40 protein-coding genes and 2 pseudogenes (1 of these 42 running past the window's edge) are annotated in these 50,134 nt (G+C 69.0%); 20 read left to right on the top strand and 22 right to left on the bottom strand.

Features of this window, described 5'->3' with window-relative positions:
* The 4 genes from HWX36_RS33160 to HWX36_RS33145 form a co-directional block, all read left to right on the top strand.
* Nucleotides 1-494: Dyp-type peroxidase (locus HWX36_RS33160; RefSeq protein ID WP_175957990.1), on the top strand; the 494-nt coding region annotated here is incomplete at its 5' end.
* Nucleotides 495-559: 65 nt separating this feature from the next.
* Nucleotides 560-1,594, top strand: a complete 1,035-nt coding sequence (locus tag HWX36_RS33155) for an iron ABC transporter substrate-binding protein (protein ID WP_175957989.1) — start codon at nt 560-562, stop codon at nt 1,592-1,594.
* A 2-nt stretch (nt 1,595-1,596) separates the two neighbouring features.
* Nucleotides 1,597-3,195, top strand: a complete 1,599-nt coding sequence (locus HWX36_RS33150; protein WP_175957988.1) for an iron ABC transporter permease — start codon at nt 1,597-1,599, stop codon at nt 3,193-3,195.
* 27 nt (nt 3,196-3,222) lie between these two features.
* Complete coding sequence (locus HWX36_RS33145) at nt 3,223-4,272, top strand: ABC transporter ATP-binding protein (RefSeq protein ID WP_175957987.1); 1,050 nt, start codon at nt 3,223-3,225, stop codon at nt 4,270-4,272.
* Nucleotides 4,273-4,318: 46 nt separating this feature from the next.
* On the opposite strand, the gene HWX36_RS33140 is transcribed toward HWX36_RS33145, so the two are convergent.
* From HWX36_RS33140 to HWX36_RS33115, 6 genes and pseudogenes are all read right to left on the bottom strand, one after another.
* Nucleotides 4,319-4,834, bottom strand: a complete 516-nt coding sequence (locus tag HWX36_RS33140) for an SRPBCC family protein (protein ID WP_175957986.1) — start codon at nt 4,832-4,834, stop codon at nt 4,319-4,321.
* 44 nt (nt 4,835-4,878) lie between these two features.
* Nucleotides 4,879-5,511: a DUF1571 domain-containing protein gene (locus tag HWX36_RS33135; protein WP_175957985.1), complete on the bottom strand. Its 633-nt coding sequence runs from the start codon at nt 5,509-5,511 to the stop codon at nt 4,879-4,881.
* Nucleotides 5,508-5,798 (bottom strand): annotated as a pseudogene (locus tag HWX36_RS33130) (quinol oxidase); the annotation flags it as partial. The pseudogene HWX36_RS33130 and the gene HWX36_RS33135, both read right to left, overlap by 4 nt.
* Nucleotides 5,799-5,981: 183 nt before the next feature.
* Nucleotides 5,982-8,894: a hypothetical protein gene (locus tag HWX36_RS33125; protein WP_175957984.1), complete on the bottom strand. Its 2,913-nt coding sequence runs from the start codon at nt 8,892-8,894 to the stop codon at nt 5,982-5,984.
* A gap of 483 nt (nt 8,895-9,377) precedes the next feature.
* Complete coding sequence (locus HWX36_RS33120) at nt 9,378-10,622, bottom strand: FAD-binding oxidoreductase (RefSeq protein WP_175957983.1); 1,245 nt, start codon at nt 10,620-10,622, stop codon at nt 9,378-9,380.
* Between the two features lie 67 nt (nt 10,623-10,689).
* Complete coding sequence (locus tag HWX36_RS33115; protein WP_175957982.1) at nt 10,690-11,469, bottom strand: ABC transporter substrate-binding protein; 780 nt, start codon at nt 11,467-11,469, stop codon at nt 10,690-10,692.
* A gap of 379 nt (nt 11,470-11,848) precedes the next feature.
* Between HWX36_RS33115 and HWX36_RS33110 the strand changes: the two genes are divergently transcribed.
* The 5 genes from HWX36_RS33110 (at nt 11,849) to HWX36_RS33090 (ending at nt 17,225) form a co-directional block, all read left to right on the top strand.
* Nucleotides 11,849-12,823 carry an ornithine cyclodeaminase family protein gene (locus HWX36_RS33110; RefSeq protein ID WP_175957981.1) on the top strand — a complete coding sequence of 325 codons (975 nt, stop codon included), beginning with the start codon at nt 11,849-11,851 and terminating at the stop codon, nt 12,821-12,823.
* A complete protein-coding gene (locus HWX36_RS33105) occupies nt 12,820-13,614 on the top strand; it encodes a PAS domain-containing protein (protein ID WP_175957980.1) in 795 nt (264 codons plus the stop codon). Before HWX36_RS33110 ends, HWX36_RS33105 begins: the two co-directional genes overlap by 4 nt.
* Nucleotides 13,615-13,812: 198 nt before the next feature.
* Complete coding sequence (locus HWX36_RS33100; protein ID WP_175957979.1) at nt 13,813-14,544, top strand: DsbA family oxidoreductase; 732 nt, start codon at nt 13,813-13,815, stop codon at nt 14,542-14,544.
* Nucleotides 14,545-14,680: 136 nt separating this feature from the next.
* Complete coding sequence (locus tag HWX36_RS33095; protein ID WP_175957978.1) at nt 14,681-16,120, top strand: DHA2 family efflux MFS transporter permease subunit; 1,440 nt, start codon at nt 14,681-14,683, stop codon at nt 16,118-16,120.
* Nucleotides 16,121-16,436: 316 nt separating this feature from the next.
* The gene (locus tag HWX36_RS33090) at nt 16,437-17,225 is read left to right on the top strand and encodes a sulfite exporter TauE/SafE family protein (protein ID WP_175957977.1); all 789 of its coding nucleotides are present in this window, start codon (nt 16,437-16,439) and stop codon (nt 17,223-17,225) included.
* 157 nt (nt 17,226-17,382) lie between these two features.
* Here HWX36_RS33090 and HWX36_RS33085 read toward each other — a convergent pair whose 3' ends face one another.
* The 3 genes from HWX36_RS33085 to HWX36_RS33075 form a co-directional block, all read right to left on the bottom strand.
* Nucleotides 17,383-19,218 carry a peptidase S1 gene (locus HWX36_RS33085; protein WP_175957976.1) on the bottom strand — a complete coding sequence of 612 codons (1,836 nt, stop codon included), beginning with the start codon at nt 19,216-19,218 and terminating at the stop codon, nt 17,383-17,385.
* Between the two features lie 614 nt (nt 19,219-19,832).
* Complete coding sequence (locus HWX36_RS33080; RefSeq protein ID WP_175957975.1) at nt 19,833-21,923, bottom strand: D-(-)-3-hydroxybutyrate oligomer hydrolase; 2,091 nt, start codon at nt 21,921-21,923, stop codon at nt 19,833-19,835.
* A gap of 136 nt (nt 21,924-22,059) precedes the next feature.
* The gene (locus HWX36_RS33075; RefSeq protein WP_175957974.1) at nt 22,060-22,425 is read right to left on the bottom strand and encodes a BON domain-containing protein; all 366 of its coding nucleotides are present in this window, start codon (nt 22,423-22,425) and stop codon (nt 22,060-22,062) included.
* Nucleotides 22,426-22,863: 438 nt separating this feature from the next.
* On the opposite strand from HWX36_RS33075, the gene HWX36_RS33070 reads away from it, so the two are divergent.
* From HWX36_RS33070 to HWX36_RS33060, 3 genes are all read left to right on the top strand, one after another.
* On the top strand, nt 22,864-24,315 hold the full coding sequence (locus tag HWX36_RS33070) for a TAXI family TRAP transporter solute-binding subunit (RefSeq protein WP_208457838.1): 1,452 nt from the start codon (nt 22,864-22,866) through the stop codon (nt 24,313-24,315).
* A gap of 94 nt (nt 24,316-24,409) precedes the next feature.
* Entirely contained in the window at nt 24,410-25,048 is a 639-nt protein-coding gene (locus HWX36_RS33065) for a DsbA family protein (RefSeq protein WP_175957973.1), read from the top strand.
* 67 nt (nt 25,049-25,115) lie between these two features.
* Nucleotides 25,116-26,063 carry a LysR family transcriptional regulator gene (locus HWX36_RS33060; RefSeq protein ID WP_175957972.1) on the top strand — a complete coding sequence of 316 codons (948 nt, stop codon included), beginning with the start codon at nt 25,116-25,118 and terminating at the stop codon, nt 26,061-26,063.
* Nucleotides 26,064-26,091: 28 nt separating this feature from the next.
* Here HWX36_RS33060 and HWX36_RS33055 read toward each other — a convergent pair whose 3' ends face one another.
* The 4 genes from HWX36_RS33055 to xdhA all read right to left on the bottom strand — a co-directional run bounded on the left by HWX36_RS33055 (nt 26,092) and on the right by xdhA (nt 31,355).
* A complete protein-coding gene (locus HWX36_RS33055; protein WP_175957971.1) occupies nt 26,092-26,493 on the bottom strand; it encodes a nuclear transport factor 2 family protein in 402 nt (133 codons plus the stop codon).
* Nucleotides 26,494-26,657: 164 nt separating this feature from the next.
* Nucleotides 26,658-27,275, bottom strand: a complete 618-nt coding sequence (gene xdhC / locus HWX36_RS33050; protein ID WP_175957970.1) for a xanthine dehydrogenase accessory protein XdhC — start codon at nt 27,273-27,275, stop codon at nt 26,658-26,660.
* Nucleotides 27,276-27,407: 132 nt separating this feature from the next.
* The gene (gene xdhB / locus HWX36_RS33045; RefSeq protein ID WP_175957969.1) at nt 27,408-29,771 is read right to left on the bottom strand and encodes a xanthine dehydrogenase molybdopterin binding subunit; all 2,364 of its coding nucleotides are present in this window, start codon (nt 29,769-29,771) and stop codon (nt 27,408-27,410) included.
* Between the two features lie 18 nt (nt 29,772-29,789).
* Nucleotides 29,790-31,355, bottom strand: a complete 1,566-nt coding sequence (xdhA, locus tag HWX36_RS33040) for a xanthine dehydrogenase small subunit (RefSeq protein WP_175957968.1) — start codon at nt 31,353-31,355, stop codon at nt 29,790-29,792.
* 337 nt (nt 31,356-31,692) lie between these two features.
* On the opposite strand from xdhA, the gene HWX36_RS33035 reads away from it, so the two are divergent.
* Complete coding sequence (locus HWX36_RS33035) at nt 31,693-32,907, top strand: MFS transporter (protein ID WP_175957967.1); 1,215 nt, start codon at nt 31,693-31,695, stop codon at nt 32,905-32,907.
* 121 nt (nt 32,908-33,028) lie between these two features.
* On the opposite strand, the gene HWX36_RS33030 is transcribed toward HWX36_RS33035, so the two are convergent.
* On the bottom strand, nt 33,029-33,919 hold the full coding sequence (locus tag HWX36_RS33030; RefSeq protein ID WP_175957966.1) for an EamA family transporter: 891 nt from the start codon (nt 33,917-33,919) through the stop codon (nt 33,029-33,031).
* A gap of 138 nt (nt 33,920-34,057) precedes the next feature.
* Between HWX36_RS33030 and HWX36_RS33025 the strand changes: the two genes are divergently transcribed.
* On the top strand, nt 34,058-34,993 hold the full coding sequence (locus HWX36_RS33025) for an AraC family transcriptional regulator (protein ID WP_175957965.1): 936 nt from the start codon (nt 34,058-34,060) through the stop codon (nt 34,991-34,993).
* Between the two features lie 27 nt (nt 34,994-35,020).
* Here the strand turns inward: HWX36_RS33025 and HWX36_RS33020 are convergent, their stop codons facing one another.
* Both HWX36_RS33020 and HWX36_RS33015 read right to left on the bottom strand, forming a co-directional pair.
* On the bottom strand, nt 35,021-36,232 hold the full coding sequence (locus tag HWX36_RS33020) for an alanine--glyoxylate aminotransferase family protein (protein WP_175957964.1): 1,212 nt from the start codon (nt 36,230-36,232) through the stop codon (nt 35,021-35,023).
* Nucleotides 36,233-36,797: 565 nt separating this feature from the next.
* Complete coding sequence (locus tag HWX36_RS33015) at nt 36,798-36,992, bottom strand: hypothetical protein (RefSeq protein ID WP_175957963.1); 195 nt, start codon at nt 36,990-36,992, stop codon at nt 36,798-36,800.
* Here HWX36_RS33015 and HWX36_RS33010 point away from each other — a divergent pair.
* From HWX36_RS33010 to HWX36_RS32990, 5 genes and pseudogenes are all read left to right on the top strand, one after another.
* Nucleotides 36,991-37,974 carry a LysR family transcriptional regulator gene (locus HWX36_RS33010; protein WP_175957962.1) on the top strand — a complete coding sequence of 328 codons (984 nt, stop codon included), beginning with the start codon at nt 36,991-36,993 and terminating at the stop codon, nt 37,972-37,974. The two genes, HWX36_RS33015 and HWX36_RS33010, sit on opposite strands and share 2 nt — an antisense overlap.
* A 30-nt stretch (nt 37,975-38,004) precedes the next feature.
* Nucleotides 38,005-39,002: pseudogene (locus tag HWX36_RS33005) on the top strand (2-hydroxyacid dehydrogenase).
* 181 nt (nt 39,003-39,183) lie between these two features.
* The gene (gene bluB, locus HWX36_RS33000; RefSeq protein WP_175957961.1) at nt 39,184-39,954 is read left to right on the top strand and encodes a 5,6-dimethylbenzimidazole synthase; all 771 of its coding nucleotides are present in this window, start codon (nt 39,184-39,186) and stop codon (nt 39,952-39,954) included.
* Nucleotides 39,955-40,191: 237 nt separating this feature from the next.
* A complete protein-coding gene (locus tag HWX36_RS32995; RefSeq protein WP_175957960.1) occupies nt 40,192-41,361 on the top strand; it encodes an MFS transporter in 1,170 nt (389 codons plus the stop codon).
* A gap of 93 nt (nt 41,362-41,454) precedes the next feature.
* Nucleotides 41,455-42,615, top strand: coding sequence for an MFS transporter (locus HWX36_RS32990; protein WP_175957959.1), 1,161 nt, complete (start codon nt 41,455-41,457; stop codon nt 42,613-42,615).
* Nucleotides 42,616-42,766: 151 nt separating this feature from the next.
* Here the strand turns inward: HWX36_RS32990 and fahA are convergent, their stop codons facing one another.
* The 5 genes from fahA to HWX36_RS32965 are packed head-to-tail and all read right to left on the bottom strand — an operon-like array spanning nt 42,767 to nt 48,708.
* Nucleotides 42,767-44,071 carry a fumarylacetoacetase gene (gene fahA / locus HWX36_RS32985; RefSeq protein WP_175957958.1) on the bottom strand — a complete coding sequence of 435 codons (1,305 nt, stop codon included), beginning with the start codon at nt 44,069-44,071 and terminating at the stop codon, nt 42,767-42,769.
* On the bottom strand, nt 44,068-45,402 hold the full coding sequence (hmgA, locus tag HWX36_RS32980; protein ID WP_175957957.1) for a homogentisate 1,2-dioxygenase: 1,335 nt from the start codon (nt 45,400-45,402) through the stop codon (nt 44,068-44,070). Before hmgA ends, fahA begins: the two co-directional genes overlap by 4 nt.
* A 15-nt stretch (nt 45,403-45,417) precedes the next feature.
* Nucleotides 45,418-46,779 (bottom strand): MFS transporter, encoded by a 1,362-nt coding sequence (locus HWX36_RS32975; protein WP_175957956.1) that lies wholly within the window; start codon nt 46,777-46,779, stop codon nt 45,418-45,420.
* Complete coding sequence (locus tag HWX36_RS32970; RefSeq protein ID WP_071334001.1) at nt 46,776-47,006, bottom strand: DUF2783 domain-containing protein; 231 nt, start codon at nt 47,004-47,006, stop codon at nt 46,776-46,778. Before HWX36_RS32970 ends, HWX36_RS32975 begins: the two co-directional genes overlap by 4 nt.
* 40 nt (nt 47,007-47,046) lie before the next feature.
* Entirely contained in the window at nt 47,047-48,708 is a 1,662-nt protein-coding gene (locus tag HWX36_RS32965; protein WP_175957955.1) for an FAD-dependent oxidoreductase, read from the bottom strand.
* Between the two features lie 364 nt (nt 48,709-49,072).
* Between HWX36_RS32965 and HWX36_RS32960 the strand changes: the two genes are divergently transcribed.
* On the top strand, nt 49,073-49,876 hold the full coding sequence (locus HWX36_RS32960; protein WP_175957954.1) for an EAL domain-containing protein: 804 nt from the start codon (nt 49,073-49,075) through the stop codon (nt 49,874-49,876).
* A 251-nt stretch (nt 49,877-50,127) separates the two neighbouring features.
* Here the strand turns inward: HWX36_RS32960 and HWX36_RS32955 are convergent, their stop codons facing one another.
* On the bottom strand, nt 50,128-50,134 hold the 3' portion of the coding sequence (locus tag HWX36_RS32955; RefSeq protein ID WP_175957953.1) for a GFA family protein. The gene runs 404 nt beyond the window's last position; 7 of the gene's 411 nt are visible here — the last part of the coding sequence; its start codon lies off the right edge, out of view; the stop codon is at nt 50,128-50,130.

Below are 50,134 nucleotides of genomic sequence, written 5' to 3'. Positions count from 1 at the left end.
CGGTCGTGCGCCGGATCCGCATCACGCTCGAGCACTGGGACAGCACGGAGCTCGGCTTCCAGGAGCAGGTGGTCGGCCGTCACAAGTACAGCGGCGCGCCGCTTGGCCAGAAGAACGAGTTCGAGGCGCTCGATCTCGATGCGACCGACAAGGACGGCAACCCGGTGATCCCCGACAACTCGCACGCGCGCCTCGCGTCGCCGCAGTTGAACAACGGCGCGCAGATCCTGCGCCGCGCGTACTCGTACAACGACAGCACGAACTTCTACATCGAGCGCTGGCCGCCGTGGCGCCAGCAGACGGAGTACGACGCGGGGCTGATGTTCGTCGCGCACCAGCGCGACCCGCGCAAGGGCTTCATTCCGATCAACGAGAAGCTCTCGAAAATGGACATCATGAACCAGTTCACCACGCACGTCGGCAGCGCGATCTTCGCGTGCCCGCCGGGCGCGCAACCGGGTTCGTATATCGGCGCCGCGCTGTTCGAGGCATGAGGACGCACAACGCAAGCCAAGGCACACCTTCCCGGCCCGTCCGGGTGCAACCTGCTAGAAACCACATGAACACTTCACCCGTTAGCCGCCCGCTGCGGCACCTGATTTCCGCGGCGGCCGCCGCGCTGATGCTGACCGGCGCACTGCACGCCGCGCGCGCACATGCCGCGACGCTCACGCTGTACAACGCGCAGCACGAGCAGGTCGTCAACCAGCTCGTCAAGGACTTCGAAGCACAAAGCGGCATCACCGTGAAGGTGCGCTCGGGCGAGGGCCCCGCCCTCGCCGCGCAGCTCATCGCGGAAGGCGACCGCACGCCGGCCGACGTGTACTTCACCGAGAACTCGCCGGAACTCGTGCTGCTCGACCGCAAGGGCCTGTTCGCGAAGACCGACGGCGCCACGCTGCAATCGGTGCCCGCGCGCTTCAATCCGGCGGACGGCAACTGGGTCGGCGTGCTCGCGCGCGAGAACGTGCTCGTCTACAACACCGCGAAGATCCAGCCACAGCAACTGCCCGCGTCGCTGCTCGATCTGGCGAAGCCCGAATGGAAGGGCAAGGTCGGCGTCGCGCCGAGCGATGCCGACTTCCTGCCGCTCGTGAGCGCGGTGCTCGCGCTGCACGGCGAAGCCGCGACGCTGCAATGGCTGAAGGGCCTGAAGGCCAACGCGCAGATCTTCGACGACGACGAAGGCGTGACGGCGGCCGTCAACCGCGGCGGCGTGCTGACCGGCATCATCAACAACTACTACTGGGACCGCCTGCACGCCGAGCTCGGCGACAAGTCGACCCGCAGCGCGATCTACCATTTCGGCAAGGGCGACGTCGGCGGCGCCGTCAACGTATCGGGCGCCGCGGTGCTGAAGGCATCGAAGCACCAGCCGGAAGCGCAGAAGTTCGTCGCGTATCTCGTCAGCGAGCGTGCGCAGAAACTGATGGCCGGCGGCCATATCAGCTTCGAGTATCCGCTGCATCCGGGCGTCGCGCCCGATCCGATCCTGAAGCCGTTCAACGAACTGAGCCCGCCGGCGCTGACGTTCGAACAGCTCGGCGACGACAGCCAGGCCGGCAAGCTGCTGCGCCAGGCAGGCCTGCTCTGACCATGAGCGACGCCGTGTCCCGCACGGCGAGCACCGCGCGCGACGGCGAGCGCACCGCGACACGGCGGCGCCCGTCGCGCGCGCTCGTTGCCGCAGCCGCGTGCGGGCCGCTCGCGATCCTGCTGCCGCTCGGCTTCACGCTGTACCGCGCGGCCACCTTCGGCATCGACGATGCGATCGAGCTGCTGTGGCGCCCGCTCGTCGGTGAACTGCTGGTCAACACGCTGTCGATCACGCTCGCCGCGACCCTCGCGTGCGCGCTGCTCGGCACGGCGCTCGCGTGGTTCATCGAGCGCACCGACCTGCCCGCCCGGCCGCTGTGGACCGCGCTCGCGGCCGCGCCGCTCGCGGTGCCGCCATTCATCACGAGCTATGCGTGGGTGTCGCTGAGCCTCGACCTGCAGGATTTCCTCGGCGCGCTGATCGTGCTGACTTCCGCGTACTTCCCGCTCGTCTACCTGCCGGTGGCCGCCGCACTGCGCGAGCTCGACCCCGCGCTGGAGGAAAGCGCGCGCACGCTCGGCTGCTCGCCGTGGCATACCTTCTTTCGCGTCGTGCTGCCGCAGTTGCGCCCCGCGCTGTGCGGCGGGATGCTGCTCGTCGCGCTCGGCGTGCTGTCCGAGTTCGGCGCATTCCAGCTGCTGCGCTTTCGCACGTTCACGACCGAGATCTATGCGGAATACCGCACCGCGTTCGACGGCGGCGGCGCATCGCTGCTCGGCTGCGTGCTGATCGCGCTGTGCCTGCTGTGCCTCGCGATCGAGGCACGCGCTCGCGGCCATGCGCGCTACGGTCATACGCACCGCGCCGCGCGCCGCGTCGCGATGCGTTATCCGCTCGGCCGTCTGCGCGGCCCCGTCACCGTCGCGTTCGCCGCACTCGCAGCGGCGACGCTCGGCGTGCCGCTCGCGATGATCGGCTACTGGCTCACGCAACAGGGCGCGGCCGCCGTCACGCCGGCCGACGTGTCGCCCGAGCTGCTGTGGCAGGCCACGCTTGCGTCGTCCGGCTATGGCCTGATGGCGGCGGCCGTCACGACGCTGCTCGCGCTGCCGCTCGCGTTCCTGCTGGTCCGTTATCCGGGCCGCGTCGCGACACTCCTCGAGCGCACCGCGATGACCGTGCAGGGCGTGCCTGGCATCGTCGTCGCGCTGGCGATCGTGTCGATCACGGTGCGGCTGCTGCAGCCGCTCTACCAGAGCGCACCGGCGCTCGTCGCCGCCTACGCGATCCTGTTCCTGCCGCTCGCGGTCGTCAGCGTGCGCGCCGCGCTGTCGCACGTGCAGGTCCGGCTCGAGGAAACCGCGCGCTCGCTCGGCCTCGGCTGGCGCGCGACGCTCACGCGCGTGGTGCTGCCGCTCGCGGCGCCCGGCCTCGGCGCGGCCGCGACGATGGTGTTCATCTCGGTCGTGACGGAACTCAACGCGACGCTGCTGCTGTCGCCGATCGGCACCCGCACGCTCGCGACGCAGGTGTGGAGCGATACGGCGACGCTCGCGTTCGCCGCCGCGGCACCCTATGCGGCGCTGCTCGTCGCGCTGTCGCTCGGCGCATCGGGACTGCTGTTCCTGCTGCTCGGCCGCGCGTCGGTGCGCAACTGAGCGCCGCCCTTTTCCCCGGAACCGCCCATGAGCGAACTACGCATCCACGGCCTGTCGAAATCGTTCGGATCGCATACCGTCCTGCACGACATCGACCTCACGGTGCGACGCGGCTCGCGCCTCGCGCTGCTCGGCCCGTCCGGCAGCGGCAAGACCACCCTGCTGCGCGTGCTGTGCGGCTTCGAACGCGCCGAGCGCGGCACCGTCGAAATCGATGGCCGCCGCGTGGCCGCGCCCGACGTGCACCTGCCGCCCGAACAGCGGCGGATCGGCTACGTGCCACAGGAAGGCGCGCTGTTTCCGCATCTGTCGGTGGCCGACAACATCGCGTTCGGTCTGCCGCGCGCGGCGCGGCGGCGCCATCTTCGCGTCGACGAACTGCTCGAGATGGTCGGGCTGCCCGCGTCGTATGCGAGCCGTGCGCCGCAGCAGCTGTCCGGCGGGCAGCAGCAGCGCGTCGCGCTGGCTCGCGCGCTCGCGCCCGAGCCGTCGCTCGTGATCCTCGACGAACCGTTCTCCGCGCTCGACACGTCGTTGCGCCACGAAACCCGCAGCGCGGTCGCGGATGCGCTCGCGGCAGCGGGCGCGACATCGGTGCTCGTCACGCACGACCAGCCCGAGGCGATGACGCTCGGCGACGAAGTGGCGGTGATGTGGCAAGGCCGGCTCGTGCAGACGGCCGCACCGCAGACGCTGTACCGGCAGCCCGTCACGCGCGACGTCGCGTCGTTCGTCGGGCAGGCCGTGCTGCTCGCCGGTCACGTGCGCGGCACGCACATCGCCTGCGCGCTCGGTGAACTGCCGCTCGTCGCGCCGCTGCCGGACGGGCCGGCCGATGCGATGCTGCGTCCCGAGCAGATCGGCATCGTGCCGGTCACGCACGCCGACGCGGCCCGCGGCCATACGGCGCGCGTCGAAGCCGCACAGTTCGCGGGCCAGGACGCCGACGTGCTCGTGCGCCTCGATGCCGATCTCGATGGACTCGTGCGCGTACGCGTGCCGGGACACCGGTGCCCAGCCGTCGGCGAACGCGTCGCATTGGTGGTGGATGGCGCGGTGATGGCGTACGCGCGCTGAGCGGCGCGGCCCGCCGCTACGCGCTTTTACTCGCGTTCACACGCGTTCAGGCATCGGCGCAGCCCGCATCCGGCAACGGCCGGAACGTCCGGCCCTCCGTCTCGACCACCGCGCCCAGCAGCCGCGCGAGCCCCTTCGCGCCTGCGCGCATCACGACGTCGTGGTTCCACCGGAACAGCGGGCGGCCGAGCGGCTCCAGCCGGTTCATCCAGCGCGCGTGCGTGCGGATGTGCCAGTCGTAGCGCACGATCGTACGTGCGCCGTCGGCAACGAACGACCAGCATCCGTCACCTTCGATCGCGCCGCTCGCGCGGCCTTCGAGCGCATGCGGCGGCTCGACGCGTCGCACGCGCATGTCGAAGGTCAGCCGGTACGGCAGCGCCCCCTTCCACGTGTACCGGTGCAGCGCGCCGACGCCGCGCGCATCGCCCGGCTCGATCTCGACGGTACTCACCGCGCCCTTCCACCAGCCGGGCCAGCGGTCGACCTGGTAGATCGCGTCCCACACCACCGCAAGCGGCGCGTCCACGCGCCAGATCGTCGAGAACCGGTATTCCGCCATGCAGCCTCCGGCATGCCCGTCAGGGGCATGAGTCAGCGCACCGTTCAGGGCGCGAAGAAGCGTTCGGGAAACGCGACGTCGATCTCGATGTCGTCGAGCGTCACGGTTTCGAGCGGCACGTCGTCATCTTCCGCGAAGCTGACGACCTTCAGCGGAAAGCCGTCCTCGGTATCCAGCCACAGCCGGTAGCGATGCACGCCGTCGACCACATGCGCAGGCGCGCCCGTGACCGACACCCGCAGCGCCGTCCGGCCGCCGACGGCCTCCTCGCCTTCGGTCACCGTCGCGCCGCCTTCCTGCAGCGCGTGGACGTTGCGCAGCAGTTCGCCCACGTCCGACCGGTCGACCCGGTGGCCGCTGCGGTCCCGCACGAGCGGATTGGACGGCGACAGCGTCAGCGCGGGCGGCGCATGCGCGCCGAACGGGCGCAGCCGCACCTTGCCGTCGCCGGGATCGTACGCGAGCACCGCGCCGTGATGCGGCGACACGAAATCCATCCGGACGAAGCCCGGTTTCAGGTACGCGTAACGGATTTCCGTCCGTTCGCCGCTGCGCGCGGACGAGCGGATCGTCGCGCGGTACGAGCGGACGTGGTCGAAATGCGCCTGCGCGACGGTCACGGGATCGGCGGTCATGCTCGCTCCTATCAGGCTCGCGGCCAGCAACGCGGCGATCACGGCGCCGCCTCGATATCGATCACGCCTTCCACCCCGCGCTCGCGACGGCTCCTGAAAAATAGCAGCCGATGCGTGCAATAGTAGGCGAACCGGCCCGGCTGTGCCGGCATGAAGCGAAACGTCTTCGGCGTCGCGCCGAGTTCGGTGTGCACCGCGATGCCGGCCTGCGGCGCATCGATTTCGAAGCTGTGCGGCACTAGGCCGGGCTCGGCCGACACGGTCAGCTCGACCGGCACGTGCGCATGCACGATCACGTGGTTCGGCCGGAAGAAACAGCTGCCGCCGACAGCGCGGGCGCGGCGCCCGGCAGCGGGAACAGCGCCTGCAGTGCATCGCGCTGCGTCCGGTAGTGCGACGAAAGAAAAGCCGCCCCCCAAAAAGACAACGCGGCATGACATTCCTGTCATGCCGCGTTGCGCGACCCGTTGCGCACGGTGGCCAATCCGGCGCCGCCGTGCGTGTCCGGCCGGTTACCTCGGCAGTGCGCCCGTCAGCGACTGGAGCAGCGACGACACCGGTGCGAGCGGGTTGCCCGGCGCGCTGTTGCCCGAGTGCGGCGTGACCGACAGGCTCGGTGCGGAGCCGAGTGCCGTGCCCACCGTCGTGCCGACCGCGTTGACGACCGTCGCCGTCGCGTTGGCGCCCGTCGTCAACAGCGAGCCGGCTGCACCCGCCGTGCCGCCGGCCGCGTTCGCGCCCGAGCCGAGCAGGCTGCCGCCCGCCGCTGCCGTCGAACCGGCCGCGCCCGACAGCGCGCCGGCCGCCTGCCCGAGGGCTACCGGACCATTCGCGAGTGCGCCCGTCACCGAACCGAGTGCACCGGTCAGTGCGCCAGCCGGGTTGCTGCCGCCCGTCAGGCCGCTCACGAGGTTCGTGATCGGTGCGATCGGGTTGTTGCCCGCTGCGCCCGACAACGTGCCGACGACCTGGTTCACGACGCCTTGCACCGGCGCCAGCGGGTTCGAGCCGCCGAGGTTGCCGAGCGTACCGACAACCTGGTTCACGACGCCCTGCACCGGCGCCAGCGGATTCGAGCCGCCAAGGTTGCCGAGTGCGCCCACGACGGAGCCGACCGCATTGCCCAGTGCGTTCGTGGCCGTGCCGACCGCATTGCTGTTGCCGAGCGTGCCGACGACCTGGTTCACGACGCCTTGCACCGGCGCCAGCGGGTTCGAGCCGCCGAGGTTGCCGAGTGCGCCCGTCACCGAGCCGAGTGCGCCGGTCAGCGCGCCGGCTGCGTTGCCGCCCGTCGGCAGCGCGTTCTGCAGGCCGTTGACGAGGTTCGTGATCGGCGTGATCGGGCTGCCGCCACCGGCGCCGGACAGCGTGCCGACCACCTGGTTCACGACGCCTTGCACCGGCGCCAACGGATTCGAGCCGCCGAGTGCCCCCGTCACCGAGTTCAGCGCGTTCGTCAGCCCACCGGCCGGATCGTTGCCGAGCGTACCCGCGAGTTGCGTGACGACACCTTGCACCGGTGCGAGCGGGCTCCCCGCGCCGCCGACGTTGCCGAGCGTGCCCGTGATCGTGTTGACGGCATTGCTCAGCGCGCCGGCCGGGTTGCCGCTGCCGAGCGTACCCGTGACCTGGTCGACGACGTTCTGGATCGGCGCCAGCGGGTTCGAGCCGCCACCGATGCCGCCCAGTGCGCCCGTCACCGTGCCGAGTGCGCCGGTCAGTGCGCCTGCCGGATTGCCACCGCCAAGCGCGCCCGTGACCTGATTCACGACGCCTTGGACCGGCGCCAGCGGGTTCGAACCGCCGCCGATACCGCCCAGAGCGCCCGTCACCGTACCGAGTGCACCCGTCAACGCGCCAGCCGGGTTACCACCACCGAGCGCACCCGTGACCTGATTCACTACGCCTTGAACCGGCGCCAGCGGGTCCGAACCGCCGCCGATGCCGCCCAACGCGCCCGTCACCGTGCCGAGTGCACCCGTCAACGCGCCAGCCGGGTTACCACCACCGAGCGCACCCGTGACCTGATTCACTACGCCTTGTACCGGTGCCAGCGGATTCGAACCGCCGCCGATACCGCCAAGCGCGCCCGTTGCGGTACCGAGTGCATTGCTTAGCGTCCCGGTTGCCGTGTTCAGCGCGCCAGTCAGCGCACCCGCCGGATTGCCGCCGCTCAGGGCGCCCGTCACTTGGTTCACGACGCCCTGCACCGGCGCCAGCGGGTCTGAGCCGCCACCGATGGCGCCCAATGCGCCCAGTGCCCCCGTCACGTTGCCGATCGCACCGGTCACCGTGCCTGCCGGATTGCCCGCACCGAGCTCACCCGCCACCGTACCGAGTGCGCCCGTCAATGCACTAGCCGGGTTGCCGTTGTTGAGGGCCGTCGTGACTTGATTGACGACGCCTTGAACCGCCCCCAGCGGGTACGAGCCACTGCCGATGCCACCCAGTGCGCCCGTCACCGTGCCGACTGCACCGGTCAACGCGCCCGCTGGGTTGCCACTACCAAGCGCGCCAGTCACCTGATTGACGACGCCTTGTACCGGCGCCAGCGGGTTCGACCCACCGCCGATACCGCCCAGTGCGCCCGTCACCGTACCGACTGCACCCGTCAACGCGCCTGCCGGGTTGCCGCCACCAAGCGCACCCGTCACCTGATTGACGACACCTTGAACCGGCGCCAGCGGGTTCGAACCACCGCCGACACCGCCCAGTGCACCTGTCACCGTGCCGAGTGCATCCGTCAACGCGCCAGCCGGGTTGCCGCCACCCAGCGCACCCGTCACTTGATTGACGACACCTTGAACCGGCGCCAGCGGGTTCGACCCACCGCCGATACCACCCAGTGCACCCGTCACCGTGCCGAGTGCGCCGGTCAGTGCGCCTGCCGGATTGCCGCCGCCAAGCGCCCCCGTCACTTGATTGACGACACCTTGAACCGGCGCCAGCGGGTTCGACCCGCCACCGACACCGCCCAGTGCGCCCGTCACCGTGCCAACCGCATTGCTCAGCGTCCCCGTCGCCGTATTCAGCGCACCGGTCAACGCACCCGCCGCGTTGCCGCCGCTCAGCGCGCCCGTCACCTGATTCAGCACGCCCTGGACCGGCGCGAGCGGCTGCACCGTGCCGCCGCCACCGCCGAGTGCGCCCGTCACCGCCCCCACTGCGCCCGACAGTACCTGGCCGGGATCGCCAAGCGACGTCTGGATCGCGCCCGCCCCGCCTGCCGCCACGGTGACCGAGCCCAGCGGCGACGTACCCGTCGCGACCAAACCGACCGACACGCTGTTCGTCGGCGGGTTGACGATCACTTGCGGAATCGGCAGCGAATCAAGTGCCCCCGCCATCGCGGAACCCGAAGCCAGCACCCCGAACACCGTCGCGACCGACAGCGCCACACCCGTCAATTTCAGATTGTGTCCCATCTTTATTTTCCCCATCTCGGTTGGCACAACGTTGATAAAGCATGGGGACGGATTGCACGAAGTGTGCCAATTCCAAAAACAGGATTGATTCGTCTGCCTATTGGCTGTCAATAACGCTTTTTAATCGATTTCAGACGAAATTCACGGCTCAGACGCCGCAATCATCTGATGAAAAACGCCGACGGAACGCGGATGTAACGTAACGTTTGCGAGCCCCGCGGTAACGTGTTCCGGTACATTCCGCGTAACACAGGAACAGCCGCCACGACGGCGTGCCGCTGCGTCATCAGCGGCCGTCCATTACGCATTTCAGCAATATGAAAATGCATTGATAAATCGCCGATTTGCTGATTTTCTTTATTTCGCGATTATCTTTCCTGCCGATTACGCAGATCATTTCCGATCGCGCGATTTCCGGTCATTCGGATGGCAGATTGAAACATTGTGAAAACCGGCGCACGTGACGCAGCGCGCGCCGCCGGATCAGCCGAAGCGCGCGGGCCGGTACGGACGGGGATCGATATAGGTTGGCGCGCCCGTCATCATTTCGGCGAGCAGGCGTCCGGTTGCGGGGCCGAGCGTGAGCCCGTGATGACAATGGCCGAATGCGAACCACAGGTGGCGATGGCGAGGCGCGGGCCCGATCACCGGGCGCATGTCGGGCGTGCACGGCCGCATCCCGAGCCACGGCTCGGGATCGAGCCGCTCGCCGATGCCGAACGCATCGCGCGCCAGCGGCTCGGCGCGCGCGAGCTGCACGCCGGTCGGCGGTGCGCCGCGCAGCGCGATCTCGACGCCGGTCGTGAGCCGCAGGCGGCCGCCTTCCATCGGCGCGACGACGAAACCTGCCTCGGTATCGCACACGGGCACGTTCAACGGCGCGCGCGTCGGCCGGTAATGCATGTGATAGCCGCGCTTCGCGCGCAGCGGAATCCGGTAGCCGAGCGGCGCGAAGACGTGATCGGACCACGGCCCGAGCGCAACCACGGCCGAGCGCGCCGAAATCGGCCCGTGTTCGGTGCCGACCTGCCAGCCGCCATCCACCTGCACGAGCGTCCTGGCGTCGCCAAGCGCGAACCTGCCGCCGTCGCACTCGAACAGCCGCGCGTAGGCCTTGGTCAGCCCGCCCGGGCTCGACACGGTCTTCGGGTCCTGCCAGTGGAATGCGCCGCAGAACGCGTCACTGATACCCGGCTCGCGCGCCCGCAACGCATGGGCGTCGAGCACGGTCATTCGCAGCCCGTGCGCGTCGGCCACGCGCTGCTGAGCACGGGCTTCCGCATCGAACAGCGCGGGCGAACGGAACGCCTCGATCCACCCGCCGTCGTGCACGAGCGGCTGGGCATCGGTGCGCGCGAGCAGCGCGTCGTGCTCCACGACGCTCGCCGCGACGAGCGGCAGCAGGTCGCGTGCGGCGGCCGCGAGCCGCTGCGGCGACGATTCATGCCAGAAGCGCGCGAGCCAGCCCGCATAGGCGGGCAGCGCGCGGTAGTCCCAGTAGAGATCGACCGAGCGGTTGCGCGCATAGCGCAGCAGCGTGCCGAGCCGGCGCGGAAACGCGTACGGCACGACCGACGAGCGCTCGATCAGCCCCGCATTGCCGTGGCTCGTTTCCTCGCCGGGCGCGCGCCGGTCGACGAGCGCGACGCGCAGCCCGCGATCCTGCAGATGCAGCGCCGACGACACGCCGACGATGCCGGCCCCCAGAACGATGACGTCGAAATCCATGGTTCCCCGTACTGCGTCGAGATTCGATGCGACACGCGCCGGCGCGGCGGCCGGCGCGCGGCGGTGATTACTTCGCGACGATGTCGCGCTTGAAGTACTTCCGCGACAGCGCGCTGAGCGTGCCGTCCTTCTTCAGCGCGTCGAGCGCGCCGACGATCTTCGCCTGCAGCGCCTTGTCGTTCTTGCGCATCCCGAAGCCCGTGCCCTCGCCGAGCGTCGCCGGATCCTTCAGCGGCTCGCCGACGATCTGGTAGTCGCGGCCGGCCGGCTTGTCGAGGAAACCGTCCTGCGCGGTCTGCGCTTCCTGCACGGCCGCGTCGAGGCGACCCGCGACGAGATCGGCGTAGATCTGGTCCTGATCCTGGTACGACACGACGGCCACGCCCGCATCGGCCCAGTGCGCCTTCAGGAAATCCTCCTGCGACGAGCCCTGCAGCACGCCGACGTGCTTGCCGCGCAGGCTCGCGGCGTCGGGCCGCAGCGGCGAGCCGTGCTTCGCGATCATCACGATCGGCACCACGTAGATCGCCGGCGTGAAATCGATGCTCTGCCGGCGTTTCGACGTGATGTTCATCGCCGAGTCGATCGCGTCGAACTTGCGCGCCTGCAGCGCCGGGATCAGGCCGTCGAACGCATTCTCGACCCACACGCATTTCATGTTCAGCTTCGCGCACACCGCGTTGCCGATGTCGACGTCGAAACCCTGCAACTGGCCGGCCGGCGTCTTGCTCTCGAACGGCGGATAGGCGGCTTCGATCCCGAAGCGCAACGTGGTCTGTTCCGCGTGGGCCGTGACGGCCGCGCAGGCAAGCGCCGCAGCGGCGCAAAGGGAGAGCTTCCAGTTCATGACGGTCCTTCCGTTCCGGATTGAGGCGATGAAGATCGGTACACGACGGCCCCGGCCGCGCGCCGGATCGGCATTCGAAGCAGGCGGCCGCCACGCGGCGACGCGTCGTGTCCTGCACGCGAAATATAGACTCAAAGTCTACTATAGACTATAGGGAATACGAGAATCTCGCCCTGATACGCGACGTCAAAAATTCGCCGCACGCCAGAAATGCCCATGATTTAGCGGCGTTTTTTTCTAACCACGCAACGACACGAAATCTCGAAAAGAAAAATTATCCCGATTTAGTTTGTCTATATTAGACTTTTAGTCCATCAAAAACATTGCCGGGCACCGTCGATCGAGACTGTCCTGTCCGGCCCCGACCGGAGATGTCCGCATGACGCAAACCGCCCCGACCCTGCCGCTGACCGTCGACGAAGCCGCGGTGCGCGCGGCCCTGCCGTCGCTCGACGTGCTCGGCACGCTGCGCAGCATGTTCGCGTCGCTCGCCGCGGCGCGCGCGGTGCAGCCGCCGCAAACGCTCACGCTGTTTCCCGACCAGGCCGGCGACTTCATCACGTATCTCGGCGCGCTCGCCGACGCGCAGGTGTTCGGCGCGAAGCTGTCGCCGTATGTCGTGACAGGCGGCAAGCCCGACGGGAGACCCATCGTCACCGCCTGGACCGCACTGATGTCGATGCGCACGGGGCAGCCGCTGATGTGGTGCGACGCGGGCCTGCTGACCGTCGAGCGTACGGCTGGCACGACCGCACTCGCGGTCGACTGCCTCGCGCCGCGCGACGCGCGCCGTCTCGCGATCGTCGGCGCGGGCGCGGTCGGCCTCGCGCACCTGCGGCACACGGCGGGATTGCGCGACTGGGAGACGATCCGCGTGTACTCGCCCGCGCTCGCCGGCGACGCGGCGCAACAGGCGACGCTCGCGCAGCGCGATCCGCGCGCACGGGCCGCGGCGAGCGTCGAAGCCTGCGTGCGCGACGCGGACGTGGTGATGCTGTGCACGTCGTCGGGCACGCCCGTGCTCGGCGACGGGATGCTCACGCGCCCCGCGCTCGTCACGTCGATCAGCACGAACGCCGCGCGCGCACACGAGATCCCGCCTGCCTGGCTGCCCGACATGGACGTGTACTGCGACTACCGGCACACGACGCCCGCGAGCGCCGGCGAGATGCAGATCGCCGCGGCCGAGCACGGCTGGGACCCCGCGCGGATCGCCGGCGACCTGCCCGCGCTCGTCGCCGGCACCTGTCCGGCTCCGTCGTACGCGCGTCACGCCTTCTTCCGTTCGATCGGCCTCGGGCTCGAGGACATTGCGATCGCGCACGCGCTGTACACGCACCTGACGCGCGCATGAGCGTCACGCGCGCGCGGGGCCGATACAATGGCGCAACCGCCGCCGCGGCCGCGCGCGGGCGCACGGGCATGCCGGCCACCGGTGCGCCGGCGCGCCGGCCCGATGCGCCGCCCGCCCCCCGCCCACCCGAGATGGCGAACCCGATGCGCAAGAAGAAATCCCCCGTCAAAGACCTGCTGCTCACCCGCTATGCGCCGATCGCCGACGGTATCGCCGCACTGTTCTTCCCGTACGCGGAAGTCGTGATCCACGACCTGCAAGACCAGACCGTGCTGTATCTCGCGAACAACCTGTCGAAGCGCGAGGTCGGCGACGATTCCGCGCTCGAGGAAATCGATCATTCGGCGCGCGAGCGCGTGATCGGCCCGTACGAGAAACTGAACTGGGACGGCCGGCGGATGCGTTGCGTGAGCAACGTGCTGTTCGACGACGAAGGCCGCCCGGCCGGGATGATGTGCATCAACTTCAACATCGCGGTGTTCGACGAGGTGCGCGCGACGCTCGACCTGTTCATCAAGGGCGCGGGCGTCGTCGCGCAGCCGGACGAACTGTTCCGCGACGACTGGCAGGAGCGCATCAACACGTTCCTGCACGGCTGGCTGCACGAGCGGCAGGTCGGGCTGAACGGGCTCACGCGCGAGCACCGGCGCGAGCTCGTCGAAGCGCTTTACGCGGAGGGCGCGTTCCGGGGCAAGAGCGCGGCGAACTACGTCGCGAACGTGCTCGGGATGGGCCGCGCGACCGTCTACAAGCACCTCAAGCACCTGAAGGAAACGCAAGGCGGCGCGTAAGCGACACGCGCCGCGGGCCAACTCGCCGGAACGCGCGGCGACTTCCGGCATCGGCAATCGCTATCGGGACGCCGCTTCCGTGTCGATGCTTCGCGATACGCCGGGCGCCCGTTTCGCATGGCCGCCCGGCCAAGACGAAGCGCCGAAGCACAAAATGATATAGTCCCGGTTACATTTTTTTGCTGCCCGGAATCGCCCATGACGACCGCTCCCGCCCCGACTGCCCGCCCGACCCTCACCGTCGAAATCTGGTCCGACCTGATCTGCCCGTGGTGCTGGATCGGCAAGCGCCGCTTCGACGAGGCGCTCGCCGCGTTCGCGCACGCCGACCGCGTCGACGTCGCGCTGCGCGCGTACCGGCTGATGCCCGGCCAGCCCGTCGAGCCGGTCGAGGCGATGCTCGCCGGCAAGTACCGGATGTCGCCCGCGCAGGTCGACCAGATGCTGCGTCAGGTGACCGATGCGGCCGCGAGCGTCGGGCTGCGCTACGACCTGCCCGGCACGCTCGTCGGCGATACGCTCGACGGCCACCGGCTCGTGAAGCTCGCGGAATCGACCGGCCGCGCGCACGCACTGACCGAGCGGCTGTACCGCGCGTATTTCTGCGAGCATGGCTCGCTGTTCGATCACGCCGAGCTGACCGAATTCGCGGTCGAAGCGGGGCTCGAGCGCTCGGCCGTCGAAGCCGTGCTGCGCAGTGACTTGTACCGCGACGAAGTCGAAGCCGACGCCGCGCGCGCCGCGCAGATCGGCGGGCGCGGCGTGCCGCTGTTCGTGTTCGGCGGCCGCTACGCGGTGTCGGGCGCACAGCCGGCCGATGCGTTCGCGCAGGCGCTCGACCAGGCGTGGCGCGACGGCATCGTCGAACTCGACGGCGGCGACGCGGCCGCCTGCGGCCCAGACGGCTGCGAACTGCCGGCGCGCTCGTAACGCCCGCCGCATTCATCGCGCGGGTGCCGACCGGACGCGCGACTCCGCTTCGCTGCTGCCACAAACCGGCAGGAAGCCCGCGCGGACGAGGTCTACAATGCATCCCTTCGAATCACCATCGGAAGGCTGCAAGCCCATGACCCACGGGATTCACGGCGAGAAGCGCTGGTACGCGCTGATCGTGCTCTGCCTCGGCGTGCTGATGATCGTGCTCGACAGCACGATCGTGAACGTGGCGCTGCCGTCGATCAGCACCGACCTCCACTTCACCGAGACGGCCCTCGTGTGGGTCGTCAATGCGTACCTGCTGACGTTCGGCGGCTGCCTGCTGCTCGGTGGCCGGCTCGGCGACCTGTACGGCCAGCGCCGCATGTTCCTCGCCGGCCTCGTCGTGTTCACGCTCGCGTCGCTCGCGTGCGGCCTCGCGCCATCGCAGACGATGCTGATCGCCGCGCGCGCGGTGCAGGGGCTCGGCGGTGCGGTCGTATCGGCCGTCGCGCTGTCACTGATCATGAATCTCTTCACGGAGCCCGGCGAGCGCGCCCGCGCGATGGGCGTGTACGGCTTCGTCTGCGCGGGCGGCGGCAGCATCGGCGTGCTGCTCGGCGGGCTGCTGACGAGTTCGCTGTCGTGGCACTGGATCTTCCTCGTCAACCTGCCGATCGGCGTCGCGGTCTATGCGATGTGCGTCGCGCTGCTGCCGCGCCTGCGCGCGCCGGCCGGCCCCGCGCGGCTCGACGTCGCGGGCGCGGTCACCGTGACTGCGTCGCTGATGCTGGCCGTCTACGGGATCGTCGGCGGCAACGAAGCCGGCTGGCTGTCGACACAGACCGTCGCGCTGATCGGCGCGGCCGTCGCGTTGCTCGCGCTGTTCGTCGCGATCGAGGCGCGCGCCGCGCACCCGCTGATGCCGCTCTCGCTGCTCGCCTCGCGCAACGTCGCGCTCGCGAACGTGATCGCCGTGCTGTGGGCGGCCGCGATGTTCGCGTGGTTCTTCCTGTCCGCGCTGTACATGCAGCGTGTGCTCGGCTACGGGCCGCTGCAGGTCGGCCTCGCGTTCCTGCCGGCGAACCTGATCATGGCCGCGTTCTCGCTCGGGCTGTCCGCGCGGATCGTGATGCGCTTCGGGATCCGCGGCCCGATCGCGGCCGGCCTGCTGATCGCGGCCTGCGGCCTCGCGCTGTTCTCGCGTGCCCCGGCGGACGGCGGCTTCGTCTGGCACGTGCTGCCCGGCATGACGCTGCTCGGCATCGGCGCGGGTATCGCGTTCAACCCGGTGCTGCTCGCCGCGATGAACGACGTCGATCCGGCCGATTCCGGGCTCGCGTCGGGGATCGTCAACACAGCGTTCATGATGGGCGGGGCGCTCGGCCTCGCCGTGCTCGCGAGCCTCGCGGCCGCCCGCACCGACGCGCTCGCGGCAGCGAACGCCACGCCGCTCGACGCACTGAACGGCGGCTACCATGCGGCCTTCGCGTTCGGCGCGGCGTTCGCTGCCGCGGCCGCGCTGATCGGCCTTGCGCTGCGCATCCGGCGGCTGGATGCGGTTGAGGGCGTCGGCCCCGCGATGCACTGACCGGCAGCCGGCGGCGCCCACCGCCGCCATCGAACCGGGGCGCGCACCGTCGCGCCCTTTTTTACGCGTGCCGGGCCGGCACGCGCGCCCGTTCCATCAGGCGTGTCGGACCGATCGCCGCGAGGAGGCCCGCAACCCCGCCCGCTCCGCTCAAACGCCTGTTTTACGTCAGGCCGGCCGCCCGCCGCACGGGCCTTCGCGACCGATTTTTAACGCAGTCGTACATCCACCCGCCACATTTGCGACAATGGCGGACTTTGACGCGCGCGCAGCGGCCGCGCGCCGCCGCCGAACGCCGCATAACCGCCTGCTCCCGATGTCGCTTCCCCATATCGATCTGCTGTACTCGTTGTCCGGCCTGTTCGTCGGCATCCTCGTCGGCCTGACGGGCGTTGGCGGTGGTTCGTTGATGACGCCGATCCTCGTGCTGCTGTTCGGCGTCCACCCCGCAACGGCGGTCGGTACCGACCTGCTGTACGCGGCCGCGACCAAGGCCACCGGTACGCTCGTCCACGGCCTGAAGGGTTCGATCGACTGGCGCATCACGGGCCGGCTCGCGGCGGGCAGCGTCCCGGCCGCGGCCGTCACGCTGTGGTGGCTGCATACGCACGGGATGAACGCGCCGGGCACCGCGCGCATGATCCAGCTCGTGCTCGGCGTCGCGCTGCTGCTCACGTCGCTCGCGCTGATCTTCCGGCCGCAGCTCGCCGCGTTCGCCGCGCGCAACCCGCTCGCGCCGAGCCCCGCGCGCACGCTGTGGTCGACCGTGCTGACGGGCGCCGTGCTCGGCGTGCTCGTGTCGATGACGTCGGTCGGCGCCGGCGCGATCGGCGTGACCGTGCTCCTGCTGCTGTATCCGGCGCTCGCGACCACCCGCATCGTCGGCTCCGACATCGCGCACGCGGTGCCGCTCACGCTCGTCGCGGGCATGGGCCACTGGCTGCTCGGCTCGGTCGACTGGTCGATGCTGGTGTCGCTGCTGCTCGGCTCGCTGCCCGGCATCGTGCTCGGCAGCCTGTTGTCGGCGCGCGCGCCCGAGCGGCTGCTGCGCAACCTGCTCGCCGCGACGCTCGTCGCGGTCGGCATCCGGCTCGTGCTCGCGTAACACGCGGCGCGAACACCGCGTCCTCGACGGTTTGACGCCATTTCGCTGCCGGCGCATGACGCGCCGGCGCATCGCCCGCCACTCATGAAAACAGCCCGATCGGCGCAGGCCGATCGGGCTGTCGTTCATCCGGGGCGGCGCAAGCCGCCCACGGCGCTTACTGCCCCTGCTGCTGCAACTTCTGCTGCTTGAGCTGCTGCGTGCGCATCTGCAGCTTCAGCACGCGCTGCAGCGCAGTGCGGTTGGCCAGGATGCCGTCGTAGAAGTTGGCGAGATCGCCCTTCAGCGCGGTCCGCGACGCGTCGTTCAGGTAGATCATGTGGCCCGACGGGTAGTTCTTGATCGTCAGGTTCTGCGCCTTGAGCGTCGGGTCGAGCGGCATCTGCGCGAGCGTCAGCTCCGTCTGGTGGAACGGCGTGACGGCGTCGAAATAGCCGTTTGCCGACAGCACCTTCAGGTCCGGGTTCACGCTCATCGTCGACGCCAGGTCGCCGGCCGTGTACAGCGTATTGCCGCCGCCCTTGTTCGCGCCGGTCGGGTCCGTGTGGCTGAAGTCCCAGTTGTTGAAGACCTGGTCGTTCAGGTCCACGAACGACGACGTCGACGTGTACTTGAGGTCGGTGTTGATGTAGCTGTTCCACAGCACCGTGTACGCGCCGCCGACGTTCGTGATCGACGGATCGTTGCTGCCCGAGTTCGGCAGGATGTACGGCGCGATGCCCTTGCCCGTGAAGTTCGCGCGACCGTCGTACTGGCCGATCTGCGTACCCGGCACGAGCGTCAGGAAGAACGTGTACGGCGGGTTGTCGTCCGACGACGGCACGTTGCCGAGCGCCGCCGGGTTGCCGAAGGTCTGGATCAGCGACGTCGGATCCGTGCCGATGTACGAACCCATCTGCTGCGCGGTCTGCAGGTTCAGGTTCAGGCGGACGTTCACGAAGCCGCCGTCCTGCGGGTTCGGCTTCTGCGCCAGCGGCGCGAGCGTGTTGTCCGCGTAATTGCGGGCCTGGACCATGTACGCGTCGAGATCGGTCGGCGTCGGGTTGAGCGTCGTCTTCTTCCAGTAGAACGCATCGGCCGCGAGCGTCGGGAACGTGCCCGGCGCGGACAGCGCATTCGCGTAGTCGAGGATCGACGACTGCAGCGTGATCCCGTTGAGGTCGATGCCGTCCTCATGCAGCACCCACGACACCACCGCGCTGCGCGCGGTGCCGTACGACTCGCCGTACAGGAACTTCGGCGAATTCCAGCGCGAGTACTTGGTCAGGTAGCGCTGGATGAAGCGGTCGATCGAGCGGGCGTCCTGGTCGGTGCCCCAGAAGTCCTTGTTCTTCGCCGGGGCGATCGCCGCCGAGTAACCGGTGCCGACCGGGTTGATGAACACGAGGTCGGTGCGGTCGAGCAGGCTGTCCGGGTTGTCGAGCAGCTTGTACGGCGCGGGCGGCGTGAAGTTCGGGAACGACGACTGCAGGCGCTTCGGCCCGTACGAGCCGAGCAGCAGGTAGACCGACGACGAGCCGGGGCCGCCGTTGTAGAAGAACGTGACCGGGCGCGGCTTCGACGGGTCCGGATTGTCCTGCGTGTACGCGACGTAGAACATCTTCGCGTTCGGCGCCGACGTGGTCGGGTCGATCGTCGTCAGGTGGCCCGTGGTGGCCGTGTACTTGATGGTCTTGCCGCCGATCGTGACCGTACGGTGCACGACGGCTGCCCCTTCCGTGGCATCCGTGACCGCGTCGTTCGGCCCGGTGCCGTACACGTCGGTATCGACGTACGGCTGGTCGGCCGCTGCGGCCGTGGTACTGGTGTTGGCCGACGTGCTGGCGCCGGCCGACGTCGCGGCCGCGGCGGCGGCCGACGCGGCAGGGCTCGCCCCGTCGTCGCCGCCGCACCCCGTGACGAGCAGCGCCGCAGCCGCGGCTGCAGCGAGCGGCACGCTCAGTGTCGTTCCGAATAGCGCGAAACCGTCTTTCAAGGACTTCCGTGTCGTCATTATTGCCTCTCGAACAGAACGATAAATACCGCCGGCCGCAAAGGATCATTTGCGCCGGCGCTCCGCACCAGGAATGCATTCGTTATGCGACGCACTCCGAGTTTTTTACCGAATCGGCGAATACCGATCGGCATGATTTACCCCACCCATATTTTTTGCGACTGCACAATGGAATCAATTCCATTGCGAACGACAATTCAATAATCCGCAGCCAGACGAATTCATTGCGCGAATTTGCATCCGCACAAAATCGACGGCAAAAACATGCCCCGCCAGGCCCGCCCGACCAGGGCGCCTCGCTTCGAACAGACGAACAATCCCCCTCGGCGAGATGCCGATTAATCGCAAAACGACGATCAATCGCGACTCGAGCCGATTTAATAAAACCGAAAGGATCGATTAATAAAACGGAAAGGAATATCTCGTATCTGGAATTTATTAAATTAAGTGAAAATACCGGCGCATATTAGGGTCCTGATTTACCGCCGTAAAGTAATAATTTGTTACAGCGCTCGCCATTCGAAAAAAAGGCGCCACGGGACCGATTCCACGGCACCGAAAAAGAAAAAGCCGGACGACTGTCCGGCTTCGTGAGGGCGGCGCGGCGGGTGCCGTCAGAGCGGCACGTCGATCGCGCCGGCGCCGACGGTGATCGCGTTCGCGCCCGGCGCGGCCGAGATCGACGGCAGGTTCGCGCTCGTCAGCGCGGGCGCGGCGCCCGGCGTGCCGCCGCGCGGCACCGTTCGGATCACCTGCGACGGCGGCAGCGGCGCGCCGTTCTTCAGGTGCTTCCACATCAGGTTCAGCGCCTGCAGGTTGTAGTAGTGAACCGGCACGAAGCGCGTGTCGAAGCCCGGCACCGGCAGGAACGCGTCGAAGTGCTGGCCGTTCGTCACCTCGTAGAACACGAGCTGGCTGCGTCCGCCTTCGCTGATGCCATTCTGCGCGACGTACGCGCGCGAAGCGTGGTTCACGGGCACGAGCGCGTCGCTGCGGCCCTGCACGATGATCGCCGGCTTGCCCTGCAGGTTCGCGTTCACGCGCACCGCGTCGACGTTCGCGGGCATTCCGAGCATCCCGTTCGTCCAGAGCTGGCGCAGGCACAGCGCACCCGCAAAGCTCGCATCGGGCGTCGCGAGCCGGTGGTCGACACCCGCGCCCGTGTTGAACACGAGGTCGATGCCGGCCGTCGGGGGCACGCCGTTGCCGACGCCGAACACGGCCGGCATCGGCGACGTGGCGGGCGCGGCCACGGCACCCGTCGCCGGGTTCGTCGTCGCGAAGCTGAAATTGCACAGGTTGTCGGTCACGCGCGAGCGCGTGTACGCGTTCGCATAGGTCACCGCGATCGCCGGAATCGCCTGCGAATCCCACATCGGCGCCTGCAGCAGGTCGGAATCGGCGAGGTAGCCGGCCGCGTGAAGCTGCGCGAGCGCGTCGGCGGCCTGGCTTTGCGTATCGGCGCCCGACACGAGCCCGGCCGCGGCGAGCGTCGCGCAGCGCTGGATGCGGATCGACTGCGTGGTCGCCGCCGGCAGCGCGCTCAGGTACGGCGCGCCGGCGAGCGACGCCGATGCCGCCGCGCACGGCTCCAGCAGGAGCGCGAGCGTCGCGTAGTCGGCCAGCGGCCGGCCGAACGACGGCACCGGCAGGCCGCCCGAGCGCACGACCGCGTTCGGCGCCATCCGCACGTTGATCTGCGGCTCGCCGACCACGACCGCGGTGATCCAGCCGCGGTTGTCCTGCTCGGCCGCCGCGAGCGACGCGCCGCCGCCGTTGCTGACCGACGCGGCGATCGTCGTGATGTCGCCCGCGCGATAGCGCACGCCGCGATGCGAGCCGTCGATCAGCGGTCCGAACTGCTCGTTGAGCGCCCAGTACGCGAACTCGACCGACTGCAGCGTCACGCGCCCCCAGTCCCGCTCGGGATTCTGCTGCGAATGCGCGTGCTTGAACGCATAGCGGTTCGGGAAGCGGGCATTGAACGTGGCGAGATCGCCGCTGGTGACGTTCGCGGTGAACAGGCTCGCGGTGCCGGCCAGCACCGCGTTGGCGAGCGTGCCGTCGATCAGCGTGATGGTGTCCGACATGAGTTCGTGCGCGCCATTGCCGCCGCCCTTGTCGTTGTAGGCGACCGCGCAGCCGCGCTTGAGCGCCCATTCGCCGGCCGCGGAAATCGCGCCGTACACGCCGCGCGAGCCCGACGACGTCGCGGTGACGATGCACGGCTGCGCGGGATCGAAGCTGGCGGGCACCTGCACGAGCAGCGTGACGTTCTTGCTGCCGCTGCCATCGTCGGAATACGCGAGATATTCGGTGCCGGGGATCTTGCCTTCGCCGAGCGTGTCGTTGCCGTCGAGGTCGACGTTCGGCCCCCAGAAGCGACCGTAGCCGCCGTTCGCGCTCATGTCGACGAGCGCGCGGTAGTTCGACCAGATCGCGAGACGGCGCAGCTCGGCGCTCGTCGGCCGGGCGGCATTCGCAAAGCCGGGGGCGCTCGCCGAGCCGAGGCCCGTCTTGCCGAGGCCGGCCGTCAGCAGGTCGTCGCTCGTGCCGTCATAGGCCGTCGTGCGCACGTTGCCGGACACGAAACCGGGCAACCGGTTGCGCTCGGCCGACTCGTCGCCATTGCAGGCGCCGAGTATCGCGACCGCGGCCAGCGCCGCGCCGAAAACCATCCGCCTGCCCCACCCGAGCCTCGTCATCGCCGCCCTCTCGATATCGTTATCGGTCCGCCACCGCTTCGTGCGGCTTGCGGCCTCTCAAGCGCAAACGGGCCCCGGCGTACCGGGGCCCGCCTGAAAACGGGCGCATGCGGCGCTCACGCGCCGCTGCCCGGCATCACTGCTGCTGAACCGTCAGCTTGTTCGTGACCGACGTCACGCCCTTCACGCCCTTGGCTGCGGCTTCGGCCTTGTCGATCTGATCCTGGGCCGGCATCGTGCCTTCCAGCGTGATCGCGCCACCCTTCGAGCGCACGACGAGGTTCGACACGTTCACGCCGGATTCCTTCGAAATCGCCTTGCGCACCGCGTAGCCGAGCTTGCGGTTCGCCTTCTTCGCGGTTTTCGCGGCGGCCTTCGGCGCGCTGGTCGCGGCCGCGGGCGCTTCCATTGCCGCGGCATCGCTCGACTGCGCATACACGCTGCCCGACAGACAGGCCGCCACGGCGGCGACGCCCAACGCTCTCAACACGATCGACTTCATGCTATCTCCTTATCACTCCGGAACGGCCGTGCACAGTACGGCCGAATACCCCCAAAAACAGCCGGCCCGCGCGCGAACGGGCGGGACAGCCGGTGTTTTCCACGGCGATACGAGAGAGGCAAGGCGGGCTGGCGGCCGGCGCACGCGAAAGCGGGCCGGCCGGGCCGGACAGCCGCCGGCCGGACGCGCCCGGTCTGATTGCGTGCCGGGTCGCGCGCAAATCGGGCGCGGCTGCGTCGCACAATGTAATCCAGCGCCCGCGGAAGCGCAAAGTTTTTGACGCGGGGCCGCCCGCCGCTGTCGCCGCAGGGCCGCGCCGGGCCGCCCCACTCGCGCACGCACGGCGAAACCGGGTACCATCGCCGCGAGCATTGGCATCGTCCACGACAACCGTCCGGCCGTCGCCGATACGTCACGCCAGCGTCATCCGCCGCCCCCATGAAGCCAGTCCGCCCTCGCCCGCCCCGCCGCATCCTCGCCCGCTTCGTCGCGGTGTCGTGGCGCGACCTCGCGCTGTCGATCGGCCCCACCGTGCTGCTCGCGGTCGCGGCCGTCTGGCTCGCGGTCAAGCTGATCCAGCCGGCACCGCCGTCCACGCTCGTGATCTCGGCCGGGCCGCCCGGCAGCACATACTGGAACGCCGCGCAGAAATACAAGACGATCCTCGCGAAGAACGGCGTCACGCTCGACGTCCAGTCATCCGAAGGGTCCGCCCAGAACCTCGCGCGGCTGTCGAACCCGAATGCGCCGGTCGACGTCGGCTTCGTGCAGAGCGGCATCGGGCCGAAGGAGCGCGACGAACACCTCGTGTCGCTCGGCAGCATCGGCTACGTGCCGCTCGCGATCATGTATCGCGGCCCGGTCGTCGCGCGCCTGTCCGACTTCAAGGGCAAGCGGCTCGCGCTCGGCGCGGAAGGCAGCGGCGCGCGCGAGCTGAGCCTCGCGCTGCTGAAGATGAACGGCATCGTGCCGGGCGGCTCGACCGAGCTGCTGCCGACCGCCGGCGAGGACGCGGCCACCGCGCTGCTCGACGGCAAGATCGACGCGGCCTTCCTGTCCGGCGACTCGACGCAGATCCCGGTGATGGCGAAGCTGTTCCGCGCGCCGGGCGTGCACGTGTATTCGTTCACGCAGGCCGAGGCGTACGCGCGGCGCTTTCCGTACCTGACCGCGATCACGCTGCCGATGGGGGTCTACGATCTCGGCCGCAACCTGCCGCCGGCCGACATCCACACGGTTGCGCCGACCATCGAGCTCGTCGCGCGCGATTCGCTGCACCCCGCGCTGTCCGACCTGCTGATCGAGGCCGCGCGCGAGGTGCACGGCCATGCGACGATCCTGCAGCACGCGGGCGAATTCCCGTCGTCCGTCACCCGCGGGTTCCCGCTGTCCGACGATGCCGCGCGCTACTACAAATCAGGCAAGACCTTCCTGTACCGGCGGCTGCCGTTCTGGGTCGCGAGCCTCGTCGACCGGCTGCTCGTCGTGGTCGTGCCGCTGATCGTCGTGCTGATCCCCGGGCTGCGGCTCGTGCCGTCGCTGTACGGCTGGCGCGTCCGTTCGCGCATCTACCGCTGGTACGGCGCGCTGATCGCGCTCGAGCGCAGCGCGCTCGGCGAACACACGGCCGAGGAACGCGTGCAGTTGCTCGACGAGCTCGACGACATCGAGGAAGCCGTGAACCGGATGAAGATGCCGCTGGCCTATGCCGGGCAATTCTACGTGCTGCGCGAGCACATCGGCTTCGTGCGCGAACGGCTCACCGCGCACGACCAGGACACGCCGGCGGCCCCGCCTGGCGCCGGCGGCCAGCCGCAGGCACGCGCCGACGCGGCACCGGCACCGGCACCGGCCGGCGATCCCCCCCGGGCGACTCCCGGTTCCGCGTGAGCGGACGATCCGCGATCATTGCCGCATGCGCGCGCCGCCGCGTAACATGAAGGCCGCCGCCAGGCGCCGCACGCCCCACCCTCTGGAGATCGTCATGACAACCGGCCTCGACACCGCCCAGCCTGCCTGGTTCTTCGACTTCGTGTCGCCGTTCTCCTATCTGCTCCTCGAACAGCACGACAAGTGGCCGGACGTGCCATTCGAGCCCATCGCCGTATCGTTGCTCGACCTGCAGCGCCACTGGGGGCAACGCCCTGGCGCGGACGTGCCGGCCAAGCGCGTGTTCACGTACCGTCACGCGCTGTTTCGCGCGGAGCAGCTCGGCATCCGCTTCAAGATGCCGCCCGCGCACCCGTTCGATTCCGACAAGGTGTTGCGCCTCGCGATCGCGCTGCGCGCCGATATCGCGACGGTGCTGGAGATGTACCGCTTCATCTGGCGCGACGGCAACGATCCGTCGACGCCGGAAGGTTTCGCGGCGCTGTGCGAGCGCGTCGGCGTCGGCCATGGCGACGAGCTGATCGAATTCGAGGAGACCACCGCGCAACTGGCCCGCAACAACGCCGACGCGATCGCGCTCGGTGTGTTCGGCGTGCCGACGTTCTGGATGAACCAGCAGCTGTTCTGGGGCGAGGACGCGCTGCCGATGGTGCTGTATTGCGCCCGCACGCCGAACTGGCTCGAATCGCGCGAGGTCAAGCGGATCAGCACGCTGCCGAAGGGCCGTGTGTGATGGCCGGTATCACGCACGCCAGCGCGCGGCTGCGGTAAGGTTACGCTTCACCCGAATCCCCCCGACGATGGAAGAAGACGACCGTACCGCCTCGCTCGATATCTGGCTCGTGCGCGTGTTGCGCACGCTGCTGCTCGAGCGCAGCGTCACGCAGGCCGCGCTGCGGCTGAACCAGACCCAGCCCGCGATCAGCACCGCGCTGCGCAAGCTGCGCGAGACGCTGAACGACCCGATCCTCGTGCGCGGCAAATCCGGGATGGTGCCGACCGAATACGGCGCGTCGCTGCTCGAGGCCGCGCAGCGCGCGCTGCGCGAGGTCGACTTCATCGCGACGCCGCACGGCGACTTCGATCCGTCGTCCGCACGGCGCACGTTCCGCGTCGCCGCCCCCGACTACCTGAACGATTTCTTCATGCCGACGCTGATCGAGCGCTTTCGCGACGCGGCGCCGCATGCCCATCTGGAAATCGATTCGCTGAATCCCGCACTCGATCACGCGGGCGCGCTCGAATCGGGCGCGCTCGATCTCGTGATCGGCAACTGGCCGAAGCCCGATCCGCAGTTCGCGCGCCAGGACCTGTTCTCCGACACGATCGTATGCCTGATGCGCGATGCGCACCCGCTCGCACGCGTGCCGCTCACGCGCGAAGCGTACGCGTCGGCCGCGCACGTCGCGCCGACGCCGTACACCGGCGACAAGCGCAATGCGATCGAGATCGGCCTGGCGCGCGCGCACCTCACACGGCGCATCGTGACGACGCTGCCGTACTTCGGGATCGTGCCGCAGGTGCTGCTGCAGTCGGACCTGATCTTCACGACGACGCGCCGCTTCGCGACGCACTATGCGCAGTTGCTGCCGCTCGTGGTCGTCGCGCCGCCCGTGCCGTTCCCGCGCATCAAGAGCTACCTGCTCACGCATCCGCAGCCCGACCGCCCGACCGACATCGCGTGGCTGTGCGCGCTGATGCAGAGCGTGTCCGACGAGTTGACGGTTCCCCGCAGCCGCAAGCACTGAGCCGCGGCACACAACGGGGCGCGGCCGCTCAGGCCGTGCAGAAGGTTTCCTGCAGATGGGTCCAGCGCACGATGTCCGCCGCGTCGCGCTCGAACACGGCCGTTGCACGGCGCGCGGGCAGCTCGCCCGAAGCCGCGTGCTGCGCTTCGAGATAGGTGAGCGTCGCATGCGACGCGCCGGCCGCGAGCACACGGGTGTCCGACAACGAGATGCGCAGTCCCGGCTTCGCGCCGGCGAGCTTCGCGAACAGCGCGCGCGTACCGTCACGATCGACTACGCGGCCGTCGGTCAGGATCATCGTGAATTCAGCGGAAAACGCGGCGAGCAGCGCATCAAGCGCCTCGGGCGCGGTATCGACGCCGGACAGCCAGCGCTCGATGGCGACGAGGCTGGCATCCAGCGCGTCGAGATAAACCTGGTGATCGGACATGGCGGTGTGCACGGTAAGGCGCGGCCCGGTGCCGCGCGTCGTCGTGCAGTGTATGCAAAAACGCGCGGCCGTGCCCCCAGGGGCGGATCCAGCTAATCACGGGCTTGCGCCGGCCCCACGCATGATTTTCTCCAAACGTGGGAACGTGCCCTGCCCACTCCGCGTTACCGCGCGCAGGACACGTCGTCGCGCGCACGCCCCGATGCGGCGGCCTTCGCATCGGCCACCCGCATGCCCGAGCGCGCCTGCAGCAACTCCGCGCACACGGCCACCGCGATCGCGCCCGGCGCCTTGTCGACGATGCCCGCGACGCCGATCGGGCACACCATCTCCACGAGCCGCGCCGGATCGACGCCGCGCGCGGCGAGCCGGCGCTCGAACTTCACGCGCTTGGTGCGCGAGCCGATCATCCCGAAGTACGCGTAGTCGCGCCGCCGCATGATCTGCGCGGCGAGCGAGAAGTCGAGCGCGTGGTTGTGCGTCATCACGAGGAAGTACGCGCCGGGCGGCGCGGCGTCGACGACGGCCTCCGGCGTGTCGGTCGGCTCCGGCTGCACGTTCGGCGGACACTCGTCCGGGAACAGCTCGTCGCGCGTGTCGACCCACTGCACGACGCACGGCAGCGCGCCGAGCAGCGTGACCAGCGCGTGACCGACGTGCCCGGCGCCGAACAGCACGATGTGCATCGGCGCCGGCGTGCCGGTCGCGCGGTTGCGCTGGCCGGTGCCCTGCGCGAACGCCGGGGGCGACGCGGTGCGGAGCGTGCGTGCGGGGCCGTTCATGTCAGCCTCCGCCGGGCCGCCCGAAGGCGGCCGACCGCCCCCGCGGCGGGAGCCGTGCACGGGACCGGAGTACGCGCTGAAGCGCCAATTCCGGTCGACAGCGAACGAAGCGAACGTGGGAGCCGTTTCATCTCAGACAGCCTGCGCGGCGCGCGCCGCTCGCACCGCGCCGATCGCGCGCAGGATCGACTCGCCGGTGGCCGGCGCGTCGAGCGGCGGGTTCACCTGGTAGTCGCCGACCGCCGCGATCGCGTCGCGCACCGCGAAGAACACTGAGAACGGCAGCAGCAGCGGCGGCTCGCCGACCGCCTTCGAGCGGTGGATGCTGTCCTCGACGTTGCGGTTCTTGAACAGTTGCACGTTGAATTCGGGCGGCGTGTCGTTCACCGTCGGGATCTTGTACGTGGACGGCGCATGCGTCATCAGCTTGCCGCCCTTGTTCCACCACAGCTCCTCGGTCGTGAGCCAGCCCATCCCCTGGATGAACGCGCCTTCGACCTGGCCGATGTCGAGCGCCGGGTTCAGCGACGCGCCCACGTCGTGCAGCGCATCGACGCGCAGCGTGCGCATCTCGCCCGTGAGCGTATCGATCACGACTTCCGACACGGCCGCGCCGTACGAGTAATAGTAGAACGGCCGGCCTTGCAGCTTCGACTGGTCCCAGTACAGCTTCGGCGTCGCGTAGAAGCCGTCGGACCACAGCTGCACGCGCGCGAGGTACGCCTTCGCGATCACTTCGCCGAACGGAATACCGTTGCCACCGACCCACACGAAGTCGTTGCCGAACTTCACGTCGGCCGCATCGACCGTGCCGTCGCCGAACTGCTTCGCCGCGAACACCGCGAGCCGCTCGCGCAACTGCCGCGCCGCGTCCTGCGCGGCCTTGCCGTTCAGGTCCGAGCCCGTCGATGCGGCGGTCGCGGACGTGTTCGCGACCTTGCTGGTGTCGGTCGCCGTCACGCGGATCCGGCCGAAGCGGATGCCGAGCTCGTGCGCGACGACCTGCGCGACCTTCGTGTTGAGCCCCTGCCCCATCTCCGTGCCGCCGTGGTTCACGAGCACCGAGCCGTCGGTGTAGATATGCACCAGCGCGCCGGCCTGGTTGAAGTGCGTGACGTTGAACGCAATGCCGAACTTCACCGGCGTGATCGCGATGCCCTTCTTCAGCACCGTGTTGCGTGCGTTGAATGCGCGCACGCCCGCACGCCGCGCGCGGTAATCGCTCGTCGCTTCGAGTTCGCCGAGCAGCTCGGGCAGCACGTTGTCCTCGACCGTCTGCCCGTATGGCGTGACGTTGCGTTCGGTCTTGCCGTACAGGTTCGCATAACGGACGTCGAGCGGATCGCGATCGAGCGAACGCGCGATGTCGTCGAGGATGTACTCGATCGCGAACGCGCCCTGCGGGCCGCCGAAGCCGCGGAACGCGGTGTTCGACTGCGTGTTGGTCTTGCCGCAATAACCGGCGATATCGACGTCGCCCAGCCAATACGCGTTGTCGAAGTGGCATACCGCGCGCGTCATCACCGGGCCCGACAGGTCGGCCGAGAAACCGCAGCGCGACGTCATCTCGAGCGCCACGCCGTCGATGCGGCCGTCGTCGTCGTAGCCGACGTCGAAGCGGTAATGGAAGTCGTGCCGCTTGCCGGTGATCATCATGTCGTCGTCACGGTCCGGACGCAGCTTCACCGGGCACAGCAGCTTCCACGCCGCGAGCGCCGCGCAGCACGCGAACAGGCCCGACTGCGATTCCTTGCCGCCGAACCCGCCGCCCATCCGGCGGCATTCGACGAGCACGTTGTGCGACGCGACGCCGAGCACGTGCGCGACGAGGTGCTGCATCTCGCTCGGGTGCTGCGTCGAGCAGTACACGTGCATCCCGTCGTCGTCCTTCGGCACCGCGTACGCGATCTGCCCTTCGAGGTAGAACTGCTCCTGGCCGCCGAGCAGCATTCCGCCCGACTCGCGGTGCGCAGCGACGGCGAGCCGCGCGGCCGCGTCTCCGCGAGCGAGCTTCAGCGGCGGGATCACGTAGGTTTCGGCCGCACGCGCTTCCTGCGCGGTGAGGATCGCCGGCAGCTCCTCGTAGTCGACCTGTGCGCGGCGCGCGGCGAGCCGCGCGGTTTCATGCGACGTCGCGACGACGATGAACATCGGCTGGCCGACGAACTGCACGATGCCCTTGGCGAGCACCGGGTCGTCGTGGACGATCGGGCCGCAATCGTTGACGCCCGGGATGTCGTCGGCCGTGAACACGGCGACCACGCCCGGCGTCGCGCGCACCGCGTCGAAGTTCATCGACACGATCTTCGCGTGCGGCTTCGCCGACAGGCCGAGCGCCGCGTGCAGCGTGCCCGCGACGATCGGGATGTCGTCCGTGTAGGTGGCACGCCCGCTCACGTGCAGATGCGCGGATTCGTGCGCACGCGATACGTGGACCTGCGCGGCGTCGGCTTGCGGGTCGAGGGTGCTCAGGAACGGTTCTGCTTGCTGGTTCATGTTCGGTGTTCTCCGTCTTCAGACGCGCGCCGCGTCGGTGCCGGGTTCGGCGGCCACTTCACGCACATTCAGGGCTTGCGGCGGCAACGGGTCGTGCGCGCGCGTCTCCAGCCAGAATCGAACCATCAGGTTCTTCGCGGTATCGAGGCGGTACGCGCTCGTCGCGCGCATGTCGGACAGCGGCTGGTAGTCGCGCTCGAGCGCCTGCATCGCGGCCTGCGCGGTGGCTTCATGCCACTGCGCGCCGTCGAGCACGGCTTCCGTGTGCGTCGCACGCTTCGGCGTCGCGGCCATCCCGCCGAACGCGACGCGCGGCTCGCGGATCGTGTCGCCGTCCGCAATGAAAGCGAACGCCGCGCACACGGCCGAGATGTCGGAGTCGAACCGCTTCGACAGCTTGTACGTGCGGAACTGCAGCTTCTCGCGCGCGCCGGTGCGGGTCGGCACCTTCAAGCCGACGACGAATTCGTGCGGCGCCATGTCCTTCTGCTGGTAGCCCGTGTACAGCGCCTCGAGCGGCAGCTCGCGCACCGTGTCGCCGCCGCGCAACACCACGCGCGCGCCGAGCGCGATCAGGCCCGGCATCGAATCGCCGATCGGCGAGCCGTTCGCGACGTTGCCGCCGAGCGTGCCCGCGTTGCGGATCGGCAGCGACGCGAAGCGCTTCCACATCTCGGTCAGTTCCGGATACGTGCCGGCCAGCGCCGCATACGCGTTCTCGACCGTCACGCCCGCGCCGATCTCGATCCAGTCGCCGCGCTCCACGATGCGCTGCAGTTCGGCGATCTGGCCGACGTAGATCAGGTCGTCGAGCCGGCGCATCTGCTTCGTGACCCACAGGCCGATGTCGGTGCTGCCCGCGAGAATGCGCGCGTCGGGCCGCTCGGCCTTCAGCGCGGCCAGCGCGTCGAGCGTGCGCGGCGCCGCGAAGCGCGCGCCGTTGGGCGTCGTGTAGTCGAACGTCTCGTCGCGCTTGAGCGACGCGAGCGTGCGGGCCAGCGCGGCCGTGTCGACCGGCGCCGACGGCGGCGGGGCACCTTCGCCGGCCGCGTCGAACATCTGCACGGCCGCATCGACGATCGGGCGATAGCCGGTGCAGCGGCACAGGTTGCCGGTCAGCGCATCGGCGATCTCGGTACGCGTCGGCACGTCCTTCGCCTTCGCGCACGTGCCGGCGCTGCCGCAGCCTTCGTGGCCGTGCTTCTCGTACAGCGCCCACATCGACATCACGAAACCGGGCGTGCAGAACCCGCATTGCGAACCATGGCAGTCGACCATCGCCTGCTGCACCGGATGCAGCGCGCCGTCCGGCTGACGCAGGTCCTCGACCGTCAGCAGCGCCTTGCCGTCCAGCGTCGGCAGGAACTGGATGCATGCGTTGACGGCCTTGAACTCGACCGCGCCGGCGTCGGTCAGCTCGCCGACGACGACCGTGCACGCGCCGCAGTCGCCTTCCGCGCAGCCTTCCTTGGTGCCGGTGCAATGCGCGTCCTCGCGCAGGTATTGCAGCACGGTGCGGGTAACGTCCGCGCCGCTGACTTCGCGGATCGCGTGACGATGGTAGAAGCGGATCGGCTCACTCATGTCTCGATGTTTCTTCAAATGGGGGCAAGGCGGCGTGCGCAGTGCGCTTGACCGACGTTTTTCTGACAGTTTGCACGCTATCACCATCAAATTCCTCAACCCATAGCCCATCACGCATGGGGCCCATATAACTGCCGCGATATGAGTGCCGGGGCCGCCCGGCGGCCTTTCCGCACGGGGCTCCCGGCCCGTTTCCGGCGCCCCCGCAACCGTCCCCCGGCGTCGAAAACAGGGCGCGATTAACTAAACGGTACCTGCGTGAAAACCGGTTCCATGGGAAAATCCCGATTCCCTTTTTCGCCGTCTTCCGTTCGTTTCGTTCATCCGTTCCGTCCCCATGTCCACCGATTCCGCCACACCGCCGCGCAGCGGGTTCGCGGTCACGCTGCAAATCGTGTCCGTCGTCTGCTTCACGTTCATCTGCTACCTGACCATCGGCCTACCGCTCGCGGTGCTGCCGGGCTTCGTCCACGACGACCTCGGTTTTTCCGCGATCGTCGCGGGCGGCGCGATCAGCGTCCAGTATTTCGCGACGCTCGCGTCGCGTCCGCTCGCCGGGCGCCTGGCCGATACGCTCGGGCCGAAGCAGACGGTGCTGCGCGGGCTGGTCGGTTGCGGTGTGTCGGGCGTGCTGCTGCTCGTCGCGCTGCTGCTCGCGCACTGGCCGGTCGCGAGCCTCGTGCTGCTGGTCGCGAGCCGGCTCGTGCTCGGCGTCGGCGAAAGCCTGTGCGGCACCGGCGCGATCCTGTGGGGCATCGGCCGGGTCGGCGTCACGCACAACGCGAAGGTGATCTCGTGGAACGGCATCGCGACCTACGGCGCGCTCGCGATCGGCGCACCGGTCGGCGTCGCGATCGCGCATACGCTGAATCCCGCGCTGATCGGCGTGATCGTGATCGCGCTCGCCGCGACCGGCTTCTACCTCGCGCGCCTGATCGCTGCCGTGCCGCTCGTGCACGGCGAACGGATGTCGTATGCGAGCGTGTTCACGCGCGTGCTGCCGCACGGCCTCGGCCTCGCGCTCGGCTCGGCCGGCTTCGGCTCGATCGCGACCTTCGTCACGCTGTACTACGCGGCGCGCCACTGGCCGAACGCCGCGCTGTCGCTGACCGTGTTCGGCACGCTGTTCATCGGTGCACGCCTGCTGTTCGCGAACACGATCAAGACCTACGGCGGCTTCCGCGTCGCGATCGTGTCGTTCGCGTTCGAATGCTCGGGCCTCGTGCTGCTGTGGCTCGCGCCCGTGCCCCACGTCGCGCTCGTCGGCGCCGCGCTGACGGGCTTCGGCTTCGCGCTGATCTTCCCGGCGCTCGGCGTCGAGGCCGTCGCGCTCGTGCCACCCGCGAGCCGCGGCGCGGCGCTGTCCGCGTACTCGGTGTTCCTCGACCTGTCGCTCGGCATCACGGGCCCGCTCGCCGGCTATGTCGCGGGTGCGTTCGGCTATCCGCAGGTGTTCCTGTTCGCGGCGGTGGCGGCTGCCGCGGGCGTCGCGCTGTCGATAGTGCTGTACCAGCGGCAGGCGCGGGTGACAGGGAGCGGCGCGACGGCCTGAGCGCGCGGCGCGTTGCGAGCAAGCCGGTCGCAGGCATCACGCCGCCGGCCACCCAAAGGAAAACGAGAAAACGCCCGCATCGCGCGGGCGTTTTTGTATTCGGGTGCGGCGGGCCAGCCGGTCACGCGGCCCGCAGAAACAACCGCCGCGTCAGGTCGAACGCAACCAGGTTGCCGGCGACCACCAGCAGCAGCCCGACCACCGCGAGCGGCGACCACTGGTAGCCCTCGAACACCGTCGACACGGCCAGCGCGACGATCGGGAACAGCACCGTGCAGTACGCGGCGCGCTCCGGCCCGATCCGGCCGACGAGGGTCAGATACGCGGTAAAGCCGATCACCGAGCCCGGCACGGCCAGGTAGACGAGCGCGCCGAGATAGCGCGGGCTCGTGTCGAGCGTAAACGGCAATCCGGCCACGGCGCTGCCGACGGTCAGGATCGTCGCGCCGATCAGCATCGCCCAGCCGTTGGTCACGAGCGGGTGCAGCCCCATCGACTGCATCCGGCTCGACAGCAGGTTGCCGGCCGAGAAGCACATCGTGCCCGCGAACGCGATCGCGAGCCCGGTCCAAGTCGCGTGGTCGTCGAGGTGGCCCGCCATCTGCTGCCAGAACAGGCACGCGATGCCGGCCAGCCCCAGCAGCGCACCGGCGATCGCCGACGGCCGCAGCGGACGGCCCATGAACAGCCGGCCGTTGATCGAGTTCAACAGCGGCGCGGTCGAGAAGATCACCGCGACGAGGCCGCTCGGCACGACCTGCTCCGAATAGTAGAAGCACAGGAAGTTCAGGCAGAACAGCGCGAAGCCCTGCGCCAGGAGAAAGCGCCACGCTTCGCGCGGCGGGCGCACCGGCCGGCGCATCGCGCGCAGCAGCGCGAACAGCACGGCGGCCGCGAGCCAGAAGCGCCATGCGATCGACACGGGCGGCGGCACGGAGCCGAGCTGCCACTTGATCGCGATCCAGGTGGTGCCCCAGATCAGCACGGTGACGAAATAAAGCGACAGGTTCATGGCGGCAACGATCCGAAAGAACGGGTGAAACGGGATCCCGACTATGCCGCCGCCCGGCGCGCGCCGATTGTCCGGAATTGCGGTCTTTTTCGGGCCGCCGCGCGCGGCGCCGTGCGCCCGCCTTATACTCGGCCCATCATGAGCCGCTCCCTTTCCGCGCCCCCCGTCGACCACCCCGCCGCCCTGGCCGGCGGCGATCTGCCGTTCGGCCTGCAGTCGGTCTGCCGCACGCTCGCCGACGCGAACGCGACGCTCGAGCGCTTCGCATGGCTCGGCGACCATCTGGCGATCGCCGAATGGACGCGGATCACCGACGAAAGCGAGACGGTCTACGAACAGCCGGGCCACCACACGCTGTCGTGCTACCTCGACGGCGGCTACCGCACGGAACGCCAGCGCGTGCCGCGCTACGGCGCGCCGAGCCTGCTGTGCGCGCTGCCGGGCGACCATGAATCGCGCTGGTGGGTGCGCGGCGAGATGCATTTCATCCACCTGTATTTCCTGCCCGAGCACTTCACGCAGCGCGCGATCCGCGAACTCGACCGCGAGCCGCGCGAGCTGAAGCTTGCCGACCGCACCTATTTCGAGGATGCGCGCGTCGCCGCGCTGCTGCGCTCGCTCGCGCTGGACGGCTGGGACGATGCCGACGAGCGGCTACGCGTGAACGAGACCGCGCACGAGGTGCTGAGCCTGCTGCTGCGCGGGCAGAGCACGACCCGCACCGACACGACGTTCCGCGGCGGCCTCGCGCCGGCCGTGCGCCGCCGTGTGCGCGACTACATCGACACGTACCTGACGCAACCGCTGACGCTCGGCGAACTCGCCGACGTCGCCGCGCTGTCCGAGTATCACTTCTCGCGGATGTTCCGGCTGTCGTTCGGCCGCGCGCCGCACGCGTGGGTGGCCGAGCAACGGCTGGCGCGGGCGCGCGAGCTGCTGCGCACGACGCCGCTGCCGCTCGCGCAGATCGCGGCCGACTGCGGCTATGCGAACGCCGGCCATTTCAGCCATCGCTTTCGCGACGCACACGGCACGACGCCGAATACGTACCGGCGCGCGATGCAGGGCCGCTGAGCGCGGCCCCTTTCCTCGTCTTCCCGCTTACGCGCCGCGCTGCGACAGTTCCTGTTCGAGCGCCGCGACGCCGGCCGGCAGGTCGACCGGCACCTTCAGGTCGACCATCGTGCGGCCGAACGCATGCAGCGTGCGGAACAGGTTGTGTTCGCGGCACTGCTCGCCCATCTGTCCGATCCGTACGATCGGCAAGCCGAACGAGCCCGAAATCTCGACCTGGTAGTGCTTCGAGATATGGCCGCAGACCATCCCCGGCGTGAGCCCTTCCGGCGTCTCGATCCCGACCACCGAATTCAGCCGGCAGTCCTTCGGCGCATAGAGCTTGAGCCCCATCGACTCGACGCCCGCCTGCAGCGCGAGCGAGCAGCGCAGGTGGCGCGCGAAGCGGCTTTCGAGCGTCTCCGCGCAGACGAGCCGCAGCGCCTCGTGCAGCGCGAGCACGCCCGACACGGGCGCCGTGTAGTGATAGCCCGCGTTGTGCCAGAAGTTCTCGGCGAGCGCCATGTCGAGGCACCAGTGCGCATTCGGCTCCGGGCGCCGCTTCATGCGATCCCACGCGGCGTCGGAAAACGCGATCAGCGACACGCCCGGGATCGACGACAGCCCCTTCTGGCCGCCGGTGATCACCGCGTCGATGCCCCACGCGTCCATCTCGAGCGGCATCGTCGACAGCGTGCACACCGCGTCGACCACGACCAGCGCGCCGGCCGCCTTCGCGAGCGCCGCGATGTCGCGCAGGTCGCGGTTCCATACGGTGTTCGACGTCTCGCCCTGCACGATCGTGACGATCTCGGGCCGCTCGCGCGCGATCGCGTCCGCGATCTCGTCGAGGCTCGCGACCGCGCGGTCGGCCACTTCGAGCATCGCGACGTCGGCGCCGACACGCGTGGCCATTTCGGCCATCCGCGCGCTGAAGAAGCCGTTGCGGATCGACAGCACGCGCGTACCGCGCCACGCGAGGTTCGAGATGGCCATTTCCATCGCGGCCGAGCCGGGGCCCGCGACGCCGAGCACCCACTTCGTGCGGGTCTGGAACACGTAGCGCGCCATCTCCTTCACCTGCTCGATGATCTTCGCCATCGTCGCGCCGAGGTGGTTGATCACGATCGTGTTCGCCTTCGCGACGGCGGCCGGGATCGGAACCGGGCCGGCCCCCATCATCAGCAGCGGTTCTTCGGGCAGGATCGCGTCGAGCGGCACGACGACGGGACAGGGAATCGGCGAGTAATCGATGGACATGGCTGGTAAAAGGTGAGGAAAGGAAGTGCACGGACGCCCGCCGCGCTGCATGGCGAACTGAACGATCATTCCGTGTTCCGCCGCCTCGCGCAAGAGGCACGCGCGGCCGGACAGCGCGATGGTGGCCCGGCCGCCGGACCGGGCCAGCCAGCCGTGCGCGGGTCGCACGCCAGTCATCCGGATTGAGAAAGGATTGCCGCCCAGGTTGTGAAACGGTTCCATTCATGCGTCAAGCACACGATTTTCTCCGTCAATAACACCGCGATTCGCCGACATCGCCGCTTCAGCGTGACTTCTGTATCGAACGAAAAAGACCGGATCCGCCCTAAAAATCGCCGCGCGGAATCGGATACGCAAAATTCCCGCACCGCCAAAAAAACATCCATTATTTCAGCATGTATTGGGGTACGCTTCCCTTAAATACCGGAACAAGCCTGCTCGAATAGTTCGCAACCCATTGATTACCATTGGAAATACTCGCATCATCCAAACTTATTCTAATACTGCACCGTCTTTGAACGGCAGGCATGCGAGACAGCGCAACGTTTAGCGCGTTACCCCTGATTTAGATTTTTCGCAACCCGCCCATTTTCACAGGTTGACGGATATCGCTTCTGTATTCAACAATCCTCTGTGGAATCGAGAAAAACGATTTTTCGATACGACGGAAAAACTTGGGGCCGCGCGATGCGCTTTCGAAGGTGCGCGGCGTAAAACCACAACCATAATCAATCAACCGGGCCAGAAATACGCAAGCCATGAACCAGATTCAGACCATGCGTGTATTCGTCTGCGTCGCCGAGCAACAGAGCTTCCGGCGCGCGGCGCACCATCTCGGCGTGTCCAATGCACTCGTCACGCGTTCGATCGCGATGCTCGAGGGCCACCTGAACACCCGGCTGATCCACCGCACCACGCGGAACCTGTCGCTTACCGAGGCCGGCGTGCGCTACCTCGACGGGTGCCGGGCGCTGCTCGAGGAGTTCGACCACCTCGAGTCGTCCGTCGCGCATGCCGTGCGCGAACCGGCCGGCACGCTGCGCGTCGTCGCGTCGGGCCTGCTGTCGCCGCTTGCGCTGACGCCGCTCGTCAGCAGCTTCCGGCACCGCTACCCGGAGTTGCGCGTGCAGCTGACCGTCGCCGAGGCGCCGCTCGACGTGCTCGATTCGGGCTACGACGTGGGCATCGTCACGGGCAACCGGCTCGACGGCAACCCGACGCTGATCGGCCACGCGCTCGCGCCGAACCCGTTCGTCGCGGTCGCGGCGCCGGCCTATCTCGAGCGACGCGGCGAGCCGCGCCTGCCCGACGACCTGCCGGGCCACGACTGGGTCACGCTCGCGCCGCACCAGCATGCGCCGGCGTGGCAACTGGTCGGCCACGACGGCGTCGCGCATTCCGTCACGGTGCGCCCGGCCTGCACGGTCAACCAGCTCGCGCTCGTCCATGCGGCCGCCGTGGCCGGCGCGGGCATCGCGGTGCTGCCCGAGCCGTGCGTCGCCAACGCGCTCGCCAGCGGCACGCTCGTGCGGCTGATGGCCGGCTACCGGATCGACGATCCCGACACGCAGCTGTCGCTCGTCTACCCGAATCGCCAGTACGTGCCGGCCCGCACGCGCAGCTTCGTCGAGCACGCGCTCGATCACTTCAGCGCGCAGCCGCCCCGCGAACGCACCGACTACGGCTTCCTGCGGCCGCCGCGCGGGCCCGACCGCTCCGACATCGTCACGGGGCTGCAGTAAACTGCGCGCGTCAGCCTTCGGAGGTGCAGCGTGCGCGTGATCCTGTTCAGCAGCCGGCAGTACGACGACGATTCGTTTGCCGCCGCCAACCGGCAGTTCGGCTATCGGCTGCACTTCCAGCCGTCGCACCTCGACGCGGAAACCGCGATCCTCGCGCATGGCTATGACGTCGTCTGCCCGTTCGTCAACGACACCGTCGATGCGGCCGTGCTCGAACGGCTGGCGGACGGCGGCACGCGCCTGATCGCGCTGCGCTCGGCGGGCTTCAACCATGTCGACCTGGCCGCCGCCGAGCGGCTCGGCATGACGGTCGTGCGCGTGCCCGCCTATTCACCGCACGCGGTTGCCGAGCACGCGGTCGCGCTGATCCTCGCACTCAACCGCCGCCTGCCGCGCGCCGTCGCGCGCACCCGCGAAGGCGACTTCTCGCTGAACGGCCTGCTCGGCTTCGACCTGCACGGCAAGACCGTCGGCGTGATCGGCACCGGCATCATCGGCAGCGTGTTCGCGAAGATCATGATGGGCTTCGGGATGCACGTGCTCGCGCACTCGGTACCGCCGTACAGCGACGAGCTGATCGCGTTCGGCGCGCGCTATGTCGAGCTCGACGCGTTGCTGCACCACGCCGACATCGTCAGCCTCACTGCCCGCTGCTGCCGTCGACGCACCATCTGATCAACGAACGGACGCTCGCGCGGATGAAGCACGGCGCGATGCTGATCAACACCGGGCGCGGCGGCCTCGTCGATGCGCAGGCGCTGGTCGACGCGCTCAAGAGCGGCCAGCTCGGCCACCTCGGGCTCGACGTGTACGAAGAGGAAAGCGGGCTCTTCTTCGAGGATCACTCCGACCTGCCGCTGCAGGACGACGTGCTCGCCCGCCTGCTGACGTTCCCGAACGTGATCGTCACGTCGCACCAGGCGTTCTTCACGCGCGAGGCGCTCGCCGAGATCGCGCACACCACCCTGCTGAACATCGAGGCGTGGCATGCCGGCACGCCGCAGAACGTCGTGACGGCGAATCGCTGAGAAATCGACGAAACCGGCTCATTTCATGGTTGCCGGCGCGACCGCAATCGTTTGCTTTTGATCAGCGCTGAAAACGCGATCTTTTCCGTCAACAATTCCGCATTTTGTTTCGAATGATGTAACGCGGCCCGCGCGCCGTCTGATATCGTTGCGCCGACGTCATCCCCTGCTTGTGCCGCCCATGCGTTTCGACGACTCCGACATCGCCGCCGTGTACCGCGCCATTTTCGAACGGCGCGACATGCGCCACTTCACGCCGGCGCCCGTCGATCCTGCCGTGCTCGCACGCCTGCTGCGCGCGGCGCATCACGCGCCGAGCGTCGGCTTCATGCAGCCGTGGCGCTTCATCCGCATCACCGATCCGGCGCTGCGCACCGCGATCCATGCGCTGGTCGAGGCCGAGCGCCGCGCGACCGCCGACGCGCTCGGCGAGCGCCAGGACGAATTCATGCGGCTGAAGGTCGAAGGCGTGCGCGAATGCGGCGAGCTGCTGGTCGTCGCGCTCGCCGACGGCCGCGAGCGCCACGTGTTCGGCCGTCGCACGCTGCCGGAGATGGATCTCGCGTCCGCCGCGTGCGCGATCCAGAACATGTGGCTCGCGGCCCGCGCCGAAGGGCTCGGGATGGGCTGGGTATCGCTGTTCGACGTCGACGCGCTGCGCGCGCTGCTGCGGATGCCCGACGGCGCGAAGCCGATCGCCGTGCTGTGCGTCGGGCACGTCGACGCGTTCTACGCGAAGCCGATGCTCGAGCAGGAGCGTTGGGCGGCGCGGATACCGATCGACGCGTGCCTGTTCGAAAACGGCTGGGACGATCCGGCCGCGATCGATGCTGCAGGCTCGCCGTCGGCGCGCGCGGACGTGGCGGACGCGAACGCGGCAATGGCAACCGGCGCCAACCCGGCAAGCGCATCGGCCACAAGCGTCGACGGTTCGCCCGAACGCATCGCGTGACGCGCACCTCGCCGCCGCCACCGTTGCGCCCCCACACATTCAGCGCCGCAATCCCCGCCGAATCCCACACTGTGAGCTTCACGCACACGGCCCCGTCGCACGCCGGCAACACCCGTTTTGGCCCCAAGCATAGGGGTTTTCACTGAAGTAGAATCGCGGCTGTCGTTCGCCTTACCGTCCGCCCGTCCCGCGCATCCTGCGCCCGCCCGAGCGGCGGCTTTTCCCGAGCCTACCGCGATGCCCCTACCTCTTTTCGCCCTCGCCGTCGCCGCGTTTGGAATCGGTACCACCGAGTTCGTGATCATGGGCCTGCTGCCCAATGTCGCCCGCGACCTCGGCGTGTCGATCCCGGCCGCCGGCATGCTCGTGTCGGGCTATGCGCTCGGCGTGACGATCGGCGCGCCGATCCTCGCGATCGTCACCGCGAAGATGCCGCGCAAGCGCGCGCTGATGGGCCTGATCGGCCTGTTCATCGCGGGCAACCTGTTCTGCGCGATCGCGCCGGGCTATGCGGTGCTGATGGCCGCGCGCGTCGTCACCGCGTTCTGCCACGGCGCGTTCTTCGGGATCGGCTCGGTGGTCGCGAGCAACCTGGTCGCACCGAACCGTCGCGCGCAGGCGATCGCGCTGATGTTCACCGGCCTCACCCTCGCGAACGTGCTCGGCGTGCCGCTCGGCACCGCGCTCGGCCAGGCGTACGGCTGGCGCGCCACGTTCTGGGCCGTCACCGGCATCGGTATCGCCGCGGCCGCCGCGCTCGCCGTCTGCCTGCCGAAGAACCTCGCGATGCCCGACACCAGCATCACGCGCGAATTCGGCGTGCTGAAACATCCGCAGGTGCTGATGGTGCTCGGCATCAGCGTGCTCGCATCGGCCAGCCTGTTCAGCGTGTTCACGTACATCACGCCGATCCTCGAAGACGTCACGGGCTTCTCGCCGCGCCAGGTCACTTACGTGCTGCTGCTGTTCGGCCTCGGGCTGACGGTTGGCGGCACGCTCGGCGGCAAGCTCGCCGACTGGCGCCGGATGCCGTCGCTGATCGCGACGCTCGCGCTGATCGGCATCGTCCTCGCGCTGTTCGCAGGCACGATGCACGTGCCGTTCGCCGCGCTCGCGACGATCTTCGTGTGGGGCATCCTCGCGTTCGCGATCGTGCCGCCGCTGCAGATCCTGATCGTCGACCGCGCCAGCGACGCGCCGAACCTCGCGTCGACGCTGAACCAGGGCGCGTTCAACCTCGGCAACGCGACCGGCGCATGGCTCGGCGGGATGGCGATCGGCTCCGGCGTGTCGCTCGTGAACCTGCCGTGGGTCGGCGTCGCGATGGCCGTCGCGGCGCTCGCGCTCACGCTGTGGTCGGCGTCGCTCGAGCGCCGGCCGGTGGCCGTGCCGACCGAGTACGTGTAACGCAACCCTGCCGGAATCGTTGCGCGCACAACGCCACGCGGACCTGATGGCCTTCATGGACCTTTCAAGGTCCGCGGTGTAGCATCCCCGCCGATGAAAGCCATTCTCAATCGTGATTTCCTTGCGCTGATCCTGAGCGTCGCGGTCGTCGGTCTCGGCACCGGCGCCACACTGCCGCTCACCGCGCTCGCGCTGACCGAGGCCGGACACGGCACCAACGTCGTCGGCATGCTGACGGCCGCGCAGGCCCTCGGCGGTCTCGCGATCGTCCCGTTCGTCACCGCGCTCGCGCGACACATCGGCTCGCGCCGCGCGATCGTCGTGTCGGTCGTACTGCTTGCCGCAGCCACCGCGCTGATGCAGTTCACGTCGAACCTGATCCTGTGGGGCGCGCTGCGCGTGCTGTGCGGCGCCGCGCTCATGTTGCTGTTCACGATCGGCGAAGCGTGGGTCAACCAGCTCGCCGACGATTCGACGCGCGGCCGCGTCGTCGCGATCTACGCGACCAATTTCACGCTGTTCCAGATGGCGGGCCCGGTGCTCGTCAGCCAGATCGCCGGTGCGACGAGCATCCGCTTCGCGCTGTGCGGCGCGCTGTTCCTGCTCGCGCTGCCGACGCTCGCGACGATCCGGCGCGCGCCGCTCGCCGGCGACGACGCGCATCACGAAGCGCACGGCCGCTGGCTCGACGTACTGCCGCGCATGCCCGCGCTGATCATCGGCACCGGCTTCTTCGCACTGTTCGACACGCTCGCGCTGTCGCTGCTGCCGCTCTACGCGATGGATCACGGCGTCGCGAGCGCTACCGCCGTGCTGCTCGCGTCGATCATGCTGTTCGGCGATACCGCGATGCAGTTTCCGATCGGCTGGCTCGCGGACAAGCTCGGCCGCGAACGCGTGCACCTCGGCGCGGGCTGGATCGTGCTCGCCGGCCTGCCGCTGCTGCCGCTCGTGATCGCCAATCCGTGGCTGTGCTGGCCGCTGCTGTTCGTGCTCGGCGCGGCGGCCGGCAGCATCTACACGCTGTCGCTCGTCGCGTGCGGCGAACGCTTCCGCGGCGCGGCGCTCGTCACCGCGAGTTCGCTCGTGTCGGCGTCGTGGAGCGCCGCGAGCTTCGGCGGCCCGCTGGTCGCGGGCGCGTTGATGGAGCAACTGGGCAGCAACGCGCTGGTCGGCGTGCTGGTCGTCTGCGTCGCGGCATTCGTCGCCGCCGCGCTGTGGGAGCGACGCACTGCGCTGCAGCGCGCCGTCTGATGCCGGCGCGCGAGCCCACCATGGCGCTCCGCCCAAGCGACGGCGGCGCCAACACGCGCCGCCCGGCCACCGATACGCCGATCGCACCGCAAAAACGACGACGGCCCGCGCAATGCGGGCCGTCGTGCTCACGGACGCGCACCGTTGCGCGTTACGCCTTCAACGCCGGCAGGATCTTGCCGACACACGCGCCGAAGCCGACGCGATAGCCGTCGCCCTGGCCCCATCCGGCGAGCGTGAGCTCGTCGCCGTCCTCGATGAACGCGCGGCTGCCGCCGCCGTTCAGCGCAACCGGCTCCTTGCCGTTCCACGTCAGCTCGAGCAGGCTGCCGAACGAATCCTTCGTCGGCCCGCTGATCGTGCCCGAACCCATCAGGTCGCCCACGCGCGTGTTGCAGCCCGCCACCGTGTGATGCGCGAGCTGCTGCGCCATCGTCCAGTACATGTGCTTGAAGTTCGTACGGCTGATCGTCGTCGCTTCGGCCGCCCCTTCCGCGCGCAGCGTCACTTCGAGCGCGATGTCGAACGCATGCTTGCCCGCGTGCCGCAGATACGCGAGCGGCTGCGGCGACTGCGCCGGCTGCGCGACGCGGAACGGTTCGAGCGCGTCGAGCGTGACGATCCACGGCGAGATCGTCGTCGCGAAGGTCTTCGCGTTGAACGGGCCGAGCGGCACGTATTCCCATTGCTGGATGTCGCGCGCGCTCCAGTCGTTCAGCAGCACCATCCCGAAGATGTGCGCTTCCGCGTCCTCGCACGGGATCGGCTCGCCGAGCGCGTTGCCCCGGCCGACGATGAAGCCCGTCTCCAGTTCGATGTCGAGCTTGCGGCATGCGCCGAACACCGGACGCTCCTGGTCGGGCAGCTTCAGTTGCCCGTTCGGACGCCGCACCGGCGTACCGCTCACGATCACCGACGACGCGCGGCCGTTGTAGCCGATCGGCATCTCCGACCAGTTCGGCAGCAGCGCATTCTTCGGATCGCGGAACATCGAACCGACGTTGGTCGCGTGCTCCTTCGACGAATAGAAATCGGTATAGCCGGGAATCTCGACCGGCAGATGCAGCGTCGCGTCGCGCTGCGCGACGAGCACCTGTGCGCGCAGCGCCGCATCGTCGCGCAGCCGCGCGTTGTCGCGCGAGAAGAGATCCGACAGTTGCACGCGCACGCCGCGCCATGCGTCGCGGCCGAGCGCGATGAACGCGTTCAGCGTCGGTGCGGCGAACACCTCGGCGCCGGGCGGCAGCGTCACGAGGCCCGCGCGGGCGAGCGCCGCGAGGTCGACGATCTGGTCGCCGAGCGCCACGCCTGCACGGCGCGACGCCTGCTTCGCATCGCTGAAGATCCCGAACGGCAGGTTCTGGATCGGGAAATCGCAGGCGGGATCGTTCGCCGTCTCGACCCAGCTCTTGCGGGCCGGGTCGAGCGTCGCGCGCCAGTCTTGGGTATCGCTCATCGTTGCTCCGGGTTGAAGTGTTTCCTGATGCCTTGCCAGCATTCGAAGTAGTCCGCCTGCAGCTGCGCGGTGTCGAGCGCGTAGCGCGTCGGCCGGATCAGCGTGCGGGTTTCGAACATGAACGCCATCGTCGCGTCGACCTTGTGCGGCTTCGTCGTGTCGCTCGCCGACGCCTTCTCGAACGTGTCCGCGTCGGGCCCGTGGCCCGACATGCAGTTGTGCAGGCTCGCGCCGCCCGGTACGAAGCCTTCGGCCTTCGCGTCGTACGCGCCGTACACGAGGCCCATGAATTCGCTCGCGACGTTGCGGTGGAACCAGGGCGGACGGAACGTATCCTCGGCCGCGAGCCAGCGCGGCGGGAAGATCACGAAGTCGATCGTGTCGACGCCCGGCGTGTCGCTCTGCGACTGCAGCACCAGGAAGATCGACGGATCGGGATGGTCGTAGCTGATCGAGCCGATCGTGTTGAACAGGCGCAGGTCGTACTTGTAAGGCGCGTAGTTGCCGTGCCACGCGACGACGTCGAGCGGCGAATGGCCGATGTCCGCGCGCCACAGGCGGCCGTTCAGCTTCGCGATCAGGTCGAACGCGCCTTCGCGGTCTTCGTACGCGGCTTGCGGCGTCAGGAAATCGCGCGGGTTCGCGAGTCCGTTCGAGCCGATCGGGCCGAGATCCGGCAGGCGCAGTTGCGCGCCGAAGTTTTCGCAGATGTAGCCGCGCGCGTCGCCGTCCGGCAGCGTGACGGCAAACCGCACGCCACGCGGGATCACCGCGATCTCGAACGGCTCGACGTCGACCCGGCCGAATTCGGTCGCGATGAACAGCCGCCCCTGCTGCGGCACGATCAGCAGTTCGCCGTCCGCGCTGTAGAAGAAGCGGTCCTGCATCGAGCGGTTCGCCGCATACAGGTGGATCGCACAGCCGTTCATCGCGGCGGCCGAACCGTTGCCGGCCATCGTCACCAGCCCGTCGACGAAATCGGTCGGTTCGACCGGCATCGGCAGCGGATCCCAGCGCAGCTGGTTCGGCGGTGTCGGCGGCACGTCAGCCGAGTCGCCGAATTCCGACACGAGGCGCTGCGGGCCCGCATACGGCTCGAACGGCCGGTGCACGGCCGCCGGGCGGATGCGGTACAGCCACGAGCGGCGGTTGTGGCCGCGCGGCGCGGTAAATGCGGTGCCCGACAGTTGCTCCGCATACAGCCCGTACGGCGCGCGCTGCGGCGAGTTGCGGCCGTGCGGCAGCGCGCCGGGCAGTGCCTCGGTCGCGAATTCGTTCGCAAAACCGCTCTGGTAGCCGGCGGCAGCCGGTTTCGACAGGTCAAGCGTCATCGTTTCCTTTCTCCCTCAATTCATCGCGGCGTTCGGCGCCTGCGCGCCGTTGCGCCGCGTTACTCCGGCCAGTCCGAGGACGAACAGCGCCGAGCACAGCACGGGCACTGCGGCCGCATGGAACAGCGCACCGTTCGACCAGTTGAGCGCAATCAGTTGTCCGCCGACGAGCGGCCCGAGCACCGAGCCGATCCGGCCGATGCCGAGGCTCCAGCCGATGCCCGTCGAGCGCAGCGACGTCGGGTAATACTGGCCCGCGAGCGCGTTCACGGCCGGCTGCCCGCCGACCACGCAGAAGCCGCCCGCGAACACGACCATCAGCAGCCACGGCAGCGCATGCGCGACCGAGCCGATCAGCCCGACCGACACGGCCGCGCACGCGAAGCAGGCGAACAGCACGCGCACGAAGCCGTAGCGTTCGATGAACCAGCCGAGCGACAGCGTGCCGATCACGCCGCCCGTCTGCAGCACCGTGCCGACGATCACCGCCGTGCCCGGCGAATAGCCCGCGTCGCGCATCACGGTCGGCAGCCAGTTCGACAGGAAGTACAGATCGATCAGGTTCATGAAGCTGATCGCCCACAGCAGCAACGTGACCGGCAGGCGGCCGTGGCTGAACAGCTCGGCGACCGGCGCACCGGTCGCGGCGCGCTCGCGCACCACGAGCCGCGTGTTCGCGTCGATGCCCGCCTGCGGCGCGAAATGCGCGAGCCAGTCGCGCGCCTGCGCGACGCGCCCTTTCAGCACCAGGAACTGCAGCGACTCGGGCAGCCGCGCGACCATCGCGACGGTCAGCACGAGCGGCACCGCGCCGCCGACGAAGAACACCGACCGCCAGCCGAGCGCCGGAATCAGCGCGGCGCTGATGAACCCGCCGATCGCCGCACCGAGCGTGAAGCCGCACGACACCATCATCATCCGCTTCACGCGATGCGCGGCCGGGCTGAACTCGCCGACCAGCGCCATCGCGTTCGGCATGATGCAGCCGAGGCCGAGGCCCGTGACGAAGCGCAGCGCCATCAGCACGGGAATCGAGGTTGCGAACGGCGTCGCGAGCATCGTCACCGCGAAGAACAGCGTCGAGCCGATCAGCACCGGGCGCCGCCCGATCCGGTCGGCCAGCACCGACAGCCCAAGCGCGCCGAGCAGCATCCCGAACAGGCTCGCGCTGAACACGGGGCCAAGCGCCTGCTTCGGCACGCCCCATTCGGCGATCACGCTCGGCGCGACGTAGCCCATCGCCTGCGCATCGAAACCGTCGATCACGAGGCACAGGCCGCACAACGCGAGCAGCATCCAGTGAAAGCCCGGGCGACGGGTCTCGTCGATCACGCGCTCGACTTCGAGCACGCGCGCGCCTGCCGGCGCCGCACTCATTGCGCCACCTCGGCGGCCGGATGCACGGGCGGCGTCACGCCCTGGCGCGCGAGCGCCATCGCTTCGCGCAGCACGTCGGCGTCGCCGATCTGGTTCGCGAGCAGCAGGATCAGCTTCGCGTTGACGAGCTGGCTGTCGGCGTCGGACAGATCGCGATGCATGTCGATCAGCGCTTCGTAGAACGCGTCGGGGTCAGCCAGGCGCGGGCGGGTGTCGAGTGGGGGCATGACGGGGTCTCCGATGTCGTTATCGTGTCCAATGCGGTATTCAGCGTGCGCAGGTCGCGCGCGCCAGTGCGTCGGCAAGCGCCTGACGGTCGAGCGTGCGCGTGCGGGCGCAGACATGCTGGTCGGGACGCAGCAGATAGAACGTGCCGGGCTTCGCGTCATAGCGTTGCGAGGCAAAACCGTCGACGTCCTCCACGACGTCGACACCCGCGACCGGCTGCGCGTGCCCGGCCGGCACGACAAGTACGGGCCGCACCGGCGGCGCGAGGCCGTCGACGGCCTGCGCGAGCGCGGCCGCATCGCCCGGCAACCCGAACAGCACGCCGGTGAAGCCGCCGCCCAGGTGCTGCAGCAGCCAGCCCGACACGCCCTGCGCACGCACCGGCGCATCGGCCGCCGCGGCACCCGGCCGCATCGCGCCTGCGAAGGCGTCGCCGTTGCGATCCGGCGTATTGAGCGGCGAATCGGCCAGCACCGCCGGTACCGACAGACGGCCGCTGTTCACGAGCTTGCGCGCGAACTCGCAGTCGCGCGCAAGCTTCAGCGTCGCGTCGCGGAACACGCGCGACACCGGGCTCTTCGGCGTGATGAAGTCGGTCGAGCGCGTCGAGTTGCGGATGTTCTCGTCGGCCGCGAACTCGCGCTCGCTCGCATACGTGTCGAGCAGGCGATCGGCCGAACGGCCGTCGAGCACGAGCTTCAGCTTCCATGCGAGGTTGTCGGCGTCCTGCACGCCGCTGTTCGCGCCGCGCGCGCCGAACGGCGACACGCCGTGCGCGGAATCGCCCGCGAACAGCACGCGGCCATGACGGAACGACGCCATCCGCTGGCAACGGAACGTATAGACGCTCACCCATTCGAGCTCGAACTCGACGTCCGGCCCGAGCAGCGCGCGCACGCGCGGGATCACGCGCTCCGGCTGCTTCTCGGCGACGGGGTCGGCATCCCAGCCGAGCTGGAAGTCGATGCGCCATACGTTGTCGGGCTGGCGATGCAGCAGCACCGATTGATTGGGGTGGAACGGCGGGTCGAACCAGAACCAGCGCTCGGTCGGAAACTCCGCCTTCATCTTCACGTCGGCGATCAGGAAGCGGTCCTTGAACGTGCGGCCGTGGCTTTCGAGGCCCATCATCGTGCGCATCGGGCTGCGCGAGCCGTCGGCCGCGATCACGTACTGCGCGCGCAGCGTCGCGACGCCGTCCGGCGTCTCGATCGTCAGCACCGCGTGTTCGGCCGACTGGTCGATGCCCGTCACCTTGTGCTTCCAGCGGATGTCGATGTTCGGCAGCTCGAACGCACGGTCGGCCAGGTAGCCTTCGACGTAGTACTGCTGCAGGTTGATGAACGCGGGGCGCGCATGCCCTTCCTCGGGCAACAGGTCGAACGCGTACAGCTGTTCGTCCTGCAGGAACACCTTGCCGACGTGCCAGCTCACGCCCTTGTCGACGAAGCGCTCGCCGCAGCCGAGCCGGTCGAAGATCTCGAGCGTGCGCTTCGCGAAGCAGATCGCGCGCGAGCCGGTCGACAGCGTGTCGTCGTCGTCGAGCAGCACGACGGGCACGCCCTGCTGCGCGAGGTCGATCGCGGCCGCGAGGCCCACCGGGCCCGCGCCGACGACGATCACCGGGTGAACGGTCGTGTCCTGCGCGCGCGGACGGTATTCGAACTTCAGCGTCTGGTAATCGATGCTCATGGTCGCCATCCGCCCCTCAGCCCTGCCGGGCGCTCGCCGGCACGCCCGTCATCCCGCTCGTCGCCAGCCGGCGCGTCGCGCCGCTCTCCCGCGTGCAATGCCTGTCAACCGCCACGTCTCGCTCCTTGCTTCCTGTTGATTCGTGAACGGCGCCGTTTCGCGGCGCCCGCATGTCGCATTTCTTGATCGGCGACAAATCCTGGATTTACGAATAGTAAAATCAATTACGAATAGTGAAATTAATGTAAACCCTAGGCGGCGCGTCGAGGACGGGATAACCATATGAACGAAACGCCGAGCCGAGCTTGGCCGGCACTGCTAATATCAAGCTACGAGGCGGCCCGTTCGGCCGCCGTTTTTCCTTCTTACGCCGATGATTCCGCCCACCATTCCCGAGCTGGTCGCCCGTGCCGGGCAACTGCCGTATCTGCGGGATCACCTCGCGCTCGCCGATGGCGGCACCGCCAGCGCGAACCTGCCCGAGCGCACGCTCGGCAGCGCCTACGAACCGATCTACGACGTGACGATGCCCGGTGCGCCGCAATCGACGTCGTTCGCCGACGCAATCGAGCGCTACGGCGACGAGCTCGGCTTCCAGGCCGTCACGGTCGTCACGGGCGCGCCGCACGATCCGGTCGACTCGGCCGTCGACGACCAGACGCTCGTCGCGATCGACCGCCTGTCGCGCGCGCTGCACGCGATCAATTTCTTTGGCGCACAGCGCCATGGGCTGCTGTTCCTGCGCGTGCACGAACGGCTGCTGAAAAGCGTGAAGTACGACCACGGCAAGCATTTCTCGTCGGTGCTGCAGCGCTTCGGGCTGCCGGCCGAGCGGATCGTGATCGAGCTGCCGGCGGTCGCCGTCGCGCACAAGACCTTCCTCGGCTACCTGACGCGCAGCTACCAGCATCACGGTTTCAAGGTCGCGGACAAGCTGCCGGACCCGGGCCGCATCCTCGCGGTCGAATCGGAGATGGCGCGCCCGGACTACATCAAGATGGATGCGGGCATCGCGTTGCGCGACGGGATGGTCAAGGCGCTCGTCGCCTATGCGCAGCGCGTGCGGATTCCGCTGATCTTCGACGGCGTCGTCGACGAAACGCAGTGCGAGCTGCTGCGCCAGCACGACGTGCGGTTCATGCAGGGGCCCGTGTTTGCGAAGGTCGTGACGGCCTGAAGACGGGTATGACCGTTCGCCTGACAGCGGGCCCGACGATCGGGCGTCAACGCACCGCGTCGTGCGCGGGAGAAGCCGCGTGCCGGCGGGTAGATTCGCCCGGCACGTTTCGGCAGGTGTATGCGGAACCGGAACGCTTGCGCGGCCCGTCGCGCGAGGCCGGGCGGCGCGTTATCCGCGGTGCCGAAAGACGGAACGCGTTGGAACTGCCCGCGCGTCCAATATCGGGGAGTCGATACGGACGGGCGCGCCTAGTCC

Origin of the sequence: Burkholderia sp. BCC0405, from assembly GCF_902833075.1 — a bacterium.
In the GTDB taxonomy this organism is placed as follows: domain Bacteria; phylum Pseudomonadota; class Gammaproteobacteria; order Burkholderiales; family Burkholderiaceae; genus Burkholderia.
Note: the sequence above shows the minus strand (reverse complement) of the source record. Positions and strands in the feature narration are given on the sequence as shown.

Excerpts from the sequence above, each read along its gene's own strand:
- HWX36_RS33155 (WP_175957989.1), top strand. The coding sequence starts at position 560 with ATGAACACTTCACCCGTTAGCCGCCCGCTGCGGCACCTGATTTCCGCG.
- HWX36_RS33150 (WP_175957988.1), top strand. The coding sequence starts at position 1,597 with ATGAGCGACGCCGTGTCCCGCACGGCGAGCACCGCGCGCGACGGCGAG.
- HWX36_RS33145 (WP_175957987.1), top strand. The coding sequence starts at position 3,223 with ATGAGCGAACTACGCATCCACGGCCTGTCGAAATCGTTCGGATCGCAT.
- HWX36_RS33140 (WP_175957986.1), bottom strand. The coding sequence starts at position 4,834 with ATGGCGGAATACCGGTTCTCGACGATCTGGCGCGTGGACGCGCCGCTT.
- HWX36_RS33125 (WP_175957984.1), bottom strand. The coding sequence starts at position 8,894 with ATGGGACACAATCTGAAATTGACGGGTGTGGCGCTGTCGGTCGCGACG.
- HWX36_RS33120 (WP_175957983.1), bottom strand. The coding sequence starts at position 10,622 with ATGGATTTCGACGTCATCGTTCTGGGGGCCGGCATCGTCGGCGTGTCG.
- HWX36_RS33115 (WP_175957982.1), bottom strand. The coding sequence starts at position 11,469 with ATGAACTGGAAGCTCTCCCTTTGCGCCGCTGCGGCGCTTGCCTGCGCG.
- HWX36_RS33110 (WP_175957981.1), top strand. The coding sequence starts at position 11,849 with ATGACGCAAACCGCCCCGACCCTGCCGCTGACCGTCGACGAAGCCGCG.
- HWX36_RS33105 (WP_175957980.1), top strand. The coding sequence starts at position 12,820 with ATGAGCGTCACGCGCGCGCGGGGCCGATACAATGGCGCAACCGCCGCC.
- HWX36_RS33100 (WP_175957979.1), top strand. The coding sequence starts at position 13,813 with ATGACGACCGCTCCCGCCCCGACTGCCCGCCCGACCCTCACCGTCGAA.
- HWX36_RS33095 (WP_175957978.1), top strand. The coding sequence starts at position 14,681 with ATGACCCACGGGATTCACGGCGAGAAGCGCTGGTACGCGCTGATCGTG.
- HWX36_RS33090 (WP_175957977.1), top strand. The coding sequence starts at position 16,437 with ATGTCGCTTCCCCATATCGATCTGCTGTACTCGTTGTCCGGCCTGTTC.
- HWX36_RS33085 (WP_175957976.1), bottom strand. The coding sequence starts at position 19,218 with ATGACGACACGGAAGTCCTTGAAAGACGGTTTCGCGCTATTCGGAACG.
- HWX36_RS33080 (WP_175957975.1), bottom strand. The coding sequence starts at position 21,923 with ATGACGAGGCTCGGGTGGGGCAGGCGGATGGTTTTCGGCGCGGCGCTG.
- HWX36_RS33075 (WP_175957974.1), bottom strand. The coding sequence starts at position 22,425 with ATGAAGTCGATCGTGTTGAGAGCGTTGGGCGTCGCCGCCGTGGCGGCC.
- HWX36_RS33070 (WP_208457838.1), top strand. The coding sequence starts at position 22,864 with ATGAAGCCAGTCCGCCCTCGCCCGCCCCGCCGCATCCTCGCCCGCTTC.
- HWX36_RS33065 (WP_175957973.1), top strand. The coding sequence starts at position 24,410 with ATGACAACCGGCCTCGACACCGCCCAGCCTGCCTGGTTCTTCGACTTC.
- HWX36_RS33060 (WP_175957972.1), top strand. The coding sequence starts at position 25,116 with ATGGAAGAAGACGACCGTACCGCCTCGCTCGATATCTGGCTCGTGCGC.
- HWX36_RS33055 (WP_175957971.1), bottom strand. The coding sequence starts at position 26,493 with ATGTCCGATCACCAGGTTTATCTCGACGCGCTGGATGCCAGCCTCGTC.
- xdhC (WP_175957970.1), bottom strand. The coding sequence starts at position 27,275 with ATGAACGGCCCCGCACGCACGCTCCGCACCGCGTCGCCCCCGGCGTTC.
- xdhB (WP_175957969.1), bottom strand. The coding sequence starts at position 29,771 with ATGAACCAGCAAGCAGAACCGTTCCTGAGCACCCTCGACCCGCAAGCC.
- xdhA (WP_175957968.1), bottom strand. The coding sequence starts at position 31,355 with ATGAGTGAGCCGATCCGCTTCTACCATCGTCACGCGATCCGCGAAGTC.
- HWX36_RS33035 (WP_175957967.1), top strand. The coding sequence starts at position 31,693 with ATGTCCACCGATTCCGCCACACCGCCGCGCAGCGGGTTCGCGGTCACG.
- HWX36_RS33030 (WP_175957966.1), bottom strand. The coding sequence starts at position 33,919 with ATGAACCTGTCGCTTTATTTCGTCACCGTGCTGATCTGGGGCACCACC.
- HWX36_RS33025 (WP_175957965.1), top strand. The coding sequence starts at position 34,058 with ATGAGCCGCTCCCTTTCCGCGCCCCCCGTCGACCACCCCGCCGCCCTG.
- HWX36_RS33020 (WP_175957964.1), bottom strand. The coding sequence starts at position 36,232 with ATGTCCATCGATTACTCGCCGATTCCCTGTCCCGTCGTCGTGCCGCTC.
- HWX36_RS33010 (WP_175957962.1), top strand. The coding sequence starts at position 36,991 with ATGAACCAGATTCAGACCATGCGTGTATTCGTCTGCGTCGCCGAGCAA.
- HWX36_RS33015 (WP_175957963.1), bottom strand. The coding sequence starts at position 36,992 with ATGGCTTGCGTATTTCTGGCCCGGTTGATTGATTATGGTTGTGGTTTT.
- bluB (WP_175957961.1), top strand. The coding sequence starts at position 39,184 with ATGCGTTTCGACGACTCCGACATCGCCGCCGTGTACCGCGCCATTTTC.
- HWX36_RS32995 (WP_175957960.1), top strand. The coding sequence starts at position 40,192 with ATGCCCCTACCTCTTTTCGCCCTCGCCGTCGCCGCGTTTGGAATCGGT.
- HWX36_RS32990 (WP_175957959.1), top strand. The coding sequence starts at position 41,455 with ATGAAAGCCATTCTCAATCGTGATTTCCTTGCGCTGATCCTGAGCGTC.
- fahA (WP_175957958.1), bottom strand. The coding sequence starts at position 44,071 with ATGAGCGATACCCAAGACTGGCGCGCGACGCTCGACCCGGCCCGCAAG.
- hmgA (WP_175957957.1), bottom strand. The coding sequence starts at position 45,402 with ATGACGCTTGACCTGTCGAAACCGGCTGCCGCCGGCTACCAGAGCGGT.
- HWX36_RS32975 (WP_175957956.1), bottom strand. The coding sequence starts at position 46,779 with ATGAGTGCGGCGCCGGCAGGCGCGCGCGTGCTCGAAGTCGAGCGCGTG.
- HWX36_RS32970 (WP_071334001.1), bottom strand. The coding sequence starts at position 47,006 with ATGCCCCCACTCGACACCCGCCCGCGCCTGGCTGACCCCGACGCGTTC.
- HWX36_RS32965 (WP_175957955.1), bottom strand. The coding sequence starts at position 48,708 with ATGGCGACCATGAGCATCGATTACCAGACGCTGAAGTTCGAATACCGT.
- HWX36_RS32960 (WP_175957954.1), top strand. The coding sequence starts at position 49,073 with ATGATTCCGCCCACCATTCCCGAGCTGGTCGCCCGTGCCGGGCAACTG.